This is a genomic window from Nocardia jejuensis NBRC 103114 (genome assembly GCF_001613145.1).
In the GTDB taxonomy this organism is placed as follows: Bacteria; Actinomycetota; Actinomycetes; order Mycobacteriales; family Mycobacteriaceae; genus Nocardia; species Nocardia jejuensis.
In genome coordinates, this window is the sequence record NZ_BDBU01000018.1 from 168623 (window position 1) to 225476 (window position 56854).

Annotated in this window: 56 protein-coding genes (1 of these 56 only partly in view); 29 read left to right on the forward strand and 27 right to left on the reverse strand. The window is 67.2% G+C overall.

Going from position 1 to position 56854, the window contains the following annotated elements; translation table 11 throughout:
• Nucleotides 1-361, reverse strand: the start of a protein-coding gene (locus tag NJ1_RS14445) for an ABC transporter permease (RefSeq protein WP_067693938.1). It extends 461 nt beyond the left edge of the window; 361 of the gene's 822 nt are visible here — the first part of the coding sequence; the start codon lies at nt 359-361; its stop codon lies beyond the left edge, outside the window.
• Nucleotides 362-799: 438 nt separating this feature from the next.
• On the opposite strand from NJ1_RS14445, the gene NJ1_RS14450 reads away from it, so the two are divergent.
• The 5 genes from NJ1_RS14450 to NJ1_RS14470 all read left to right on the forward strand — a co-directional run bounded on the left by NJ1_RS14450 (nt 800) and on the right by NJ1_RS14470 (nt 7618).
• Nucleotides 800-2104 (forward strand): ABC transporter substrate-binding protein, encoded by a 1305-nt coding sequence (locus NJ1_RS14450; protein WP_067693360.1) that lies wholly within the window; start codon nt 800-802, stop codon nt 2102-2104.
• 5 nt (nt 2105-2109) lie between these two features.
• Nucleotides 2110-3957 (forward strand): ABC transporter permease family protein, encoded by a 1848-nt coding sequence (locus NJ1_RS14455; protein ID WP_157573960.1) that lies wholly within the window; start codon nt 2110-2112, stop codon nt 3955-3957.
• Nucleotides 3954-5633, forward strand: a complete 1680-nt coding sequence (locus NJ1_RS14460) for a tetratricopeptide repeat protein (protein WP_157573961.1) — start codon at nt 3954-3956, stop codon at nt 5631-5633. The genes NJ1_RS14455 and NJ1_RS14460 overlap by 4 nt, the downstream gene beginning before the upstream one ends.
• Before the next feature lie 209 nt (nt 5634-5842).
• Complete coding sequence (locus tag NJ1_RS14465; protein ID WP_067693369.1) at nt 5843-6955, forward strand: hypothetical protein; 1113 nt, start codon at nt 5843-5845, stop codon at nt 6953-6955.
• A 291-nt stretch (nt 6956-7246) separates the two neighbouring features.
• Nucleotides 7247-7618, forward strand: a complete 372-nt coding sequence (locus NJ1_RS14470) for a hypothetical protein (RefSeq protein ID WP_157573962.1) — start codon at nt 7247-7249, stop codon at nt 7616-7618.
• Nucleotides 7619-7741: 123 nt separating this feature from the next.
• Here the strand turns inward: NJ1_RS14470 and NJ1_RS14475 are convergent, their stop codons facing one another.
• From NJ1_RS14475 to NJ1_RS14490, 4 genes are all read right to left on the reverse strand, one after another.
• A complete protein-coding gene (locus NJ1_RS14475) occupies nt 7742-8215 on the reverse strand; it encodes a hypothetical protein (RefSeq protein WP_067693376.1) in 474 nt (157 codons plus the stop codon).
• A 693-nt stretch (nt 8216-8908) separates the two neighbouring features.
• On the reverse strand, nt 8909-9502 hold the full coding sequence (locus tag NJ1_RS14480; RefSeq protein WP_067693379.1) for a hypothetical protein: 594 nt from the start codon (nt 9500-9502) through the stop codon (nt 8909-8911).
• A gap of 176 nt (nt 9503-9678) precedes the next feature.
• On the reverse strand, nt 9679-10197 hold the full coding sequence (locus NJ1_RS14485; protein ID WP_169813135.1) for a GNAT family N-acetyltransferase: 519 nt from the start codon (nt 10195-10197) through the stop codon (nt 9679-9681).
• The gene (locus NJ1_RS14490) at nt 10194-10949 is read right to left on the reverse strand and encodes a TVP38/TMEM64 family protein (RefSeq protein ID WP_245717386.1); all 756 of its coding nucleotides are present in this window, start codon (nt 10947-10949) and stop codon (nt 10194-10196) included. The genes NJ1_RS14485 and NJ1_RS14490 overlap by 4 nt, the downstream gene beginning before the upstream one ends.
• Before the next feature lie 170 nt (nt 10950-11119).
• Between NJ1_RS14490 and NJ1_RS14495 the strand changes: the two genes are divergently transcribed.
• From NJ1_RS14495 to meaB, 3 genes are read left to right on the forward strand one after another with little or no spacing between them, the layout of a single operon-like run.
• Nucleotides 11120-12979, forward strand: a complete 1860-nt coding sequence (locus NJ1_RS14495) for a methylmalonyl-CoA mutase family protein (protein WP_067693385.1) — start codon at nt 11120-11122, stop codon at nt 12977-12979.
• A gap of 2 nt (nt 12980-12981) precedes the next feature.
• A complete protein-coding gene (scpA, locus tag NJ1_RS14500; RefSeq protein WP_067693388.1) occupies nt 12982-15243 on the forward strand; it encodes a methylmalonyl-CoA mutase in 2262 nt (753 codons plus the stop codon).
• Complete coding sequence (gene meaB / locus NJ1_RS14505) at nt 15240-16241, forward strand: methylmalonyl Co-A mutase-associated GTPase MeaB (RefSeq protein WP_067693391.1); 1002 nt, start codon at nt 15240-15242, stop codon at nt 16239-16241. The genes scpA and meaB overlap by 4 nt, the downstream gene beginning before the upstream one ends.
• Before the next feature lie 174 nt (nt 16242-16415).
• Here the strand turns inward: meaB and NJ1_RS14510 are convergent, their stop codons facing one another.
• Both NJ1_RS14510 and NJ1_RS14515 read right to left on the reverse strand, forming a co-directional pair.
• Complete coding sequence (locus NJ1_RS14510) at nt 16416-16652, reverse strand: hypothetical protein (protein WP_157573963.1); 237 nt, start codon at nt 16650-16652, stop codon at nt 16416-16418.
• Between the two features lie 50 nt (nt 16653-16702).
• Entirely contained in the window at nt 16703-17146 is a 444-nt protein-coding gene (locus NJ1_RS14515; protein ID WP_067693396.1) for an SRPBCC family protein, read from the reverse strand.
• A 222-nt stretch (nt 17147-17368) separates the two neighbouring features.
• Here NJ1_RS14515 and NJ1_RS14520 point away from each other — a divergent pair, with 222 nt between their 5' ends.
• On the forward strand, nt 17369-17812 hold the full coding sequence (locus NJ1_RS14520) for a hypothetical protein (protein WP_084478195.1): 444 nt from the start codon (nt 17369-17371) through the stop codon (nt 17810-17812).
• Here the strand turns inward: NJ1_RS14520 and NJ1_RS14525 are convergent.
• Entirely contained in the window at nt 17805-18545 is a 741-nt protein-coding gene (locus NJ1_RS14525; RefSeq protein WP_067693400.1) for an alpha/beta fold hydrolase, read from the reverse strand. The two genes, NJ1_RS14520 and NJ1_RS14525, sit on opposite strands and share 8 nt — an antisense overlap.
• Before the next feature lie 765 nt (nt 18546-19310).
• Between NJ1_RS14525 and NJ1_RS14535 the strand changes: the two genes are divergently transcribed.
• The 4 genes from NJ1_RS14535 to NJ1_RS14550 are packed head-to-tail and all read left to right on the forward strand — an operon-like array spanning nt 19311 to nt 21368.
• Nucleotides 19311-19703, forward strand: coding sequence for a hypothetical protein (locus tag NJ1_RS14535; RefSeq protein ID WP_067693405.1), 393 nt, complete (start codon nt 19311-19313; stop codon nt 19701-19703).
• Nucleotides 19693-20496, forward strand: a complete 804-nt coding sequence (locus NJ1_RS14540) for a hypothetical protein (protein WP_067693408.1) — start codon at nt 19693-19695, stop codon at nt 20494-20496. Before NJ1_RS14535 ends, NJ1_RS14540 begins: the two co-directional genes overlap by 11 nt.
• A complete protein-coding gene (locus NJ1_RS14545; protein ID WP_245717387.1) occupies nt 20493-20972 on the forward strand; it encodes a roadblock/LC7 domain-containing protein in 480 nt (159 codons plus the stop codon). Before NJ1_RS14540 ends, NJ1_RS14545 begins: the two co-directional genes overlap by 4 nt.
• Before the next feature lie 24 nt (nt 20973-20996).
• Nucleotides 20997-21368, forward strand: a complete 372-nt coding sequence (locus NJ1_RS14550) for a hypothetical protein (protein ID WP_067693411.1) — start codon at nt 20997-20999, stop codon at nt 21366-21368.
• A gap of 76 nt (nt 21369-21444) precedes the next feature.
• Here NJ1_RS14550 and NJ1_RS14555 read toward each other — a convergent pair whose 3' ends face one another.
• From NJ1_RS14555 to NJ1_RS14565, 3 genes are read right to left on the reverse strand one after another with little or no spacing between them, the layout of a single operon-like run.
• Nucleotides 21445-22344: an amidohydrolase family protein gene (locus NJ1_RS14555; protein ID WP_067693414.1), complete on the reverse strand. Its 900-nt coding sequence runs from the start codon at nt 22342-22344 to the stop codon at nt 21445-21447.
• Nucleotides 22341-23384 (reverse strand): nucleoside hydrolase, encoded by a 1044-nt coding sequence (locus tag NJ1_RS14560; RefSeq protein ID WP_157573974.1) that lies wholly within the window; start codon nt 23382-23384, stop codon nt 22341-22343. The genes NJ1_RS14555 and NJ1_RS14560 overlap by 4 nt, the downstream gene beginning before the upstream one ends.
• A gap of 29 nt (nt 23385-23413) precedes the next feature.
• Nucleotides 23414-24631 (reverse strand): FAD-dependent monooxygenase, encoded by a 1218-nt coding sequence (locus NJ1_RS14565; RefSeq protein WP_067693421.1) that lies wholly within the window; start codon nt 24629-24631, stop codon nt 23414-23416.
• Nucleotides 24632-24736: 105 nt separating this feature from the next.
• On the opposite strand from NJ1_RS14565, the gene NJ1_RS14570 reads away from it, so the two are divergent.
• Nucleotides 24737-25309, forward strand: coding sequence for a TetR/AcrR family transcriptional regulator (locus NJ1_RS14570; RefSeq protein WP_067693424.1), 573 nt, complete (start codon nt 24737-24739; stop codon nt 25307-25309).
• A 24-nt stretch (nt 25310-25333) separates the two neighbouring features.
• Here the strand turns inward: NJ1_RS14570 and NJ1_RS14575 are convergent, their stop codons facing one another.
• Complete coding sequence (locus NJ1_RS14575; protein WP_422615754.1) at nt 25334-26938, reverse strand: MFS transporter; 1605 nt, start codon at nt 26936-26938, stop codon at nt 25334-25336.
• A gap of 156 nt (nt 26939-27094) precedes the next feature.
• Nucleotides 27095-28489 (reverse strand): CoA transferase, encoded by a 1395-nt coding sequence (locus NJ1_RS14580; RefSeq protein ID WP_245717389.1) that lies wholly within the window; start codon nt 28487-28489, stop codon nt 27095-27097.
• A 34-nt stretch (nt 28490-28523) separates the two neighbouring features.
• On the opposite strand from NJ1_RS14580, the gene NJ1_RS14585 reads away from it, so the two are divergent.
• Nucleotides 28524-29285 (forward strand): thioesterase II family protein, encoded by a 762-nt coding sequence (locus NJ1_RS14585; protein WP_067693427.1) that lies wholly within the window; start codon nt 28524-28526, stop codon nt 29283-29285.
• A 625-nt stretch (nt 29286-29910) separates the two neighbouring features.
• On the opposite strand, the gene NJ1_RS14590 is transcribed toward NJ1_RS14585, so the two are convergent.
• Both NJ1_RS14590 and NJ1_RS14595 read right to left on the reverse strand, forming a co-directional pair.
• Nucleotides 29911-30198 carry a hypothetical protein gene (locus NJ1_RS14590; RefSeq protein ID WP_067693430.1) on the reverse strand — a complete coding sequence of 96 codons (288 nt, stop codon included), beginning with the start codon at nt 30196-30198 and terminating at the stop codon, nt 29911-29913.
• A gap of 222 nt (nt 30199-30420) precedes the next feature.
• Entirely contained in the window at nt 30421-30642 is a 222-nt protein-coding gene (locus NJ1_RS14595; protein ID WP_067693433.1) for a hypothetical protein, read from the reverse strand.
• Nucleotides 30643-31007: 365 nt separating this feature from the next.
• Here NJ1_RS14595 and NJ1_RS41170 point away from each other — a divergent pair, with 365 nt between their 5' ends.
• From NJ1_RS41170 to NJ1_RS39020, 5 genes are all read left to right on the forward strand, one after another.
• Complete coding sequence (locus tag NJ1_RS41170) at nt 31008-31289, forward strand: hypothetical protein (RefSeq protein ID WP_067693436.1); 282 nt, start codon at nt 31008-31010, stop codon at nt 31287-31289.
• Between the two features lie 973 nt (nt 31290-32262).
• Nucleotides 32263-33492, forward strand: coding sequence for a sensor histidine kinase (locus tag NJ1_RS14605; RefSeq protein ID WP_084478237.1), 1230 nt, complete (start codon nt 32263-32265; stop codon nt 33490-33492).
• A complete protein-coding gene (locus NJ1_RS14610; protein WP_067693439.1) occupies nt 33489-34154 on the forward strand; it encodes a response regulator in 666 nt (221 codons plus the stop codon). Before NJ1_RS14605 ends, NJ1_RS14610 begins: the two co-directional genes overlap by 4 nt.
• A gap of 65 nt (nt 34155-34219) precedes the next feature.
• Nucleotides 34220-35734: a nitrilase-related carbon-nitrogen hydrolase gene (locus tag NJ1_RS14615; protein WP_169813139.1), complete on the forward strand. Its 1515-nt coding sequence runs from the start codon at nt 34220-34222 to the stop codon at nt 35732-35734.
• A gap of 429 nt (nt 35735-36163) precedes the next feature.
• A complete protein-coding gene (locus tag NJ1_RS39020) occupies nt 36164-36346 on the forward strand; it encodes a hypothetical protein (protein WP_157573966.1) in 183 nt (60 codons plus the stop codon).
• A 59-nt stretch (nt 36347-36405) separates the two neighbouring features.
• Here NJ1_RS39020 and NJ1_RS14620 read toward each other — a convergent pair whose 3' ends face one another.
• From NJ1_RS14620 to NJ1_RS14640, 5 genes are all read right to left on the reverse strand, one after another.
• The gene (locus NJ1_RS14620; RefSeq protein ID WP_067693445.1) at nt 36406-36849 is read right to left on the reverse strand and encodes a response regulator; all 444 of its coding nucleotides are present in this window, start codon (nt 36847-36849) and stop codon (nt 36406-36408) included.
• Nucleotides 36849-38504, reverse strand: a complete 1656-nt coding sequence (locus NJ1_RS14625; protein WP_422615755.1) for a sensor histidine kinase — start codon at nt 38502-38504, stop codon at nt 36849-36851. The genes NJ1_RS14620 and NJ1_RS14625 overlap by 1 nt, the downstream gene beginning before the upstream one ends.
• Nucleotides 38505-38725: 221 nt before the next feature.
• Nucleotides 38726-39679 carry an enoyl-CoA hydratase/isomerase family protein gene (locus NJ1_RS14630; protein ID WP_067693447.1) on the reverse strand — a complete coding sequence of 318 codons (954 nt, stop codon included), beginning with the start codon at nt 39677-39679 and terminating at the stop codon, nt 38726-38728.
• Nucleotides 39680-39808: 129 nt separating this feature from the next.
• Nucleotides 39809-41251 carry a WS/DGAT/MGAT family O-acyltransferase gene (locus tag NJ1_RS14635; protein WP_169813140.1) on the reverse strand — a complete coding sequence of 481 codons (1443 nt, stop codon included), beginning with the start codon at nt 41249-41251 and terminating at the stop codon, nt 39809-39811.
• Nucleotides 41248-41697: a tautomerase family protein gene (locus NJ1_RS14640; protein WP_218025197.1), complete on the reverse strand. Its 450-nt coding sequence runs from the start codon at nt 41695-41697 to the stop codon at nt 41248-41250. The genes NJ1_RS14635 and NJ1_RS14640 overlap by 4 nt, the downstream gene beginning before the upstream one ends.
• A 184-nt stretch (nt 41698-41881) precedes the next feature.
• Between NJ1_RS14640 and NJ1_RS14645 the strand changes: the two genes are divergently transcribed.
• Complete coding sequence (locus NJ1_RS14645; protein WP_245717390.1) at nt 41882-42469, forward strand: TetR/AcrR family transcriptional regulator; 588 nt, start codon at nt 41882-41884, stop codon at nt 42467-42469.
• A 484-nt stretch (nt 42470-42953) separates the two neighbouring features.
• On the opposite strand, the gene NJ1_RS14650 is transcribed toward NJ1_RS14645, so the two are convergent.
• The 3 genes from NJ1_RS14650 to NJ1_RS14660 all read right to left on the reverse strand — a co-directional run bounded on the left by NJ1_RS14650 (nt 42954) and on the right by NJ1_RS14660 (nt 46396).
• Nucleotides 42954-43331: a DUF2784 domain-containing protein gene (locus tag NJ1_RS14650; protein ID WP_067693457.1), complete on the reverse strand. Its 378-nt coding sequence runs from the start codon at nt 43329-43331 to the stop codon at nt 42954-42956.
• 390 nt (nt 43332-43721) lie between these two features.
• Nucleotides 43722-45182 (reverse strand): SDR family NAD(P)-dependent oxidoreductase, encoded by a 1461-nt coding sequence (locus tag NJ1_RS14655; RefSeq protein WP_067693460.1) that lies wholly within the window; start codon nt 45180-45182, stop codon nt 43722-43724.
• A gap of 95 nt (nt 45183-45277) precedes the next feature.
• Nucleotides 45278-46396, reverse strand: a complete 1119-nt coding sequence (locus NJ1_RS14660) for a hypothetical protein (RefSeq protein ID WP_067693463.1) — start codon at nt 46394-46396, stop codon at nt 45278-45280.
• Between the two features lie 125 nt (nt 46397-46521).
• On the opposite strand from NJ1_RS14660, the gene msrB reads away from it, so the two are divergent.
• The 3 genes from msrB to NJ1_RS14675 all read left to right on the forward strand — a co-directional run bounded on the left by msrB (nt 46522) and on the right by NJ1_RS14675 (nt 47900).
• Complete coding sequence (gene msrB, locus NJ1_RS14665; protein WP_067693466.1) at nt 46522-46977, forward strand: peptide-methionine (R)-S-oxide reductase MsrB; 456 nt, start codon at nt 46522-46524, stop codon at nt 46975-46977.
• Nucleotides 46974-47489, forward strand: a complete 516-nt coding sequence (gene msrA / locus NJ1_RS14670; RefSeq protein ID WP_067693468.1) for a peptide-methionine (S)-S-oxide reductase MsrA — start codon at nt 46974-46976, stop codon at nt 47487-47489. The genes msrB and msrA overlap by 4 nt, the downstream gene beginning before the upstream one ends.
• A 108-nt stretch (nt 47490-47597) precedes the next feature.
• Nucleotides 47598-47900, forward strand: a complete 303-nt coding sequence (locus NJ1_RS14675) for a hypothetical protein (RefSeq protein ID WP_067693471.1) — start codon at nt 47598-47600, stop codon at nt 47898-47900.
• Here NJ1_RS14675 and NJ1_RS14680 read toward each other — a convergent pair whose 3' ends face one another.
• Entirely contained in the window at nt 47901-48578 is a 678-nt protein-coding gene (locus NJ1_RS14680; protein WP_067693474.1) for a GAP family protein, read from the reverse strand. It abuts the gene before it with no gap.
• Between the two features lie 230 nt (nt 48579-48808).
• On the opposite strand from NJ1_RS14680, the gene NJ1_RS14685 reads away from it, so the two are divergent.
• Both NJ1_RS14685 and NJ1_RS14690 read left to right on the forward strand, forming a co-directional pair.
• Entirely contained in the window at nt 48809-49624 is an 816-nt protein-coding gene (locus tag NJ1_RS14685) for an acyl-CoA thioesterase domain-containing protein (protein ID WP_067693477.1), read from the forward strand.
• A 127-nt stretch (nt 49625-49751) separates the two neighbouring features.
• A complete protein-coding gene (locus tag NJ1_RS14690; protein WP_067693480.1) occupies nt 49752-50633 on the forward strand; it encodes an alpha/beta fold hydrolase in 882 nt (293 codons plus the stop codon).
• Nucleotides 50634-50685: 52 nt separating this feature from the next.
• On the opposite strand, the gene NJ1_RS14695 is transcribed toward NJ1_RS14690, so the two are convergent.
• The 3 genes from NJ1_RS14695 to NJ1_RS14705 all read right to left on the reverse strand — a co-directional run bounded on the left by NJ1_RS14695 (nt 50686) and on the right by NJ1_RS14705 (nt 53894).
• A complete protein-coding gene (locus tag NJ1_RS14695; RefSeq protein ID WP_067693483.1) occupies nt 50686-52020 on the reverse strand; it encodes a DUF1444 domain-containing protein in 1335 nt (444 codons plus the stop codon).
• A gap of 129 nt (nt 52021-52149) precedes the next feature.
• On the reverse strand, nt 52150-53682 hold the full coding sequence (locus NJ1_RS14700) for a hypothetical protein (RefSeq protein WP_067693486.1): 1533 nt from the start codon (nt 53680-53682) through the stop codon (nt 52150-52152).
• The gene (locus NJ1_RS14705; RefSeq protein ID WP_067693489.1) at nt 53679-53894 is read right to left on the reverse strand and encodes a hypothetical protein; all 216 of its coding nucleotides are present in this window, start codon (nt 53892-53894) and stop codon (nt 53679-53681) included. Before NJ1_RS14705 ends, NJ1_RS14700 begins: the two co-directional genes overlap by 4 nt.
• Before the next feature lie 266 nt (nt 53895-54160).
• On the opposite strand from NJ1_RS14705, the gene NJ1_RS14710 reads away from it, so the two are divergent.
• From NJ1_RS14710 to NJ1_RS14720, 3 genes are all read left to right on the forward strand, one after another.
• The gene (locus tag NJ1_RS14710) at nt 54161-54892 is read left to right on the forward strand and encodes a TetR/AcrR family transcriptional regulator (RefSeq protein WP_218025198.1); all 732 of its coding nucleotides are present in this window, start codon (nt 54161-54163) and stop codon (nt 54890-54892) included.
• Between the two features lie 85 nt (nt 54893-54977).
• The gene (locus NJ1_RS14715; protein ID WP_067693494.1) at nt 54978-56123 is read left to right on the forward strand and encodes an acyl-CoA dehydrogenase family protein; all 1146 of its coding nucleotides are present in this window, start codon (nt 54978-54980) and stop codon (nt 56121-56123) included.
• Entirely contained in the window at nt 56107-56763 is a 657-nt protein-coding gene (locus tag NJ1_RS14720; RefSeq protein ID WP_067693497.1) for a TetR/AcrR family transcriptional regulator, read from the forward strand. The genes NJ1_RS14715 and NJ1_RS14720 overlap by 17 nt, the downstream gene beginning before the upstream one ends.
• The last annotated feature ends 91 nt before the right edge of the window (nt 56764-56854 follow it).

Consider the following 56854-nt stretch of genomic DNA (forward strand, 5'->3'; position numbering starts at 1 on the left):
GGAAGTTCAGATACGGCTCCACGATCGCGCTCACCACCTTCGAAGTGCCGAGCACGAAACCGACCGGCGGACCGAGCACCACGGCCGCGCCCGCGCCGATCGCGATGCGCTGCAGGCTGGCCACGAGATGCTCCCAGAGGAAGTAGTTCTGCTCCCCGCGCACCTCCCGGGGCACACCCGGGGCGAGTTCGTGCCAGCTGTTGGCGCGGACGAACGCCTCCCACACCGCCTGCGGCGCCGGAAGGAACTGCTTGTCCACGAGTCCGGCCGCGCTGACGGCCCACCAGAGCGCCACGAAACCGGCCAGCGATGCCGACCGCACGGCGAGTCCGCGCAATCGTGCGCGCGCGTCCGGTCGCAGTCCGGTGGCGAGGCGCGGCGTCGTGGGTCTGCTGTCGGTCGCGGCCACCGTCGATGCTCGTGTCACCAGCCGTCCTGTCCGTCTCGGGAACTCTTCCGGTCCCGAGCCGGGACCTTCCGTGTGGATCCTGACCGCTCTCGCGGTGCTGCGACAGGTTCGCGATCACCGTGATTCCAATACCGCGACCAGGTACCGGGGTCACCGGACGTGCCGCGCGCGGGCGCGCCTGCCACCGTGGGCGTGCGAGCCGGATCGACGCCGCCCGCCTACTACCGCGCGCTCGGCACGCGCGGTTCGGGGCGGGCCCGGATCGTCGAGGTCCGACGCGTAATGCGGTGTGACCGAATCGGATTCCGGCCTGATCGGCGCTCACCGTCGGTAATGTGACCGGTACGGATCCCGATAGGACGGCATGGTCACATCGTGGGGAGGGGCGCGTTGGCTACCCGAAGAACGGTGCTGCGCGCGGGACTGCTGCTACCTCTGGCCGCGGCCTGCACGCCCGAAGTGTTCGGTGCGCCGGCGGATCGAGTCCGGATCGCGGTGCCGTGGGGCAGCTCGGAACTGACCGCGTTCCAATCGGTGCTGAAGACCGCCGGAATCGATCGCTCGACCGACGTGATCCCGCTCGGGGACGACGTCGGCACGGTACTGGGCGCGGGGCGCTCGGCACCCGACATCGTGATGCTCCCGCAGGCGGGTCAGGTGCGGCGACTCGCGGAATCGCAGCGGCTGCGACCGCTCGCGGACACACTGTGGTCCGACGGGAAGGTGACCAACTACGCCGACGGCTGGCGGCCACTGTTGCACGCCGGCGCGCGCGGCCGGTTGTACGGCGTGCCGTTCAAGGCGGCCTGCAAATCGCTGCTCTGGTACGACAAACGGCGGTTCGGGGAACTCGGGCTCCCACCGCCCGAGGCGTGGACCTTTCGTGACTTCACCACGCGCATGGACGAATTGGTGCGATCCGGCAGTTCCACTCGATTGCTGGCGCTGGGGGCGGCCGACGGCTGGATGCTCACGGACTTCTTCGAGAACATGCTGCTGGCGGGATGGCCGGACACGTACGCGGGCGTGGCCGATCCCGATATCTGGCGTCAGAACTCCGCGCGCGGGCGGCGCGATCTGGCCGAGGCATTCACCGCCGTCGCGGAGGTCTGGAGCCACCCGCACGCCTTCCCCGGCGGTATCGGCAAGACTCTCACCCGGCAGTTCCCCGATGCCGTTCGCGATGTGTTCCAACGCCATTCGGCGCTCATGGTGGCGGCGCCCGACTTCGCCGAGCCGATCGTGCGCAGCTGCTTCCCCGGCGACGAGCGGGTGATCGCCGGGCGGGTCGGGGTGGCGCTGTTCCCCGGCGCATCCGGGCGGCCCGGTCCGGTCATCGGCGGGGGAGACGTCATGGTGCTCACCAGGTCCGCGAAAGAGCGCGCGGTGCAGCTGGTTTCACGACTCGCGCAACCGGACGCGCCGGCGCCGTGGATCGCCGGGGCGGGCGGGTTCCTGGCCGCGAATCTGGGGACCACGCCCGGACATTCGACGCTGCTGGCCCCGGTCGCCGAACGGTGTGCCGAGTGGACCGCATTCGATCTGGCCGACCGGATCGGCCTGCCCGGCGGACACAACGAACTCTGGCAGGTGCTGACCACATTCCTGATCGAACTCGACACCGACGGGCGTGATGCCGCGGTGCGCAATGCCGTCGAGGCGGTCGATCGTTTGCAGCAGCGCAGGGGAGAGTGAACGGAGTGGACTCTCCCCGAGTGGAATTCGAGCTCGCGGTGCGGCGACTGTCCGGTCCGCTGGTGCCGGGCAGGCACCCTCGGTTCTCGATCGTCGTCGCGAGTCAGGCTCCGGCATTCCTGCTGATCGTGCCGCTGCTGATAGTCCCGACCGGGTACACCCTGTGGCTGGGAGCCGACGCGCGGCCCTGGCTGGCCGCGGGCTGTGCACTGCTGCTGATCGCGGCGGTGGCGGCGCCCCGGGCGATCCGATCCGCGCGCGGGTCCGCGCTCGGCGTGCACGGAACCTATTGGGGGCTGGCGCGTTCGGCGACGTGGGCGATCATGCCGGTGTTGTCGGTCTCGGCGCTCGCGGCGCTGGGATCGGCTCTGATCGCCGTGGATCTGCCGCCGGAGGGTCGCTCGGCGTATGTGGGCACCGGCGTCTCGGTGCTCGTGGCCGCGGCGCTGGTGGTGATCGCGCTGTGGTTCGCCTGGCGCACGCGGTATCTGCGATGGCCGTGGCGAATGCTGGTCGTGCCGTTCGGAATGTCGGCCCTCACCTCCGGGGTGGCCTTTCGCCTGATCTTCGTGCGGCTCACCGAGAATCGGGATCTCGGCAGCGTCGCGACGTATCGATGGGCCTTCGTGGTGACCCTCGTGCTGTCGTTCGCGTGGACCTGGTTCGGGTTGCTGGTGGGCCTGTTCCGGGCCGCGATCCTGGCGATCGAGGACGATTCGGTGCGCGCGGGCGAGCTCTACGACGAGACGGGTCCGCGGCTCGCGTGGCGACTGCTGCGACTGTTGCGGCCGATGCGGCTGATCGCCTTCCTCGTCGTCGGGGTGGCGGCGGCACGGATCTTCGACGCGGTCCTGGTGACGGTTCCCCGCTCGATGCAGTACGGAATCGACACCGCGACCGTGTTCTGGTGGCGGTCGCTGGTCACCTGCGATCCGAATTGCGGTGACGCGGCGGCATATACGCTGCCGCTCGCGGTCGTCATCGGCGTGGCGGCGCTGTGGGCGCAGTCGGGTATTCGTGCCCACCAGACGAGTTGGTCGGGACCGGGGGTCGCGCCGCCGGACACCGGCAGGGAGACGTTCGGCGTGCGGGGATTCGTCTGGCTGGTGCTGCCGTTCGTCTTCACGGTCGGGCCGATCGCGATGCTGGTGTGGGTCGCGCTGACCGACTCGCACCGCTCGGTCGCCGATCGATTCGCCGCCATCGTGCGCGACTCGGCGCTGTGGCACGCGCTCGGCACCACCGCCTGCGTCGCGGGTCTCGCGACCGCGCTGGTCGTGGGGGTGTCGGTGCCGGTCGCGCATCGGCTCGCCGCCCTGCGCACCGAATCGGCGGGGTGGATCGTGGTGCCGACCCTGGTGATTTTGACCGTGATGCCCGCGCAGATGTACCTGGGTCCGCTGCACGACGTCATCAATCACTTCGGCTGGTCCGGGACGCGGATACCGCTGATTCTCACCCATGCGGCCGCCGGTCTGCCCATCTCGATACTGATCCTGCGCGGCGCACTGCTCGCGCCCGCCTACACCCCGGCCGCCGACGCCCTGTACGGCCTCGCACCGCGCGGCACGATCATGACGCGGGTGTTCACCGCGGTGCGGCCCGCGCTCGGTGCGGTGGCGGTCCTCGAGTTCGTGCAGGTGTGGAACGACTTCTTCATCGGACTGCTGATCGGCGGGCCCGGGGCCAGTCCGTGGTCGCTGCTGATCTGGGGGTACGCACGCCAATTCGACGAGAACACCGCACAACTCGCCTCCGGAGCCCTGGTGTCGGCGGTGGTGCCGGTGATTCTGCTGCTCGCGTGCTGGCGGCGCTGGCTGGTGCCCGGGCTGGCGGGAGGGGCGCTGCGATGACCGCCGGGGGAACGGGCGAGTCGACACCGGCTGCGGCCGATGTGGAGTCGACGCTGATGGCCACACCCAAATCCCTTGCGGTGCAGCGGCTCCTGGGTCAGCCGATGGTCTTCACCTACGGTCTCATGGGTGCGATGGCGACGATCCTGGTCGCTGATCCCTTCAAGGAGAATCCGGTGGTGCGCTGGATATCCGGCGGGCTGACCTGGGTGGGTTTCACGGTCTTCGTGGTGGTGGGGATCGTGTGGGTGTATCGGGTGACGAGAGAGGGGATGGCCGTGATGCGCACGCCGCCTCCGGATCTCGGCGAGCCCGGTGGTCCCTGGCCGGAGATCGCACCGCCCGCGACGAATCACGCGCTCGACGGGCGGCTGATCGCGGCGGTGCTGCGGGAATTTCCGCTGCGGGCGCTCGAGGTGAGTGTGCTGCTGGATGTGCTCGCCGCCATGACCACCGCCACCGCGCGGCTGTCTCGGCCTGCCGCCGGGGTGCGGGAAACGCGCAGTGCCACAGTAGTACTGAACGAGCTCGTCGACAGCGGTGTACTCGCATCGCTCGGACCGGGCCGATACCGGCTCGCGTCGGTGCCGCGGGTCCCACTGCGCCCGGACGTTCTGGGCGAGGCGGCCTGGCGGGCCGGACTCGCGGAACTGCTGCGCGGTCAGGCTCGGCGCGCGACTCGGTGGGCGGCGGCGCTGGCGGATCCCCGTCACGCGGCCGACGCGCGCCGATGGTTCCGGGCCGAGGAGCCCCGACTACGGGAGGTGCTGAGCTGGTGCGCGGATCTACCGGAACTCGCGCGTATCGCAGCGGTGATACCCGACCTCGCCGAAATCGGTGATGCGCTGGACGCGTGGTACGCACGAATCGGTCAGGGCGAGAACGACTCCGGTACGGCGCTGGCCATGGTCGCCATCGCCGCGCACGGGCGGTCACCGCTGGCAACCGAGCTCGCGAAGATTCGTGTCCGGCCGCCTCCGGCCCGGGTGCGGCGCATCCGTCCGCACACACTCGATTCGAGTCTGCGGGCCCGGGCTGCCCACCGCCATGCGCTGGCCGAATTGAGCACCGCGCGACCGGATCTCGGCAGAACCGCGAATCTGCTCGAGGACGCCTGGTGGCTGTTGCCTCGCGAGGACGTCTCCGGCGAGGTCTGCGCCCTGGTCAATCTGGCCACCGTGCACCTGCGTCAAGGTCGTCTCGACGCCGCCCGGGACCGCCTCGACCTCGCCGAATCCCTCGCCTCCCACGGCCGCGACCCGGCCGGTCTCGCCCACGTGCACGAGACCGCGGGCATCCTCGCCTGGACGCTCGGCGAACCGCACCGCGCGCTGTACCAGTGGCGATACGCCCTGACCGAATGGCGTTCCCTCGACGACGATCTCGGCACGGCCCGCTGCCTGCAACACCTGGGCACGGTGGCGGTGGTCGACCAGTCCTTGGCCGCAACACTTCTGGAGCCGTCGGCCGAGGAATCACCCGCCGAGGTCCTGCGCCAGGCGACGGGCTGGCTCGCCCACGCGCTGAACCTGAAACCGGGTTCCCGGCACGCCGTCGACTACCGGCGGCAAGCCATCACGAAGCTCCGAACCACCCCGGTCGCACCGGGCAGCCTCTCCCACCTCCTCCCGCTCTCCGCCATCGACCGTTGGCCCGCACCCGTGTCCACCGAGTAGACGACAGCCGACATTCCGCCCGCAGGAGGGCACACCTGGACGGCGGCCCCTCGCGAGGGTCTGCCGATCCCGGGATGCTCTATGGTTCCCGGGTGAATGGTTTCGGGGGAACAGTGCCGTCGCAGCATTCGTACGGACCCGGGGGCGGTCCGGCCTGGCAGCCGGGTGGGCCGACCGCACCGGATAGATCGAGCGCGCGTGGTGCGGACATGACTGCTGGTGGGCTGCTGCTCGTGCTCGCGGCGCTGTCGGTCGGCGGGTCGTTCCTGAATCTGGCCGAATTTCGGTCCGAGGGTGATTTCGGACAGGGTATCCTTCCGTACCAGAGTGCTTGGGGCGCATGGACTTCCGGCGATCCGACCAGTTCGGCGCCAGGTACCCAGCAGCTCCTCGGGATCGGCATGATCGTGATGGCGGTTGTCGCCGTTCTCGGTGGAGTGCTCCTGCTGGCCGGGCTCGGGGCGGGCCGCCGGGCGGTGCGCGCGGTCGAGGTGACCAGCGCGGCAATGGCATTCGGAGGAGCGGCGGCGATGGTCGGTGACGTGGGGTCGGCGGCGATGACCGCCGACGACTCGGTCACCACGACCTTGGGGCCCGGTTTCTGGGTCATGGTCGTGGCCACACCGGTGGCTGCGGTGGGGCTGGGGCTCGTGCTGTCCGGTAGCGCCGCCGGTACCGCCTACGCGCCCCGCGACGGGTATGGCAGGCCGCTCGCACCGCGTGCCGGCGGGCTCGAGATCGCGGTCGGCGTGCTGTCGCTGTTGTTGGCGGGGCTGATGATCGCGGCCATGTTCTTCTCCCAACTCGACAATTTCGGCCCCTCGATCTCGCTGTGGTGGGTGGACGACAAGACGCAACTCGTGGGCGTGCCGTTCGCCGTCGGCGTTCTCGTGCTCGTGGTCGCCGCCGTCATGTCGTTCACCGGCCGCGGCCGAATGCTCAGCACCGGCGCTGCCTCGTTCCTTTTGGGGGCCGGGTTGTTGATCGTGCTCGACACCGTGAGTCAAGAGCTGTTCGGTCCGGTGCGGCTCGACGATTTCGGGATCGGATTCTGGGTGCTGCTCGCGGCTACCGTGCTCGCGCTGCTGGTCACGGGGCTCGCGTTCGCGGCGACTGCCTCCGAGCCCCGCTATCGGACGCCGTATTCGCCTGTCGCTCCGCATAATCCGCAGTGGAATGCACCGAACCCCGCAGCTCCCGGCATGCCGCAGTACGGGTACCCGCAGGCGGGATTCCCGCAGACCGGCCCGGTGCAGGGCGGATTCACGCCAGGCCCGCCGCCGCAGGGCTGGACACCGTCCGAGCCGTACCGCCACCAGTAGTGCGGGGTCGGTCGTCGTTCCTGACGTGGGGGATCGCGGTGAGCTTTTTGCCGTAAAGCGGGCTCACGATCGGAGCGAGTCGGTCGTGAATCGGTGAGATTGCTCGCTGGCAAGATCGTGCTATGCGGCGAAACGGCTTGGTGCACTTATGGTTCCACCAAGCAGTTGCTCGGTGCTCATCGGTATTCGGAATATCGCCGGGTGTGACGTCTTTTCCGGCGGCTGCGGATTTCTCCGTTCGACAGGGAAGCGCGCTTCTCGGTCGGACTATGCGCGAAAAGGAATCATTCGATGACGAGAAGATTTGCCTCCATCATTGCGGCGCTGGCTTTCGCACTGGGCATGATCGCGGTGACGGATGCCCCGCAGGCCGCGGCAGACAGCATGCAGGGGTGTCCATACCCGTATGTCTGCTTCTATATGACCAAGAGCCAGTACAACAATCACCAGCCCACGGCCATGTTCAAGGACAAGGGCTACTGGCAGACCCTCGGGCCGAACAGCCGTGGCGCCTACGCGGTGGTCAACACCAGGAACGACGATGCCGCCCTGCTGAAGGACACCACCAACTACCAATCCTGCGCGGGCCCGAACGGCTCCATCAGCGGTTACGGGGGAGACCCCTTCACCCAATTGAAGATCGTCGACACGCCCCACTGCTGATTCGATCAGCTGAATGCCCGAAAGTTCTTCCGGCCGTCGATCGCTGAACAGCTGATCCCCACCTGCAGTCCCAGTGACAACGATCTCCGGTCGGCGCGCGCCGACCGGAGATCGCCTCGCGAATCATCGATTCCGTGCCATGCGATCGGAAATCCAGACGGGGTTCTCGGCATCGCGTTCGCCCGAGGCCACATAATTCCTGAACATCCACCGCGCCCGGTATCCGGCGCTTTCGGCGGCTCGTTCCAACTCGGCGAGGTCCTGCCAGCGATGCGCCCGATCGAGCAGTTCCGCGGCGACCAACGCCAGCACCGGCAGCGGACCGGCTGTGGCAGTGGCGATCAGCGCCTCTGATCCGGCGATTCCGTGCCACGCGGCCCGCAGTTGATCGGCGTCACACCGCTCGACGAATTCCAGCACACTCCGGGGCCGGGTTTCGGGCGGGCTGTGCATGATCAATCGAATCGCTACCGAGCGCTGGCGATGCGCCAGATAGTCCGCGACCGTCACCGCAGGCGGAATGGAGTCCGCGACAGGACTGTTCCGCTCACCCTCGGCCACGCGCCCGGGACCGGCAGGTGCGCTGTACTCGAGCATCGCCTGCAACTCCGAGCCACTGAGCGTGAAGACCCATTCGGGCAGTCGGGGGCAGACCTTTCGGGACGGTGTGTTCAGCGGAGGAGGAACACACTCGTCCCGGAGATCCCCCTCGAACTCCGGCAGTGGCAGGCTGGTGGCCGTCGCACCCTCCGGCTGTCCGAGGACAGGCCCAGCCGTCCGCTGATCGGTGTGGCCCGGAGTATCGCCCCTCAAACGGCGCAGCAACTGTCGCGGCCGAAACCTGCGAGAAGTGTTGTCGGACATATCGAGTTCCCCTCTCGATGCAGTCGGTGACTGCGGACCCTCCACGATAGTGAGAGAACAGCACCCTGCCCACTCCGTTGACGGGCATCCGTCAGCGGGCGCGGCGAGCCGCGCCGTCGCTAGGATGAGGTGGTGACACATCGACTCCGGACCGCCCACATGGGTCTGCTCATCGCGGTATCCGCGCTCGCCGTCGTCGTCTGCTCCGGTGACCAGCCGCGCGAAACTCGGATCGGTACGGATCTGACCACTGCCGTGTGTGCGGTTACCTGCAGTTGGACCGCCGTTCCGGGGTGAGCCGGTCGCGAGGTGGGGGAGGATCCGGCCTGAGCCTCCACCAGGCAGGCAGAGTTGGTGGTTTCCCGCCGATTTCGTACCGAAAGTGGAGTCTGAGGCCGGTCTCATTCGCCGAACAAGACTCTCGAATCAGAACTTGCCCGTGTGGTGTGCGATTCGATGCCCCAGCCGCCGGCCGAACTCGGCGATGAAATCCTCGGTGAGAGGTGGCCAGCCCCAGAAGTCGACGGCAAGGGTGCCCAGGGCGAAGTCGTCTGCCCAGCCCCAGGCGGTGATGGGACTCGCGATGGTGCAGGCGGGGCAGGTCGCGGCGCCGGCGCCGGTGTGCTTCCAGGCCTCGATCGCGTCCGAGAACGGTTGCCATACAGCGGGATCGGCTTCCCACCGCTGTGGGTAGTCGATGATGACGGTGCCGGCCTGGCAGTGTGGGCAGATCGCGGCGGCCGGTTCGATCTCGCCCTGGCCGGAGTAGTGCGCGTGGCGACCGACGATGACAGCGACGGGGGCGGGAATCCAATCCTCGCCCCACTCCTGGGTGATCTCGGACCACTGGGGGCCGGGCAGATACCCCTCGTCGACGCCGAGGCTGTACATCGCCTCACTCGAAGTCTCCCGAAGGATCCACCGCCGCTGCACCATCCACTCCACCATGTGCTCGGCCAGCGCACCCGCCTCGGCCGAGGTCACGTCGAGGTCGATGATTCGTTCGAAATAGTCACCCACGCCTGCATCCTGCCATCAGCCCGACCGGTCGACCACGAGACGCCGGGCTCGGGGCGGAAAGAGCTGAGAGGCAATCGTATTCGTCGTCGCAGCCACCACTGCCGTGGCGGACCGGACCCCACCGGAGTTCGGCGACAACCGTGCTGGCTCGGAGACGGACAACGGATCCGCGGTGCTCACATCGCAAACTCGCGAATGAGCATGAGTACCGCCGCGTCGTCCACGCTGATGGTCGAGCCCGGCTCCACCGGACTGCCGTCATAGACGATTCCGCGCCCGTCCGGTACGTACCCTCGCCGGACGTAGAGACGCTGGGCGGGGCCGTAATCCGAGTACAGACCGACGCCCAGACCCACCCGATTCCCGCGCTGTCGCGCCGTCGCCTCGACCGCGTCCAGGAGCGCGGTGCCGATCCCGAGGTTTCGGTACCGCGGCAGTACGTTCAGATCCTGAATCTCGGGAATTCCGTTGCTGCGGAACGGTTCGTAGGCCGCCGTCCAGAGCAGAGTGCAGTACCCGGCGAAGGTCCCGTCCTGCTCGGCTACCAGGCATACGCGCGTGCCCGCGGACTGCTCGGTGAGGTAGTCGTGGAATTGCGCGACGGGTTTGGAGGTCCAGCCCAACGCGGTGAACGCCGCGGCGATCGGTTCGGGATCATGAGCCGCCAATGATCTGAGGGTCACCGAGCCACTCACGAGGAAATCCTCGACTGATCGGTGGTGGTCAGCGGGGCTGAGCGATTCACCGATTCCGGTGTGATGTCCGTTGCGACGGGCATCCGGGCGTCGATGATCAATCCGAGCACACCCACGGCGAGGCAGACCCCGGTCACGATCAGTTGTGCGGGGGAGGTGTGGTTGGTGAGGGCGTCGCCCAGCAGGACGGTGCCCACGGTTCCGGGGAGGATGCCGAGGAAGGTGGCGATGAGATATGGGGTCATGCGGACTTTGGAGAGGCCGGCGCAGTAGTTGACGATCGCGAAGGGGGCGAAGGCGATCAGGCGCAGGGAGCCGACGGCGAGCCAGCCGCGGCGGGCCAGGCGTTCGTCGACGGCGCGGACGGCGGGGTGGGTGAGCTTGGCCGATACGCGGTCTCGGTCCAGGGCGCGGACAATCAGAAGCGCGAGCACCGCGCTGAGCGTCGTGGCTCCGAGGGCCAGGGACAATCCGAGTGCCGGTCCGAAGAGCATGCCCGCGCTCAGGGTGAACACGGTGCGGGGGAACGGCGCGATGCACACGACGGTGTGCAGCGCGAAGAAGACCAGGGGCAGCAGCGGTCCCACCGAATCGGCCCACGCCCGGATCTGTTGCGGCCCGGGATGCGGCGCGAACACGGCTAGCGCGAACAGTGCCACGCACACGATCAGCACCGCGAGAACTCGTGGTTGACGGAGGCGGCTGAGCTGCCCGGAGAGGCGCTCGAGCGGGGCGCGCACTGTTGTTGGCACGGCGCCAGGTTACCGGCTGGTAGTGAGACTCAGGGAACTGCGATCACACCCGTGCCGCTAGCATCAGGTGAAAGACGATGAATGGTCGTTAACCGAAATGGCTGTTGAGCTGTGCGTTTGCTAAGCAAAACGGTCATTCGGCCAGTGAGTGGGAGAAGGAAACAGCAGCTATGCCGATTGCTTCCGACGCGGATAGCGGGCCCGTGCCCGAGTATGCCGCATGGCGCAAGGGAGTCGCCGGTGTGCTGGCAAAGGCCCGCAGGGTGGACGCCTCCGAACTGCCGGACGAGCCGGAGACGCTGCTCGCGGTCTCGACCTATGACGGCCTGACCGTCAATCCTCTCTACACGCTCCGCGACGAGCTGCCCGAGCAGCCGCTGCCGGGTGGGTTCCCGTTCGTCCGCGGTGGCGACGCCACCCGCGACGTGCATCGCGGCTGGTTCGTGAGCCAGCGCTTCGGCGGCCCGGACGGCAAGGCCGTGAACGAGGACATCCTGGCCGCGCTGGAGAACGGCGTGAGCGCGATCTGGCTGGGCGTCGCCGAGCGCGGCGTCCCGGTCGCGGAGCTGCCCGCCGCGGTGAAGGGTCTGCTCTTCGAGCTGGCCCCGCTGACCCTCGACGCCGGCCCGGCCGCGCCCGAGGCCGCCGCGCAGCTGTTCTCGGTGCTGGACGGCTACACCGTCCCGGACCGCACCGGCATCCGAGTCTCGCTCGGCGCCACCCCGCTGACGAGCCTGTTCGCCGGATCCTCCGCACTGGACCTGGACGGCGCCGTCGCGCTCGCCCAGCAGGCCGTGGCCCGCCCCGAGACCATCCGCGCGATCACCGTGTGCGGCGTGGCCTTTCACAACGCGGGCGCGTCCGACGCGCAGGAACTGGGTGCGGCCGTCGCCGCGGGCCTCGAGTACCTGCGCTCGCTGACCGGCGCGGGCGCCGACATCGCCGATGCGCTGGGTCAGCTGGAATTCCGGTTCGCCGCCACCGACGATCAGTTCGAGACCATCGCGAAATTCCGTGCCGCACGGCGACTCTGGTCGCGCGTGGCACAGGTGTGCGGCGCCGCCGAATTCGGCAACGCGCCCCAGCAGGCCATCACCTCACCGGCCATGATGACCCAGCGTGATCCGTGGGTGAACATGCTGCGCACCACCCTCGCCGCGTTCGGCGCGGGCGTCGGCGGCGCGGACATCGTCACCGTGCTGCCGTTCGACGACGCCCTCCCCGCCGGGGAACTCGGTGTCTCCAAGGGCTTCACCGAGCGCATGGCCCGCAACACCCAGCTGCTGCTGCTCGAGGAGTCGCACCTGGGTCACGTGCAGGACCCGAGCGCGGGTTCCTGGTTCGTCGAATCGCTCACCGACGCCCTCGCCGCCAAGGCGTGGGAGTTCATGCAGGAGATCGAGGCGGCGGGCGGCTACCTCGAAGCGCTGCAGGCGGGTCTGCTCGCCGAGCGCATCGCCGAGACCCGCGCGAAGCGCGATTCCGATGTTGCGCACCGCAAGACGGCCGTCACCGGCGTCAACGAATTCCCGAATCTGGGCGAGGAGCCGCTCTCCGACGCGGCCCGCGTGCCCGCGCCGATCGCCCGCTACGGCGCGGCCTTCGAGGCGCTGCGCAACCGCTCCGACGTGTTCCTGAACGCCAACGGCGCACGACCCAAGGCCCTGCTGGTTCCGCTGGGTCCGGTGTCGGAGAACAATATTCGAGTGACCTTCACCGCGAACCTGCTCGCCTCCGGCGGCATCGAGTCGATCCACCCGGGCGCCCTGGCGCTCGACGCGATAGGCGCGGCGGCAACGGAATCCGGCGTCAGCGTCGCGGTGCTGTGTGGCGCGGACAAGCGCTACGGCGCCGAAGCCGGTGCGGCCGTGGACGCCCTGCGCGCGGCCGGTGTCACCACCGTGCTGCTCGCCGGACCCGAGAAGGCGGTCGCGGACCTGACGGGTGCACAGCGCCCCGACGGATTCCTGGCCGCTCGGATGGATGCGGTGACTGGTCTGTCCGGCCTGCTGGAAAAGCTGGGAGCGTAACGATGAGCGATATCAAGCATCTGATCGGCAATTTCGCCGAGGTTCCGCTGGCCGACGACGCCGCGGTCACCGCGCCCGTCGAGGCCGCGCAGGTCGACGCCTTCGTCAAGGAGGCCGCCGCCGCGAATCACTATGCGCCCGAACAGCTCACCTGGTCCACGCCCGAGGGCATCGACGTGCCGCCGGTGTTCACCAAGGCCGACCGCGACGCCATCGTGGCCGAGGGCTACCCCCTCGACAGCGTGCCCGGCCTGGCCCCGTTCCTGCGCGGTCCGTACCCGACCATGTACGTGAACCAGCCGTGGACCATTCGCCAGTACGCGGGCTTCTCCACCGCCGCGGACTCGAACGCCTTCTACCGCCGCAATCTGCAGGCCGGTCAGAAGGGTCTGTCGGTCGCGTTCGACCTGGCCACGCACCGTGGCTACGACTCCGATCACCCGCGCGTCACCGGTGACGTCGGCATGGCCGGTGTCGCCATCGACTCGATCCTGGACATGCGGGAGCTGTTCGATCAGATTCCGCTGGATCAGGTGTCGGTGTCGATGACCATGAACGGTGCGGTGCTGCCGATCCTGGCGCTGTACGTCGTGGCCGCCGAGGAGCAGGGCGTCAAGCCCGAGCAGCTGGCCGGAACCATTCAGAACGACATTCTGAAGGAGTTCATGGTCCGCAACACCTACATCTACCCGCCGAAGCCGTCGATGCGGATCATCTCCGACATCTTCGCCTTCACCTCCTCGAACATGCCGAAGTTCAACTCGATCTCCATCTCCGGTTACCACATTCAGGAAGCGGGAGCCACCGCCGACCTGGAGCTGGCGTACACCCTCGCCGACGGCGTGGAGTACATCAAGGCCGGTATCGAGGCGGGCATGGAGGTCGACAAGTTCGCACCGCGCCTGTCCTTCTTCTGGGCGATCGGCATGAACTTCTTCATGGAGGTCGCCAAACTCCGTGCGGGACGGCTGCTCTGGAGCGAGCTGGTCGCCAAGTTCGAGCCCAAGAGCGCGAAATCGCTGTCCCTGCGCACGCATTCGCAGACCTCGGGCTGGTCCCTGACCGCGCAGGACGTGTTCAACAATGTCTCGCGCACCTGTGTCGAGGCCATGGCCGCGACCCAGGGGCACACCCAGTCGCTGCACACCAACGCGCTGGACGAGGCGCTCGCTCTGCCGACGGACTTCTCCGCTCGCATCGCGCGCAACACCCAGCTGCTGATTCAGCAGGAGTCCAACACGACTCGGCCGATCGACCCGTGGGGCGGCTCGTACTACGTCGAATGGCTCACCCACCAGCTCGCCGAACGGGCCCGCGCCCACATCGCCGAGGTGGAGGCGCACGGCGGTATGGCGCAGGCGATCTCGGAAGGCATCCCGAAGCTGCGCATCGAGGAGGCCGCCGCCCGCACTCAGGCGCGCATCGACACCGGCCAGCAGGCCGTCATCGGCGTCAACAAGTATCAGGCCGAAGAGGATCAGCCCATCGAGGTCCTCAAGGTCGAGAACTCCCGGGTGCGCGCCGAGCAGAACGCCAAGCTCGAACGTCTTCGCGCCGAGCGTGATTCGGCCGCCGTGGAACAGGCACTGGCCGAATTGACCCGTGCCGCGGCCTCGTCCGAGGGCGGTATGGAGAACAACCTGATGGCGCTGGCCATCAACGCCGCCCGGCACAAGGCCACCGTCGGTGAGATCTCCGACGCGCTGGAGAAGGTCTACGGCCGTCACCAGGCCGAAATCCGCACGCTCTCGGGCGTGTACCGCGAGGAGGCCGGCAAGGTGTCCAACATCAGCAGGGCCATCGCGCTGGTCGAGGAGTTCGCCGAGGCCGAAGGCCGCCGTCCCCGCATCCTGATCGCCAAGATGGGTCAGGACGGGCACGACCGCGGCCAGAAGGTGATCGCCACCGCGTTCGCCGACCTGGGCATGGACGTCGATGTGGGCCCGCTGTTCCAGACCCCCGAAGAGGTGGCCCAGCAGGCGGCGGACAACGACGTGCACGTGGTCGGTGTGTCCTCGCTCGCGGCCGGTCACCTCACGCTGGTGCCCGCGCTGCGCCAGGCGCTGGCCGAGGTCGGTCGTCCCGACATCATGGTCACCGTCGGCGGTGTCATCCCGCCCGGCGACTACGACGAGTTGTACGCGGCAGGCGCCGCGGGCATCTTCGGTCCGGGCACCGTGATCGCCGACGCCGCCATCGATCTGATCCAGAAGCTGGCGGTCGAACTCGGGTACGAGATCGGCGGCACGGACAACGCCGAATGACCCCTACCAAGCGGGTCATCGACGTCGACGCGCTCGCGACGGCGGTCCGCAACAACGAGCGGGCCGCCCTCGGGCGCGCGATCACCCTGGTCGAATCCACGCGCGCCGACCATCGGGAACAGGCTCAGCAGTTGCTGCTGAAACTGACTCCCGAGGCGGAACAGGCGGTGTCGAACCGGGTGGGCATCACCGGCGTTCCCGGCGTGGGCAAGTCGACCTTCATCGACGCGCTCGGCATGGATCTGATCCGGCAGGGGCATCGGGTCGCGGTGCTGGCGGTGGATCCGTCCTCCACGCGGACCGGTGGGTCCATTCTCGGAGACAAGACGCGGATGGCTCGGCTCTCGGTGGAACGGGACGCCTACATCCGGCCGTCCCCGACGGCCGGAACCCTCGGCGGCGTCGCCAAGGCGACGCGGGAGACCATCGTGCTGATGGAGGCCGCGGGCTACGACGTGATCCTGGTGGAGACGGTCGGCGTCGGGCAGTCGGAGGTCACCGTCGCCAATATGGTCGACGTGTTCTGCTTCCTCACGCTCGCTCGCACCGGAGATCAGTTGCAGGGCATCAAGAAGGGCGTGCTGGAGCTGGCCGACCTGGTCGCGGTGAACAAGGCCGACGGCAGGCACGAGCTCGAGGCCAAAGCCGCGGCGCGGGAGCTGTCGGGGGCGATGCGGCTGATCCATCCGCGCGATTCGCTCTGGCACCCACCGGTTCTCACCATGAGCGGGCTCAACGGCCAAGGGCTGGACAAGTTCTGGGATACGGTGCTGACCCACCGACAGGTGCTCACCGATGCGGGTGAGTTCGCGGAGAAGCGCCGCCGGCAGCAGGTCGACTGGACCTGGACGATGGTGCACGACAGTCTGCTGCGCCGGTTGACCGACAATCCGTCGGTGAAATCGGTGCGCGCGCAGATCGAGAAGCAGGTGCGCGACGGTTCGCTCACTCCGGCCCTGGCGGCCGAGGAGATTCTGACCGCGTTCGATACGCACTGATCGGCATCGCCCGGTACGGCGTGGACCCCTCGGAACCACGCCGTACCGGCATCCGGGCGTTCGTCCAGCCCTGAACTGTCGGCCCCATCACTGTCCGCGCAGGCCAGAGTGCAAGGCGATGATCGAAGGGGCGCGGCGTAACTCGTGAGGCGGGTGGGCTGACCCGTGCCTCGTCTACTCGGGCGGTTCGGCCGCGGCGCGCACCTGGTAGGTCCAGATTCCGTCATCGGCGTCCGCCCACAGTGGCACGTCGTTCTCGCCACGTAGCGACTGCCACGCCAGCGGGCAGCCCGCGTCGGTGGCGGCTGCGGCCTCGGCTGCTTCGACCGACGCGTGCTCGTCGCCGAGTGGCTGCTGCTCGCCGTCGCAGAACTCGCAGGCGTGCACTTTCCAGATCTGGTACCGAGCCACGCTCCACCTCCCGTGTGCTGCCAGTATCCTCGCCCGTGCGCACGCCCGTCTCAGCGGGTGAGTGCGGCCTCGGCGGCGGCAAGCACCTTCGTGAAGGAGTACCTCACAACGGGTTTCACCAGCAGCCGGGTCAGCGGACCTGCCAGAATCGGCACGGCCATCTCGGCGCGGGTGGTCCACACGACCCGGGTGCCGCCCGCGACTCCCGTGAACGTGAGCCCTCCGCCCTCGTGGCGTGAGGGCGGGATGCTGCGCTCCACCACATAGGTGAACTCGTGTGGCGCGTCGTATCCGGTGATCCGCTCCCGGAACCAGCCGATCACCCACGTCAAAACGCGGACCGCGCCGACCCCGTAGTCGGCGCCTTCCCCCGTGCGAGCCAACCTCGAACGCAGGACCACGGACGACCGCGTGTAGTTGCTCGAGTCGGCGAGCCACTCGAACACCTCCGACGCCGGTGCGGCGATGACCCTCTCGACGACGATCGTTTCCATTCCGAACTCCCCTCGGATGTCGACCCGGCATCCACCCCGAATCGCCTACTACACGTCATAGTAGACCTTGTCCTCGATCGTGAACAGCGAAGTGGCGCAACACCTGCGCGGTGGTTCGGACTCGGCGAACGTGGCACGATTCGTCGCTAGCTCGGCACGCCGGCGGTTCGGGTCCGGATGATCTTCGGGGTAGCGTGACGATCTCCTGGGGAAGGGGAGAACATGAACGACGGGGTGGCCGAGGGGTTTCCGCACCAACCGATGATGATGTCCGGCGCGCATACCGGACCTGCGCCGATCATGCCGGATCCGATTCTCGTCGCTGTCGGCGATATCGCCTGCACTCCCACCGATGTGCTCATCCCGACCGGCAGATACCCGATGATCGGCTCCACCTGGATCTGCACCAACCAGACCACCACGATCCAGCGAATTCCCGCCTACGCCATCATCTTCGCGATCCTGTTCTTCCCGGTGTGCTTTCTGGGCCTACTGTTCCTGCTGATCAAGGAGCAGACGACCCAGGGCTTCATGCAGGTGAGCGTCCAAGGTCCGAATTTCTACCATGCCACTCAACTCCCGATCAGCAATCCATCGCAGATAATCGACACCGAACAACGCGTGCACTACATCCGCGGGCTGGTGGCGACGCTGCGGCTCAACTGAGCCCGGAGGTCGCCGTGGTCAAGAACCGGTCCAGCCGGTCGGCGAAACCCGGTGCGGCCGCGACGAAATGGCCCGCGCCGGGTGCGATGAGGCGTTCGGCGGCGAGGGATTCGGCGAGTAGGTCGGAGATCTTCTCGAGGGCGGGGGAGTGTCCACCGGAGGCGATGAGGGTGGGGGTCGCGCGCAACGGGGCGAGGTCGGGGTGGGCTTCGCCGGGGAGGCGGCCGTGCCAGGCTCTGCGGACGGCGGCGTCGGAGGCGGAGTCGTGGCCCGCGTTGGGGGCGCCTGAGAGGGTGAGGAATTCGCGGAGGATGGCCGGGTCGGTGTCGGGGCCGTGGGTGAGTACGGCGTCTCCGACGCGTTCGAGCCGGGCGATGTCGCGGTCGTCGGGTGCGAGGAAGTAGAGGGGCGGCTCGATGAGGGTCAGGGAGCGGACCGTGTCGGGAGCGCTCGCGGCGGCGAAAAGGGTGCCGAGAACGCCATAGGAGTGGGCGACCACATGGGGGTGGTGAGCCTGGAAGATTCGACTGAGATCCTCGGCGTCGACCTGGAAGTCCTGGCCCCGGCCGATTGTCGCCGGGCTCGTGCCGAATCCCCGCCGGTACACGAACATCAGTCGCCAGCGTTCGGACAGGGCGTTCAGTCCCGTCCACGTCGACTTCGGACCCGCCCCGCCGTGGACGAACACCACCGGTGTGCCCGTGCCTTCCTCGCGAATCGTGAGAGGCCGCATGTCACGTGTGTGCTCCACTCGATCGAAAATACTCGGTGACAACGGGTTCCGGTGGCAATGGGGGTGATGGGCGATGTCGAAGCCATCGCGGTCGCGCTCGGTTTGCGCGCCGCGGCAGTCGGTTCCAGCACGGGCGTCGTGAATCAGGCGCTGCGGACATTCGCCGAGTTCCAGCAACTCCGGCCATCACGATCGGCGTCGCGTCGACGCCTTTACGCACTCCGTGCCGGTCGAACGCGGTTCAGTGAGGCCACACGACATTTCCCCGTACCGGTGATCCTTCGCGCCACCGCCGCACACATGCGCTGACTCCAGTCGACAAAAGAGAAGCCGGACACAAGCTCGAACCCGGCTCTGGCAACCCATTGTTACTTGCTCTGCGTCGGGGCATGGTCGACGCCGATTTCGAGAGCGCGGACTTGCTCGCGCTGGTCACCGCCACGCACCCTCGCACCAGCCGCGCGACCGCGTCCGACCAGGCATCGAGTCGATCCGGGGTATTGGTTTTCCCGCGAAAAATAAATACCTGTTGGTATTCAAATCCCGTGATACCCGATAGCGCCGAAAAGCGCTAGGGCCCAGGGTAATCAGCGGAATCCGGACACCACAGCAACTATCCGGAATTCTCCCGCATTCGCTTCACACCGCCCGTTGCCCGTGTGTAGCGTCGGGATCGCTGAACTCCTGAAATGACGTCGGATGCGGTAACTCTCGAATGTTGAATGTCTCGAACGCTGTAACTCTCGGAAGACAAGCGGTGGCGCGGTGCTCGGTATCGACGGATGTCTCGAACGGATCATGGAAATACCCGGCGCACGCAGCGTGACCCTGGTCGACGGGGCCAGCGGTCTGGCGATAGCCGGAGCCGGCCAACACGATCTGGTCGATGAACACGAGGACGCGGCGACCACGACCGACGTCCTGCGCGCGGTCCTGGCCTGTCCCGCACTCTCCACCGGCCGCGACGGCGACGACATCACCGAGATCATCGTCGGCAGCACGCGCGGCTTTCACCTGCTGAATCTGGTGGACGGCGACTTCGACGGCCGTCTTTTCGTGCACGTCCTGTTCGACGACGACAGCGGCAATCTGGCGATGGCGCGCTTCCAATTGCGCGGAATTCTCGCCGAATTCGCTGAGGACGGCCATGAGCGGTGAACTCGAAGCCGAACTACAGCGCCTGGAGTCCGAACGGCTCACCGGAGTGCTCCGGGCGGGAGACGGCGCATTCCACCTCACGGAGGGAACGATCACCTCGGCCGACTGCCGCCGCACCATCGCGCTGGACCGGCTCGCCGTCGAAGCCGGTGTGCTCACCGCCGAGGACTGGCGCAAGGCCGAAACCGGTGACGCCGGTGCGCTTTTGACGCGTCCGAGGCTGGAGACCCTCGCGGTGCTCTCGGTGTACGACGCCGCCTACTTCCTGCTGTCCTCCTCCTCGAAGCTCGAGTTCCGGCCCGCGCCGCCGCACTGGCTGGCACCGGTCTGTCATATCCCGCCGCACGCCCTGGTTCGGGAGTTCGCCCGCCGAGGTGATCCGCAGTCCGGGCCCTGGCCCGCGGAACTTGTCGACCGCGCCCCCGTCGTTCCGGTCCGGCGAATCCGCCGAAAGCGGTTGGCGCTCACCGGCGGTCAGACCGAGGTGCTCGCCGCCGCCGACGGCCGCCGCAACGTCGCGACCATCGCCCGCGATCTGGGCCGCACCACCTACGGCTGCCTGGTGGCGGTCCGGGATCTGACCGCCGCCGGGCTCATCGAGCCGCCGTCTCCGATGTCGATCGCGGCGGGCGATCCGGTCGTCGAGTCGGTGGCCTCGGTGGCCACCGGACCCACTCCGCCCCTGCGCCGTCGCCAACGCCCGGTCCTGTCGGTCCCGGCCGCGGATCGCTGGCAGCCGGTCGACCCCGATGTACTCGTCCGAGTGCGAGCAGCCCTGGAGGGGCTTGCGTGACCGCACGGAAGAAAGGGCTCCGCGAACTGATGGGAAGGTTGACCAAGGTGCCGATGTCCGGACCAGATCCGAACGTACTGGTGCTGGCGGAACTGAAGGCGTTGCGCGCCCGGGTGCCCCAGTTGACCGGTGCGCTGGTCGCATCCACCGACGGGCTGCTGATCGCGAACGATCTGCCCTCACATATCGAACCAACCGGCATGGCCGCGATCACGGCCTCGCACCTGTCCCTGTCGCACCGCCTCGCGATCACCGCACACGAGGGCGGCTTCCACGAGGTGGTGGTGCGCGGCAGCGGCGGCCACGTGGTGATCTACGCCGCGGGCTGGACCGCCTCGCTCACAGTCCTGGCCGGCCCGGAGGCGAATGTCGGCCGGCTGCACCTGGAATCGCGTCCGGTGGCGCGGGCCATCGCGGACCATCTGACCGCGGCGGTCAACAGCCTTCGGAACGACCAAGCCCGGAAGTCCGAATGAGGAAATCACGATGAAAGGATCGACATGTCGAATATGGATGTGGCACTGAAGGACATGATGGTGGTCGACGGCGCGGTCGGCGCCGCGGTCGTGGACTTCAACAGCGGTATGGCACTGGGACACCTCGGCAGCTCCAAGGCCCTGGATCTGACGGTCGCCGCCGCGGGCAACACCGAGGTGGTGCGCGCGAAGATGCGCACCATGGAGCAACTCGGGCTCAAGGACGAGATCGAGGACATCCTGATCACCCTGTCGGGCCAGTACCACATCATCCGGCCGATGACCGGCCGGAAGTCCAAGGGGCTATTCCTCTATCTGGCGCTGGACCGGGGCCGTGCCAATCTCGCCCTGGCGCGGCACCGGCTCAAGAGCATCGAGGAGGATCTGGAGGTGTGATCCGCGTATCCGCGGACTCCGACACGGAGCCGGGTCCGGACAGACGTCGTTCCCGGCCCCGTCTCCTGCTCATCGGTCACGCGGCGGCGTCGGGCTGATCGAGAGCGAAGACCCGTACCGCGTTGTGGTGCAAGACATTGCGAAGCCAGTCGTCGCCCAGCTCCAGTCGTTCCAGCGCGTGTACGGCATGGCCGTACGAGTAGGGGATATTGGGGAAATCGCTGCCGAAGAGGATCCGATCGCCGAGGTCGCGCACGCGACCCAGTTCGGCGGTGGGGAAGGGATCCTCGGCCTCGAAGAAGTCGGTGAAGTTCATGGTGGTGTCCAGCAGGACACTCTCATGGGCGTCGGCGATGTCCAGGAATTCCCGGTACTCGGGCGCGCCCATGTGCGCGACGATGACGCGCAGTCGCGGAAACCGTCGCAGCAGTGCCTCGATCGGCTCGGGGCCGGTGAACCGGTTGCCCTTCGGACTCGAACCGCAGTGCACCAGCGCCGGAATCCCCGCGTCCTGCAACTGCCCCCACACCGGGGTGAGCAGCGGGTCGCCGGGATCGAACTGCCCGACTTGCACGTGCACCTTGAAGATCCGTGCGCCGGACTCCAGCGCCGTCGCGACGTACTCGCCCGCGCTCGGCTCGGGGAAGAAGGTCGCGGTGTGCAGGCAGTCGGGGGTGCGGGCGGCGAATTGCGCTGTCCAGGTGTTGAGCCAGGCCGCCATCTCCGGCTTGTGCGGATACACCAGTGAGGTGAAGGCGCGAACCCCGAACTCGCGCAGCGTCTTCAGTCGTACCTGTTCCTCGTCGCGGTAGGAGATCGGCCAGGCCCGGCCGATCAGCGGACCGGCCGAGTCGAAGTAGTCCCACACCTTGCGCATCACCGCCTCGGGCATGAAATGCGTGTGGATGTCGATGATTCCGGGCAGGCCCAGCCGCTCCCGGAACTCCGCGACGTAGCTGTCGGGCTCGCCGGTCACCGGGACCGCCCCGGAGATTCCGGGTACACCGCACGCGCGAAGTCGCCGACTCGGCTGATCATCCGCTCGAAGAACTCCTGCGGATCGGTCCCGATCACGATGTCCGCGTTGGGTTCCCGGCCCCACATGCCCGCCCAGTCCGCGACCGTGGTGGCCCGGGTGATGGTCCCGGCCAGCTCCACGTCCACCGTCGCGGGCTTGGTGATCGCCAGCCCCGGATCCAGGGCGATCGCCGCCGCGAACGGATCGTGCATGTGCGCGAGATAGCCCTGGTCGTACTGCAGGTGGAAGTCGAAGTAGAAGCGCACCGCGTCGGTGAAGTACCGGATGATCGGATTGCTTGCCGCCGAACGCATCTCGGGGCCGTCGGCGGCGGACACCAGTTCGATCGGCGTGCTCCCGGCCCGCTCGGCCAGCAGCGCCACGTGCTCGGGCCGCATCTCGATGGTCTCGGTGATGTCGAGCGCGCACACCAGCGGCCGCCGATCCGCGGGCGCGGCGGAGAACGCGTCGAAGACCTCCTTGGCGGCCTCCGGATCGACGTGCACGTTCCACTCGTTGGTGGGCGTGGTGTTGCCCGGATGGTTGAACGCCCCGCCCATGATCACCAGTCGCCCCAGCAGCTGCGGCAGCCGCGGCTCGATCCGAAGCGCCAGTGCGAGATTGGTGAGCGGTCCGGTGCACAGTCCGACGATCTCGCCCGGATGCTCGCGGACCAGATCGACCCACAGCCGCGCGGCGGATCGCTCGGACAGGCGGCGTGCGGACGGCGGCAGCTCCGCGTATCCGACGCCCTGGGGGCCGTGGGTGTCCTCGGTGGTCCGCAGCGGGATCGCGAGCGGCTCCGCCGCCCCGAGCGCCACCTCGATCTGCGGCGCTCGGCACACGTCCAGCCAGGCCAGGTTGTTCGCCGCCACCTGGGCCGCGGGCACATTGCCCGCGGTGGCGGCGATCCCGGCGATCTCGGCCTCGGGGGAGGCGAGCAGATAGAGCAGGGCCAGGGAATCGTCGATGCCGGTATCGACGTCCATGATGATCATCTGCGGCACCGATCGAGAGTAACCGGGTGTCATGCCCGGTAGGTCGGCAGGACGTAGTCCGAGGTCTGCTCGAGCATCTTCATCATGATCGGGCGGAAGGGCTTGAGAGTCATCATCTTGCCCATGGTGAGGGCGGCCTTGAGGCCGAACTCGGTGGTGGGCAGCATCATCTTGAGGCCACCGCCCGGCAGCTCCTTGGCCTTGTCCAGGAACGGCACGATCGCGGCCTCGTAGCGCGCCAGCGCGGCGGTGAGATCATCCGGGCTGGAAGCGATCTCGCCGGCCAGGATGTACGCGCCGACCAGCGCCATCGCGGTGCCCATACCGGTCATGGGGGAGCCGCAGAAGCCGGCGTCGCCCAGCAGCGTGACCCGGCCCGCGTTCAGCGTCGGCATATCGACGCGCTCGAGCTCGTCGAAGTAGAAGTCCGGGGTGGTGGCCATCGCCTCGAGGACGTAGTCCGCGTGCCAGCCGGCCTTGGCGAGCATGTCGGAGATCAGCTGCTTCTGCGCGGCCACATCGCGGCGCAGCGCCGGATCCTTGTCGCAGCGCAGCGTGATGATCGCCTTGGAGGTGACCGGATCGCCGTCGGGCCGGATGCCGACCGAGGCGCGCGGAACCGGGTGCATGGTCATCCAGCCGGGGGTGATGCCGTCCTTCGGGGTGGGGATGGTGAAGAAGGACATGTAGCCGCCGAGGTAGGTGCCGAACTCCTCCTCCGGACCGAAGGCCATGCGGCGGGTTGCCGAGTGCACGCCGTCCGCGCCGATGACCAGATCGAAGCGCTCGGTGCCGCCGGAGGCGAAGGTGACCGCCACGCCGGACTCGTCCTGGGTCAAGTCGGTGATCCACTCGCCGTAGCGGTAGTCGAGCCGCTCGGAGACCGACACGATCTCGGTGAGCAGCACCTCGTTCAAATCGCCTCGGGTGATCTCGATTTCGGCGACCGGACCCTTGCCCTCGAACATGTCGGCGGGCATCCGGTAGACGTCCTTGCCCTTGCGGTCGACCAGATTGAGGCCCTCCTCGTGGAGCTGGAACTTTGCGATGCCCTCCATCAGGCCCATGCGCTCGGCGACCTCGCGGCTGGCGCTGCGCAGGTCGACCGCCTGTCCGCCCGGCCGGGGAGCGTCGGCCCGCTCGACGACGGTGGTGGCGACGCCGGCCCGAAGCAGCTGCAGCGCAACGGCGTTACCGGCGATGCCGCCGCCGGCGACCAGGATGCGGAGGGTGGAGGTGGTGCTCATGGTAACTCCCTGTTTGGTGAAGTACGTCCGTCTAAGACAAATGTCTAACACATGGGTCGCACCCCTGTCTAGTACAAATGTCTAAGACGCTGGTACGGTGCGTTTATGGGAAACCGAGAAGACTTGTTGACCGGTGCGCGGCAGGCGATCCTGGAACGCGGTTTGGCCAAGGTGACCGCACGCGACATCGCGAACGCGGCGGGTGTCAGCCTCGCGGCCATCGGCTATCACTTCGGGTCCAAGGACCTACTGGTGATGGAGGCGCTCACCGAAGGCGTGGGCACCGAGATCGGCGACCACATGGACAGAGCCATCAAGGACGCGGGGGAGGGGCGCTCCCTGTGGGAGTCGATCGCCGCGACCTGGAACGGCATGGCCGACATCGTGCAGCAGAACCGGGAGGCACTGCTGCTGAGTGCGGAGAACGGAGTGAACGTCGCGCGCAACCCCGAGGCTCAGCTCTTCATGGGCGAGGCGACGGGGCGCGCGTACGACGACATCGGGACCACCGTGCGGCAGGTGCATCCGGACCTGACCAGCGAGCAGGCGCACGCGGTGGCGAAGCTGATCTTCGTGATGTTCCAGGGACTGGCTATGCAGTCGCTCATCGGACCGACCGCGGAACTGCTCGACGGCGACGACCTGGCTATCGCGATACAGGCCATCCGCGGCATGTGAGCGCCGCCGGATGGCCCGGATGGCTCAGTGCGGCGGGTGGTTCGGCGAGCCGACCGGCTGGGTGAGTCCCGCCGGGATGTGCCGTAGTCGCAGCACCGCGAGCAGCGCCAGCAGGAGCGCGGCGCCGGCCGCGATGGCCGAGGTCAGGTGCATACCGGTGAGGAACGCGTGCTTGGCCGCAGCGGCGAGGGACTGCCCGAGAGTTCCCTGTAGGTTGTCCGCGACTTCGATTGCCGCGCCCAGGGTGTCGCGCGCACTGTGTGCGTCCTGCTCGCCGAGCCCGGCGGGAAGGTCAGCCAGCTGATTGCGATAGATGGCGATGCTGATGCTGCCCAGAATCGAGATTCCTAGCGCGCCACCGAATTCCGCGCCGGTCTCGGACAGGCCCGAGGCCGCCCCGGTCTGCTCCTGCGGTGCCGTGCCCACGATGAGTTCGGTGGTGATCCCGAAGACCGGCGCGAGTCCGAACGACACCAGCAGCGAGGCGGCGACGGTCAGCCCGACCCCGCCCTCCGCGGAAATCTGGGTGAGCAGCAGCAGTCCGGCCGAGGCCATCGCCATGCCCGCCCCGATCAGATAGGCCGGACGCACCAGCTTCACGATCCGCGGACCCAGCTGAGAACCGATCATGAACCCCAAACCCGCGGGGATGGTGGCGATTCCGGCCCGCAGCGGCGACATGCCCAGCACCAGCTGGAAATACTGGCCGACGAACAGGAAGTATCCGAACGACACGAAGATGGCGATCATATTGATGCCGAGCGCGGTGCGAAAACTGCCGAGCCGGAACAGACGCAGATCCAGCATCGGTTCCTGGGCGGTGAGCTGCCGCCGGACGAACAACCCGCCGATGGCCAAGCCGGTCGCCAGCGCCGAGAGGGCCAGCACACCCGGGCCGTCCTGGGCGACCTTCTTCATGCCGAAGACCACCAGAAGCACTGCGCCGGTGCACATCGCGGCGCTGATCAGATCCAGCCGGCCCGCGTCCGGGTCGCGGAACTCGGGCAGCACCCGGGGCGCGAGGATCAACAGCAGCACCATGACCGGCACGGCGAGCAGGAACACCGACCCCCACCAGAAGTGCTCGAGCATCAGACCGCCCGCCAGCGGGCCGACCGAACCACCGACGGAGTAGGAGCCGACCCACACTCCGACGGCGATCGAGCGCTGTGCGGGGTCGCGAAACATGGTGAATATCAACGACAGCGTGGAGGGTGCGAGGGTTGCACCGGCGATGCCGAGCAATGCTCGGCACCCGATCAGGACCGGGGCGGAGGGCGCGAACGCGGCGATGATCGAGACCGCCGCGAAGGCCGCCGCGCCGGTCATCAATAGTCGTCGGCGCCCGATCCGGTCGCCGATCGTGCCCATGGTGAGCAGCAGCCCGGCCACCAGGAAGCCGTAGACGTCGATGATCCACAGCAATTGGGAACTGGTGGGGCGAAGTTCGGCGCTGATCTGCGGGACAGCGAGGTGCAAGACGGTCAGGTCCATCGAGTACACCAGACACGCGAGTGCCAGGACAGCTAAACCCGTCCACTCCCGCCGTCCCACCGAAACAGCGCCGCCACCTCGGGCAGCGGAAAGCAGGGGGGTTGGTGAGTCCACGATGAAGTCCTCCATCTGCATGCCGGCAGAAGTGTTGGCAATAATGATGTCGGTTTCAGGATCTCATCTATTAACGGCTCGAATACCGTTTGTACGAACGTAATTCGCGATATTCGCCAAAGTGGTTGCGAGTGTGTGTCGGTGTACTTACGGGTGTGCGTGCATTTCTACACACAGCTAACTGTCGACTCCCGGGCGGGGCGTCCAGAGCGGCTCACCGGAGCCGTACGGCGGTGCGGGCCACGGATGGTCGGGGTACTCGGTGAGCGCGGGGGCGGCAGTTGTGACACCATCGTGAGTCACGGTGAAAGCCAGGTCGGGTAGCGTGGACGTGGGATGATCCGGTGTACGACCCGCGGCTCCGAGCAGCCAGGATCCGGTGCGAGCCAGAGCGACCCGCACATCTCGCCCGATGCCGTCGGACTCGGTCGCGGTGAGCGCGTCCATGACGCCGGCGGCGAGCAGATAGCCGCTACCGTGATCCAGGGCCTGTGCGGGGAGCGCTCCGGCGGAGGGTTCACCCGTGGAATTGTGCTGCGCGCCTTCGATCAGTGATATTCCGGATGCGGCCTGTACGATGCTGTCGAAACCTCGGCGATCACCCCATGGGCCGTGCTCGCCCCAGGCAGAAACTCGACCGTGAACAATTCCCGGGTTGATTATTTCGGGGTGCACACCGAGCCGTTCCAAAACGCCCGGTCGGTAACCTGTGATGAGTATGTCTGCGCCGCTGATCAATTCATGAAAAACAGCGAGTCGGGTACGTAAATCGAGTAGGGCCGACCGCTTCCCCTGACAGGTGTCGAGAAACTGCCAGCTGATCTCGGGCAACTGGGGCGGATCGATCCGCAGCACATCGGCGCCGAGCAGCGCGAGCGCCCGGGTCGCGACCGGACCGGCGATCACTCGCGTCATATCCAGTACGCGTACCCCGCGCAAGGGCAACATCTGGGTGGCCAGGGCCGCCGCCTCCGATATTGCGGCAGTAGGGGATCGGCGCGTCGCGGCATCCCTCGGCGTGATCTCGACGAGTGGGCCGGAGGCCGCGGCGCGACCCGCGGGACCGGCCGCCCACTCCTGCTCGGTGCGCACCCGCACCGCAATCGCGCCGTGGGCCTGAGCTCGCCGCTCGATCTCGTCTCCGGGCAATTCCGCGATGCGGGCGATAGCGGTGTCCCGGGTCGCGTCGGCGGGCAGTTCCAGCGCCGCCAGCAACCGCGCACGATGGTGCGAATAGTTCGCATGCGTCCGCATCCATGCGTCCGCACTGCGAAAGAATCCGGACAGTTCTGCGAAGGCTTCCGGCTTGTCGTGGCCGATTCGAAACAATCGCTCACTGGAGAACGACGCGGTCACGCGGGCCGGGTCCACGACGCTTTCCAGCGGAGACAAACCGTGTGCGACGCGGCGGCGGTCCGCCGCGGCCGCGAACGCCGCCACGGAACCGCCCGCGAGGGCCCAGACCGGAAGCGTCGCGGCCAGATTCGCCCCCGGATCGACGGCGGGCATACTCGATCGGGTGACCCCGACCCCGGACTCGTAGTCGCCGACCAGTGTTGCGTACGTATCCACGACCACGACCCTAATATTCGAAGGAGGCCGCCTCGTGGTGGCAAATCTCACCGGCACGGCCTGGCTGCGCGAACTGCGCGCCGACCCCGCACCGCAGCGCGTGCTGGTGTGCTTCCCGCCCGGTGGCGGCTCGGTCACCAACTACCGCGCACTGGCGCAGCGGTTCGGTTCCGGCACAGCGGTTTTCGGTGTGCAGTATCCGGCGCGGCAGGATCGCCTCGGTGATCCCGCCGTCACCGAGCTGACCGAGCTCGCCGAACACGTCGCGGCCGACCTGCGGGGCTGGCCCCAGAAGGTCCGGCTTGCGCTGTTCGGTCACAGCATGGGCGCCACCGTCGCCTACGAAACCGCTCGGCGGCTCGAAGACTCGGGTCGTCCGCTCGAGCACCTCTTCGTCTCCGCCCGCCCCGCACCGTCTTTCGAGGAACCGGGGCGGCTGCACACCGGATCGGACGAGGGGCTGATCGCGGACCTGGAGCGCCTGGCGAACGATCCCGCGCCCATCGGCATCCTCCGGACCGAACCCGGTCTGGCGGAACTGGTCCTGCCCGCCGTCCGTGCGGACTATCAAGCGGTGGAGACGTACCGGCACCTTCCCGGAGCGCCCCTCGAGACACCGATCAGCGTCCTGGCCGCCACGGCCGACCCCACGATGAGCGTCGATCAAGCGTCCGAGTGGAGCGCCTACACCGCTGCCGAGTTCGCCACCGCGACCTTCCCCGGCGGGCACTTCTACATCGACGAGCCCGAGAACATCGCGGCCGTGGGCAATTTGGTGATCAGCACGCTGGCCTAGTTGGTGATCCGCACACTGGCCTGGTCGATCGGGGCGGCCGTCGCACTCTGCCGGGCCGCCCCGCTGGCCGTGGAAATCAGCTCGCGGCAGCGGTTTTCGCGTCTCGGCGATGTGACAGCTAGGTTCCGCGTGCGACTTCTGGCGTGATCCGGCGATATTCGCGCCGCGCCTCGGTCAAGGTCCGAAGAATATGGGGGCGTTCGGACATGAAACGCGTCTGACAGGTTTGTTGCCCGGTCAGTCCCTCGCGGCCTTCAGGATGCCGTTCTGTTCTGTTCTGTCCGTGATCCTGGACGCCCGATGCGAAGCGGTCGCGGGATGGCACGAAGGACTTCCGATGCGAAGAACGCGCATTCCGACATCAGGCAGATGTATCTGAACACGCGCGGTTGCCTATATTTCGCCATGCTGGTGGACTCCTGACGCGTCGCGGTCATGTACCGCGCGGTACCGCAAGCCCGGTGCCTGCGCGACGCATGAACGGTTTCGGTGTAGCGGTCATGGGCCCTGCATTGCTCTCGGGGTCGCCACAGCCAGCGGAAGGCCGAGGAGTTCGGTCGATAGGCGTTGGAGGACGCCCGTCCTCGGTCTCCGAGCGGATGTCGATAGCGTGCAGGACCGAGGGCTAGCTGCCGACTATCGCGTTCATGATGGTTCCGGCGCTGGTCGCGGTGACTCCGCCGATCATGGCTCCGGCGACCATCTGCGGTGATTCGACACGGCCTCCGCTCCACTTCTCCCACGCGAACCGCCCGCCGCCGTAGGTGATGGCGGTGACGCCGGACAGCATGGTGAACCAGGTGAAGTAGCGGCCCACCTTCATCACTTTGTCGGCGGCGGGCGGAGCCTCCGGGGCCGGGTTGCCGATCTGCGCGACCACATGCGAATACGTGTCGTGTAGGGCGAGAAGCATGCTCACGAGCGGTTCCTCTCATGTGCTGAGTGGCGGAACTTCTGGCACAACGCTCACTAGTGATAGCGATTACACATTACTGAAAGGGTCAAATCGCCCGGCATCCACCCCACCAATCGCAGTCGCAAGCCCCACCGCTGACAGAAGTTCAACCGGCCATCTCGGGCAGCGGCCGCCGGAACGCACCATCATGCTGATGACAGCACCGGCCCAAAGAATCGGCTACGGGGCCAGTGGCTGCCCGACGATCCACCCGTCGAGGTCGCCGCCCTGGCACTGCCTGTAGTGATTGCCAGTTTCTTGGTTGTACCGCTCGACGATCTGGCCACCGGTGGCTACGCAGTATTCGATGAGGCTTTGCGCGTTTGCCGAGCCGCTGACCACGCCGGCTGCTCCCACGAGCGTGAGTCCGGCCATCAAGGCACTGGCGATTGCTGTTTTCATCGTGCTCCCCCTTGCGAAATTTCCGACAAGACCAGCGTGCCGGGAGATCGTTAACGATCCCTTGGACTCTGCTTACGGTCCCGGTGCCCGGGTCGGTGTCGATGACGGTTCCCAGTGAAGCCGCCGGCACCCGCACCGACTCCAGTGCATTCTGCGGATACAGCACGCGCGTGAGGTGACCAAGCCGGCGCAGCGTACGCCGTATCGGTGGGACCTCGACGGCCTTCGCGGTTTCGCCATCATCCTGGTCGTGAACTTCCATGTCTGGTTCGGCAGGGTGTCCGGTGGCGGGGATGTGTTCCTGGTGCTCTCCGGGTTCTTCACCGGCTCCTTGCTCAGGCGCGCGGAGCGGACCGGATCACCGGGTGCGGTACACCATGTGGCGCACAGTATTACGTCTGCTGCCCACATTGCTGGTCGTGCTTGCGGGAGTAGCTCTCGCCACGATTCTGTTATTACCGGGATACCAGCTGTACACCGAGTTCGGGCTCAGCTGGGCTCGCGAGCGGATGTCGGCCATCGTGGTGGCGTGCACCGCGTTCGGCGAAGCAGTCGACCGCCGCGTCGAGGATGCGCCGGTGGCGCTGTGGTTGTGGCTGAACACCGATGAAAAACATTCAGTAGGGGCTGTCCTTCTCAATACGTGACGGCGTCGATGCGTCGAGCGGTGCTCGTGCTGGAAGGAGAATGCTCGCTGGTGATCAATGTGTCTATCCCCCAACAGATCAGGCGGACGCCTCGCAGGAATTTCTCCTCGAGTGGTGCTGAGTGTCTCGAGCCGAGAAGCGAGATTCACCGACCCGGATTGACGTAGCTGGCGCAGCTTCCAGCCGCTGCCGGGTCCTTCGGGTGCGGTCGCCGCGTCGAGGAGGTGGCTGGCGCGGTCATATGACAGCCGTGCCTGGCCGGTGTCGGGACAGATATCGCGCGCCTTCGAGAGCTTGCGGCCGCCGACACGTCGGTGCGAGAGAAATACGGGACCTCGGACTCGATCTCGAATCAACCGGGGGAGTAGCTCGGCGGTGAACGGGCCCCGATGTGCGATGCCCGGGTGTTCACGGAAATCAATTGTTGGGGAACGTATTTCGCACCTGTCGGCTGGGATATCGAGATCGCCGATGTCCAATTGCAGCAGCTCTCTGGGGCGTGCGCGGGTCTCGTAGAGCATCGACCAGAGAGTCTGCTCTCCGAGGTGGATGTCTGCACGGGTCAGAAGGTGAACTATCGCCGTGTGCGCGAGCGCCGTAGGCGGTACGTGCGGGGACTCTCGCGCCGCAGACCCGAGGGAAAAGTGGTGCCTCCAGTCTTGCGCGCGGCACCAGGTCAGCCAGCGCGGGTCGGCGCGGCTGGCCTTCGGCGCACATGTTGTACGCGCTGGCCCACAGTCTCGGTGTCACCCCGGAGCATTTCATTCCAGGTATGCGGTATCGGGTCAGTTGCGGGCCGCCGAAGCTCTGGCGGCGGCCGCCGCGCCGGCGATGCGCGCGTTCCTGGACCGGCATACCGTGCGCTGCAACCGAGTTAAGCATGGCAGCGGCGTTCGACAGCGACCGGCTGTGGCTCAGCGCCGACAATTCGGGAACGATCGGACTCGATGGACGATAGGTGTTCGTGATGTCGATGGATTCGTCCCTGCCGCGCAGGAATGCGGCAACCGAGTCGGTACAGCAGTCGCACAGGAAGATTCGGAGCCGGCTCCGGCGGCTGAGGCCACAGCTCGACCGGCGTCGCGCACCCTTGTCCCCGGGGCTCGAGCTGCCGGAATGGGCGATCGACAGTGTTGTCGCGGTGCTGGTGACTGTGGCCACGGTCGGGCCGCAGGTGCTCGACAAGCGCGCATGGTGGGTGATCGGACTGGCGTTGATGGCCTCGGTGCCGCTCCTCTGGCGCAGGCGGGCGCCACTGCCGACGCTGGGGGTGGTCGGGGTGGGGATCATCGCGCTGGCGTGCGTGCATGCGCTGCCCGTGTTGCCGTACGGAACCGTGGTGTGCGCGTACACGATCGCCGCTTACGCCGGAACCGTGGTGCGCGCGGTCGCAATCGTCATCGGAGTGCTGGGGATTCTCGTGTCCCTGGTGCTCCCGAGTGAGCCGATCGAGGCATACGGGTACGCGGCATTGTCGTTCGTCACCGCCTGGGCACTGGGCACGGGGGTCCGGGCACGTCATACCCAGATCGAGTTGCTGCGGGAGCGAACGCGTCGAGTCGAGGAGGAACGGATCGCGGCGGTGGCCCGTGAACGGGTCCGCATGGCGCGGGACGTGCACGACATCGTGACGCACGCACTAGGTGTGATGATCGTGCAGGCCGAGACCGGTCCGCTGGTCACACACACCGATCCGGCGCGGGCGGATGCCACCTTCGCCGGCATCGCCGACACCGGTCGCGCGGCGGTGAACGAACTGCGGCTCAGCCTTGCCACCTCGAGGGACGGCCGGGAATCCGCGCGACATCAGCCGAACCTCGCGGCCATCCCCGATCTGGTGGAGCTGAGCCGGCGTGGCGGTCTTCGGGCGACCTTCCACGAGAAGGGCGAGCGCCGAACGGTTTCCGGTGAGGTCGCCGTCACCGCGTATCGGGTGGTGCAGCAGGCTCTGGCCAATACGCTCGAGCACTCCCGCGCCGGGTGTGCGGAGGTTGTGCTGCACTGGTCCGAGTCCTGCCTCACCGTCGGCATCAGCGACGACGGCGCGGGCGAGCCCGCCGCCGACTCGGCGACCGCCGGCTCGGGGTCGGGTTTGTTCGGTCTACGCGAGCGAGTCGAATCCTGCGGTGGTGTGCTGTCCAGCGGCGGTTCCGGGACCGGGTTCACTGTCGTAGCGGAACTGCCGCTGGAACGGGAGCCATGAGCATGCGGATACTCGTGGTCGACGATCAGGATCTGTTCCGCGGCGGTTTCTCGATGATCCTGTCGGCCGAATCGGACATGACAGTTGTCGGGGAGGCCGCCGACGGGCTCGACGCCGTCGAGCAGGCCGAGGCCCTGGCCCCCGACGTGGTGGTGATGGACATCCGTATGCCGCGCCTGGACGGCGTGGCCGCCACCGCCCGGATCTGCGCCGCCACTACGGCAAAGGTCTTGGTACTGACCATGTTCGACGCCGACGAGTACCTCTACCCCGCCCTGCGCGCCGGTGCGAGCGGGTTCGTGCTCAAGGACGCCCGACGGCAGGAATTGGTCGCGGCGGTGCGGGTGGTCGCTGCCGGTGAGGCCCTGCTCGCTCCCGCGGTCACCCGCCGCCTGATCGCCCGGCTCGCACACCAGGGCTTCCCGCGCCCGGACCTTGCGCGCCGGCTGGACGAACTCACCGAGCGTGAACGCGACACCCTGCGCGAACTGGCGCGCGGCCAGTCCAACGCCGAGATATCCCGCGCCCTGACCGTCAGCGAGCACACCGTGAAAACCCATGTCAGCACCGTGCTTTCGAAGCTGGCGCTGCGAGATCGGTTGCAAGCGGTGGTTTTCGCGTACGAGGCCGGACTGGTGATCCCGGGCCGGGATAGCCCGTAGGGACGAGTCTCGGTTCACTCCTGTCGGCGATGTGCGTGCGAGATGGGCGAACCAGCATCGATGGGGTGAAAACATATCTGTCGGTGCCGATGGCGGTCGTCGTTTCGGCGGTGCTGTGGCTGTTCGGCACTGGCCTGCACCCGTATCCCGGACTTGTCGTACTGGCTCCGGTTCCGGTGCTGCTGATCGCCTCGCGCGTGCCGGGCCGGATCGCGTTCGCCGCCGCACTGGTTTCCTGGCTCGGCGGCGCTGTCCCCTTTGTCCTCTATTTCTCCGGCACGCTCGAGCAACCTTGGCTGCCGACGATCCTGTTGTTGGGCATTACCGCCACGACGTACGCCAGTCTGATCCTGCTGACAGGTACGCTGATTCGCCACGGACGGCCCGGCGCGGCCGTGCTGGCGCTGCCTGCGGGCTGGGTGCTGATGGAATTCCTGCTAGCCGCCATCGGTCCGTTCGGTGCCTGGTGGAGTCTGGCGTACACCCAGGCCGAAGTGCTGCCGTTGATCCAGATCGCGGCGGTGACCGGGCGTCTGGGCATCGTGTTCGTGATCCTGCTGGTTCCGGCCGCGATCGCGGTGCTGATCGACCCCCACGTGCCCCGGCGGATGCGGATCCGCTGCGCGTCCGGTACATGTGCGGTGATGGTCGCGGTCGTGGGCTACGGACTGTGGCAGTTGTCCGCTCCCGCCGAACGCGGCTCGGTGGCAGTGGCTCTTGTCGCGGTGTCTCAACCCGAAGATTTCGTGCCGGTGGACACCGTGGAGGGGCGCGACATGGTCGTGCGCGTGGTGGCGGAGGTGGAACGGCTCACCGACCGTGGTGCGCGAGTCGTGGTGCTCCCGGAAAAAGCCTGGCGGGCAGAGGAATCCACGCTGTCGGATCTGGCGGTCCCCCTCACCGAGGTCGCTCGGAGGCGTGGTGTGAACATCATCGCCGGACTGGTGCTCACCCGGGGCGAGACCAGCGTGAGCGCCGCGATCGACTTCCCATCGGGCCTGGTCTATGCCAAGAACCATTTGGTCGCGGGATGGGAGGACGAACTCACCGAAGGTACCGAGCGGGCCGTCCTGCCCGGCACCGGCTGGGCGATGGCTGTGTGCTTCGACCTGGATTTCCCGGACCTGGTCCGCGCCAACAGAAATCAGGGTGCCTCGCTGCTGTTGGTCCCTGCCCTGGATTTTCGCGTGGACCGTTGGCTGCACAGTCGTATGGCAGTGTTGCGCGGCGTCGAATCCGGTGTGAGCGTTGCCCGTTCACCGCAGATGGGCGATCTCGTTCTCAGCGACGACTGGGGTCGGATTCTCGCCACCGCCTCTGCCGACGTCACCCGAACCGTGTCCGTGCTCGCGATTGTGCCCGAGCCGACTCACCCGACCGTGTATGCCCGGTTCGGTGAGTGGTTCGTGGCCGTGGCCATACTGCTACTCGCCCATGTGGTCCTCAGCGCTGTGCGGAGCCGAGCAGGGCTACGAGCGTCGGCCGGAAGGAGGCGCGCGCAGCCCGGCATCAGAACTGGCGGTATGACGCACATCATAGATAGAGGTTGTCGAAAGGTGTCGGGAATCGGTGTCCAATGAGAAAACCGACGCCATCGGTGCGCTGCTCGCCTCCGGACGGTTCTCGATGCTGGAATGACCACGCGCACAGGTGGATTGGTCCCAGAATCGGCTGCCGGTGTAGCGCTGTTCTAGTCGGTGCTCCACTGCACGAGTTCGCGGGCCTGCCTGACGCCGTGCAGTAGGCCTCCGCCCTGCCCGCGCTCGTGATCACCCGATTCGATCACCCGCTACTGACCTTGCACGAGCACCCGACCGGTGAGCGCGCTCGGACCCCCTTGGCGCCGGGGTCAGGATTCGGCGATGACCGTCGTCATCAGGCAGCGCAATGGTGTGAGCTGAACAACATCAATACTTCTGCGGAATATGTTGGGGTAGTAGCTTTTCGGGGTATCGCGCGCGTATCGAGCCGCAGCGTGGCGGAGGACCTTCCTGGTCGAAGGAGCGCCTGTGTCGATTCTTGTGACAGTGCTGTTCGGTGTGTTCGTGTCGCTGGTGGCGATCGTGACCGCGTACGTGATGGTCGCGGCGACGTATTGGTGGGAGGCCCGCAGCATTCCCACCCCCAGGACACGAGCGATCGACCCCGCGCCCGAGCTCGGGCTGGTGCATGAGCGGATCCGCTGGCCGTGAGCCGGTGCCGATTTCGGTGCCGGCCCTGCGTATGCCCTGCTACCACAGGGGCTTCGGCGTCAGGTCCGTCGAGGAAGACGTACGAGGCGCGCGAAGAATTCGTCGATCTGCCTGATGGCCTCGGTGAAGTCGTCGAGTTCGACCGGCTTGGTGACATACGCGTTGGCGAAGAGTCGGTAGCTGGTGGTCACGTCGTCTTCGGTGGAGGAGGTGCTCAGGATGACCACCGGTATATCGGCCAGGTCGGCATCGGCCCGGATCTTGGTCAGGATCTGGCGCCCGTTGTAGATGGGCAGGTTCAGATCCAGCAGGACCAGGTCCGGGCGTGGCGCGTTGACGTGCTCGCCTCGTCGGAACAGGAAATCCAGTGCCTGCTGACCATCGCGCGCCACATGCAGGGTGCTGGGCAGGTTGTGTTCCTCGAACGCCTCGCGGGTCATGAGTTCATCGCCCGGGTCGTCTTCCACCAGCAGCACGTCGAAAGGGCGAGTGGACAGCATCATCACGGTGAAACTCCTTCGGCGGCCACGGCGGCCGGTTCCAGCAGCGTATCGGGAATACTCGCCGGCACCGGCAGGGTGAATCGGACGCGGGTGCCCTCGGTATGAGCGGTGTCGATCCAGATCGTGCCGCCGTGGAACTCGACGATCTTGCGGCACACCGCCAACCCGATCCCGGTGCCGGTGTACTCCTCACGAGTGTGCAGGCGCTGGAAGATGGTGAACACCTGTTCGGCGAATTCGGCCGCGATACCGATTCCGTTGTCGCTCACCGACAGCTGCCACATCTGGTGCTCGGAATCGAGTGCGCACTCGACGTTCACGATCGGGGACAGTTCGGGGCTGCGGAACTTGAGGGCGTTGGAGATCAGGTTCTGCCACAGCATCGTCAGCAGTGTCGGATCGCCCAGCACCTGAGGCAACTGCGTGGGCACCTGCACTCGTGCGTGGCTGTCCTCGATCACCGCGGACAGATCGCTCACGGCGGTCTGCAGGGGAGTGCGCAGATCGAGCTCGATCATGGGGGTCGATGCGCGCCCGACGCGGGAGAAGGTGAGCAGGTCCTTGATCAGAATCTGCATGCGCTTGGCGCCGTCGACCGCGAACTCGATGTACTGTTTGCCGCGCTCGTCGAGCTGGTCACCGTAGCGTTTCTCGAGCAGCTGGCAGAACGACGCGACCTTGCGCAACGGCTCCTGCAGATCGTGCGAGGCGACATAGGCGAACTGTTCGAGTTCGGCGTTGGAGCGGCGCAGATCCTCCGCCTGCAAGTCGAGCACGTGCTTCTGACCCGACAGAATCTCCTCGTGAGCGCGCGAGGACGCCAGCTCCGAGACCACGCGCCGGCGCATGATTTCCACCGAGTTCGCCACAGTCCTGACATCGGCGGGGCCGGTGATGTCGATGCGGTGCTCGAAGTCGCCGTCCGCGACCCGCAGCGACGCGGTGGTCAGCGCCGAGAGCGGACGCGCGACCAGCCGGTGCACCAGCATCGTGAGCACCGCCCCGGTCACCAACGCCAGCACCACTATCGACGCCAGAACCCAGTTGCGCAGTGCGCGAGCGTATTCGAGCCCGCGGCGATCCGCGGCGATCGCCGCGGACAACCCGGCATTCTGGTCCTCGAACCGGTTCCGCAACTCATCGAACAACGCTTTACCCTGCACCGAGGTGGCTGCCAAGCTCGCGGGAGAAGCCTCGGTGTCGTGCGCGTAGTCCACGCGCCACCGCTGCGCAGCGGCCTGCACGGCGTCCAGGTTCGCGAGCAGCTCGGAAGACTCGCCTGTCAACACCCGGATTCGGTCTGCGGCGCGCGTTTGCGCGGCCATTCCTTCGGTGTAGGGCTCGAGGAACTGCCGGTCACCGGTGATCGCGTAGCCCCGGACCCCGGTTTCCTGATTGATCAAGGCGTTCTGCAGGCGGGTGGCCTGGACCAGGGCGGGCTGGGTGTGATCCACGAGCCGGTCGGTCGCGGCGTTGGTGTTCGCGATCACCTGCGCCCCCGCCCCCGCGCCCAGGATGATCACGATCCCGATGGCCCCCAGTACCAGCTGGAACCAGGTACGCACGGTGAATCGTTCCACACCCCGCCCGGCATGCGGCGGCTGCGGGTTGTGAGCGGTATCGGGCAGGCGCGATACCGCGCGTGCTGCGAGCACGGCGATCCTCCGTTTCCAGACACAGCGCACCACAGTGGGTACGCGTCAATGAACTCGACAGCCGTGTGCTGGACCGCGAAGTACGCAAATCCTAACCAGACCCACTCGCTCGCGTTCATGGTCACCACCCGTTGGCAGTCCGGCTCGCAACCTCGCCGGTGCCCGCGACATCCACCAACGCCACAGTCGACCACATCGATCGAGGCCCGCCGGCCGCATCGTTATTCGGTGAATTCGACCTTGGTTCCGGCCACCCATTCCGGGAGTTTGCCGGCGACGAATTCGGAGATGTCACCGCCCTCGGCGATGGTCTGGTCGATATCGGCGAGGTAGGTGGCCATCGCGTGCTGGGCCGACGGTGTCGACGCGGCGGTCAGAAACTGTGCCTGTTCGATACGCAGCCCCTTGTCCAGGGGACCCGAACCACCTTCGTACACAGCGTGTTTGATGGCCGCGACCGCGGTCGGGGAGCGCTTGGCCAGCCGGGCCGCGGTGACACGCGCCTCCTGAAGCAGTTCTCCGGCGGCGACCAGCCGGTGCACGAGTCCGATGTCGCACGCTTGTCGCGGGGTGATCGGTGAGCCCTCGAGGCACAGTTCCAGCGCACGGGCGGTGCCCACCACTCGGGTCAGCATCTGGGTTCCACCGCCGCCGGGGATGATGCCCACGAGGATCTCCGGCTGGCCGATCTCGAAGGGCCCGTCGGCCATCAGCCGAATATCGCACGCCAGCGCCAGCTCGCAGCCACCGCCGAGCGCACGCCCGTTGATCGCCGCCACGAATACCGTGCTGGACCCGCGCATGAGAGCACACACCTTGTGATACCGACGTAGATTCGCCACACCCCCGGCGCCTGCCTTGGCGAGGCCCGCGCTCGCCCCGGGTACCCGATCGGCGAGCCGGTCGGCCAGCAGCGCCGCGGCCGCGGTGCGCGGTGTGAGAGCAATCGGCGCGGCCTGTACACCCGCCAAGATCTCCGCGACCGAGTAGTGGCTGACGAACACGCCGTCGACCGCGCTGGTCAGTACGACCGCGCGTACCTGCGGATCAGCGTCGGCCGCGCACAGCACGTCCAGGAGTTCACTCATCACCTCCTCGGTGAGGAAGTTGTAGGGCGGGTTGTCGAGCCAGACAGTCTGGACCGCGTCGTGGTGTTCGGTTCGAAGAAACCGCATGAGGGCCTTTCTGTTCGCGGATCACGGGCCGCATCGGGCGGTGGGAGCCATCCTCGTTCAACACCGATCGCCACGGAGAGAATCGGACCGGCCCGCGATGGGATGTCGGGACGTCGGCGGTGTCGAGCGCTATCGCGCGTATGCCTGCTCCAGTTCGGTCAACGCCTCACCGCAGTAAGGTGCCAGCCGCTGGACGTGGGGGAGCGTGTCGGCGCAAGCGGTCACGCACAGGTTCAGTCGTCCCGCATAGGACATGAGCGTGATGTTGAGCGCTTGCCCGTCGAGCGGGAACGACACCGCGTGCCACTGCTCGAGCGTCATTCCGTTGTAGTGCAGCGCGGTCGGCGGACCGGCGAGATTGGAGACGACGACGTTGAACATCGGCGCGAACCGGCTGCCCACACCCAGCACCAGGCCCGCACCGAAGGGCGCCATCAGCATCGCGGTGTAGGCCATCACACCCGCCCCGGACATCCGGCTCATATGCTGCTTGGCCCGCGCCGTGGAAGTCACGATCGCCGAGCACCGTTCCCGCACGTCGGCGATATCGGTGGCCAGACTCACCAGAGCCATCGTGGTCGCGTTGCCCTCGGCGTCGTCCCCGTCCTTCGGACGGAACGACATCGGCATTCCCGCGACCAGAGCGGTGTCGGGCAACTCGCCGATCTCGGTGAGGTAGCGGCGCAGCCCTCCGGCGCAGATCGCCAGCACGACGTCGTTGATGGTCCCACCGCATCGAGTTGCCAGCTCGCCGATCCGAGCGAGGTCGAAGGACTGCGTCGCGATCCGTCGCTCCCCGGTGATCGGGCCGTTCAGGATCGAGCGGGGCGCGGTGTACGGGACGACCAGATCATCCACGACCGCGGACGCGCCGGGTACGAGCCGGCGAGCGGCGTTCTCGATCGTGCCCGCGTACATGCGCGCCACCGCTGTGACACCCGAGAGCTGATCGGTCACCGCGTGCGCAGCCGCCCGAAGCCGCACGCCGACGGTGCCGACATCCGCTGCGGCAGAATACTTCTCGGCCGCAGACGTTCGCCGTCGCGGCTGTTCGCGGTAGGCCCAGATCGCAGGCCGGCCGCGCTCGTCGGGATCATCCGACATCACCTTGCGGGCGAGTCGCACAGTGGCGATGCCGTCGAGCAGCGCGTGATGTCCCTTGACATAGAGCGCGACACGCCCGTCGTCGAGACCCTCGATGACGTGCAGTTGCCACAGCGGATGAGTGCGATCCATTCGGATCCCGTGCAGCTGCGAAACCAGAATGCCCAGCTCGCGTTCGCCACCGGGTGCCGGCAGTACATGCCGCTGCACGTGGTAATCGAGATCGGGGGAATCGACCCGGCTCCAGCGCGGCACTATCCGCCCGATCAGGCTCGCATCGATCCGGCGGTCGAAAGGCGCGGTGGCAGTGGTGTAGGTGCGCAGATCATCGATCAACTCCGTGAGGAAACCGGGGCCCGCGGTCGGCGGCAGCGCGAAGATGTCCAGATGCGCGATGTTCATCAGGTTGGCATCGGATTCGCCCCACAGGAAGGCGATATCGAGCGGGTTGAGCGCGACAGTGCTCACTGCGCGGCACCAGCCTTGTCGCGCTCGGCGGCCGAAACGCCCCGCAGCGCGGCGGCTGTGACCGGCTGACCCGCGACACCCCAATTGCCTTCGGGCACTTCGTGAATCAACGTCCACACATGCATCGCCCGTGCGCTGTGTGGGTCCAAACCGGCCGCGACGACGACAGCGGTGTGCACGTCGGCGAGCAGCCCGGCCTTGCGGCGCTGGGACAACGCCCCCTCCGGGACGGTGATCTCGACCCGGAACCGCGGCGCGCCACCGGCGCGACCGCCCACCGCGAGCTGGTCCGCGGCGATCTCGTTGAGATACACCCAGGTCACCTCGCGGAAGAACTCCGTGTCCGGAGCACCTTCCCAGCGCAACAAGATCGTTGCGAGATCCTCGAGCAACGGCCGGGTCTTCGACGGCAGTAGCGAGCCCGCCACCGCAGTCACCTCGATCATCGGCATCCCAACCACCCCTGTCCAAATTATGCTGAGCAATATAACTTACCGAAGAGTAGTATCCGCCTTTTGGTGATGTCAATGCCCCAAGTGGCGACGTCGACACCATGGGTGCGACAGGAAATCTGGCAGAAAGCTATGCTTGGCGACATATTTGTGACTGAGCGGTCGAGCAGGAGGAACGATGGCACCACGCGGCGAATCCAGGGACCGTATGTTGACCGGAGCCACCCTGCTGTTCCGCGAACGCGGCATCGCCGGCACCGCGCTCACCGACATCATGGAGCGCACCGGTGCCCCCCGCGGATCGCTCTACCACTACTTCCCCGGCGGCAAAGCTCAATTGGCCGAAGAGTCCATCGACCTGGCGGGACGGACGATGGGCCGCATGATCAGCACGCTGCTGACCACCCAAGGCCCCGCCGCCGCGATCACCGCGTTCGTCGACTATTTCCGCCGCCAACTCCTCGACAGCGACTACACCGCCGGATGCCCCGTAGCCGCCGGCGGCCTCTCGGGCCCGGACACCCCCGGCGCCCGCGAACGCGCGGGCGAGACGTTCACCGAATGGGAATCCACTCTCACTTCGGCTCTGTGGCAGCACGGCCTCGCCCTCGACACCGCCCAGAACCTGGCCACCACAGCGATCGCGGCCATCGAAGGGGCACTGGTCATGGCCCGCGCCCAGCGCAGCACCAGGCCACTGGATCGAATCGAGAATTTCATGCTCGGCCAGATTCGCGATCTCGACCAGCGCGGACCGATTCACTGACACGTCCGGCGCCGCGACCTTGCTGGCTGGAATCTACGATCTGCCCGCCGACACGGCGACTACCACCGGGCGAGGTGTCTCGGGCCAGGATCTCCGCGAGCAGCCGTAACGCTCCGCCGGACCTAGGTGCTGGGTGGGCTGCTCATCGGTCACTCCACGATTCATCAGGGATGTTGCTGGGCCAGAACACGACTCGGCGCTGAGGTTGGAACCCGCACCTGGTGGTCACGCGACGAGGTGTCGCGTGTCCTGGATGCCCCGCGCCGCTGCCAGGAACGGTGTCGTACCACGCTCGGTCCCGACCTCGAAGTCCTCGGAGCAGCCGCATCGGTGCGTGATTCTCACGGGCGAGCGCGGTGCCGAATTCTCGGCCTGCGGCGGTAATCGCGAAACTTAGGATCAGTGCCCATCCGGGGCTGGCGCCCACAACCTGAATCGGACCGAATGATGCCACCTACTGTGTGAACGGGTACACCGTGAGCGCCTACTTGATGGCCCGACCGTATCGGCGTTGCGAGGCTTGGAACCAGAAGCCGATCCAGCTCGTCACCACACAGACCGCCACCAGCACCTGCACCAACTCCAGCGCACTCTGCGGGTACAGCACGCCGGTGATGTAGTGATCGATGAACCCGGACGACGGCAGGCTCGCATCGCCGGCCCGATGCCGAGACCAGTTCTCCAGGTTGGTCAGTGGACATTCGAAGCCGAACAGAATCGTGCTGAACCCCCAGGCGAACGCCGCCACGTGCAACCAGATGGTCCAGGGCCATCGCCAGGCGATGAACCCGCCCACCACGACGTAGGCGACGAACAAGAAATGCACGCCCGCGGTCAGATCGGCCAGTAGCCGGTAGATCATCCCTCCAGGATAGGAGGGTGTGCCCGGCCGGTGTGGTTGTCGGGGGAGGGCATTCCATACCTACACGTCTATATGCGCATCTATGCATGAAAGTTGAACGCGTGTCGCACCTCAACTCAGGGGGGTGGGCTGACAGAGGGCGCACGTGAAGTGCCCGGCGAGAGTCGAACTGTTTGTGTCGAACCCTGAAGGTGGAGAGGCGAATTCAGCCTTCGAGAGTTGATTGTTGGATATTACATACCTATACGTCAATATGCGCATCTACGCATGTCTTGACCCAAGAGGCGCGCCGCTGAAACGAGCACCAAAAGACCTAAAAACAGCAAAGAGGAGAGGGCCTGGGTCGGGCTGCGGTCGCAGCCCTTCACCAGGGGTTTCGCCGAGTGGAGATCACCAGTTGGAGGGCTCGTAGTCCTTGAGGAAGCAGCCGAAGAGGTCGTCGCCGTCTTCGCCGCGCACGATCGGGTCGTACACGCGGGCCGCGCCGTCGACCAGGTCGAGGGGAGCGTGGAAGCCCTCCTCGGCGAGGCGCATCTTGGTGTAGTGCGGGCGCTCGTCGGTGATCCAGCCGGTGTCGACGGCGGTCATGAGGATCCGATCGGTTTCGAACATCTCGCGAGCGCTGGTGCGGGTGAGCATGTTCAGCGCGGCCTTGGCCATATTGGTGTGCGGGTGGCCGGGGCCCTTGTAGCCGCGGGCGAACACCCCTTCCATGGCGGAGACGTTGACGACGTACTTGCGGTTCGCCGCGGCGGAGGACATCGAGCCGCGCAGACGGGAGATCAGGATGAAGGGTGCGACGGAGTTGCACAGCTGCACTTCGAGCAGTTCGGTGGCGTCGACCTCGCCGACGCCCTGCACCCAGCTGTTGGTGTGTGCGAGGTCGGGGACGAGTCCGCCCGCGTCGATGGCCACTCCTGCCGAAATGCGTTCGGGGGTGGCCGATCCCGCGACGAGTGCGAGGTCGGTGATGTCGGCCGCGGTCAGGGTGGGCGCGAGGGACGCGGTGAGCGCGGTCGGGTGCGCCTGCATGGTCTTGCCGAAGGTGATGACGTCGGGCAGTGCGCCTGCGGGCAGTGGACCGTTCTCGGCCTCGACGAGTGCGCTGTACGCGCCGTTCGAGCGGCGCACGGTCTGCGCGGCGTTGTTGATCAGGATGTCCAGTGGCCCCTGGGCGGCGATGTCGTCGGCGAGGGCGACGACCTGGGCGGGGTCGCGCAGGTCGATGCCGACGATGCGCAGCCGGTGCAGCCAGTCGCCGCTGTCGGGCTGGGCGGCGAAGCGGCGGATGGCGTCGTTGGGGAAGCGCGTGGTGATGGTGGTGTGCGCGCCGTCACGCAGCAGTCGCAGCGCGATGTACATGCCGATCTTGGCGCGGCCGCCGGTGAGCAGCGCGCGGCGTCCGGTCAGGTCGGTGCGGGCGTCGCGCTTGGAGTGGCTGCGTGCCGCGCATTCGGGGCACAGCTGGTGGTAGAAGGCGTCGACGCGAGTGTATTTCTGCTTGCAGATGTAGCAGGGGCGCGGCTTGAGCAGGGTTCCGGCGGTGCCCGCTTCGGTGGCGGAGCTGATCGGGATGCCGGCGGTTTCGTCGTCGATCCGCTGGGGTGAGCCGGTGGCCGTGTTGGCGACGACGGCTTTGTCCGCGTTCGCCACCGCGTCTCGGGCTTCGGTGCGCCGGCGCAGTTTGAACTTCTTGAACATGTGGCTGACGGCTCGCTGCACGGCCACGGAATCAGGGTGTTCCTTGTCCAACTGTCCGGCCTGTTCGAGGACGCGCAGGCATACCGCGAGGTCGTCGGGGTCGATGGCCTGGAGGTCAGCGAGGTCTACCGGTGCGGTGTTGGCGGCCATCGGGAAGCGGATCGATCCTTCGTGCGGGGAAAGTTGACCACCCATTCTCGCATCCGCCGTGCTGTGGGCCGCATCGCGTGGGTCGGGCGGGGTTCTCAGGGGTGGAACGAGGTGGTGGACAGGACGTGCAGGGACCACCAGAGCAGGGCGGCGTGGGCGAGGATGAAGGTGGTGATCATGAGTATTTCGCCGGGGTCGCGGGTGCGGGCGCGCAGTCGCAGGGTGATGGATTCGAGCAGGTGGGTCAGCACGATGATGGTGGTGATGCCGATGGCGGCCCAGATGGCGTGTGGTTGGTAGGTGAGGTAGCTCAGGGGCCAGCCCAGTACGAGCAGGGGCGCCAGGACGGTCATCATCCATATGAAGGCGTTGACGGCGAGGTCGTGGCCGTGTGCGGCGCGGTCGGTTTCGGGTGTGCCGTCGATGAGTTCGCTTGTGACGCTGCGGGTTCGGCTGGTCTGGATGAGGAAGTGGGCGAGGGCGGCGACGGCACAGCCGATGAGCAGTGTGGTGTAGGCGTGGGCGATGTCGCGGGAGGTGTGCAGGGTGGCGTGGCGTGCCCAGATGGCGGGGATCCAGCCGGCGACGTACGTGAGCAGGAGCGCGAGGATGGCGATGGGCCGGGCGGTGAGGCGCCGGCGCAGGTAGCCGCGCGGGAGGGTGCGGCGGCGGTATCCGATGAGCCAGCCGACCAGGATCGGGGCGAGGAAGTGGAGTGCGGACATCGGCGATTTCCATTGTGCCGGTGTGAGAAACAGGGTGCTCAGGCTCAGTAGCAGGAGGGCGGCCCAGAGTCCGGTGGCGGGTCGTGCGACGGCTTTCCAGAGTCGGTCGGCGAGTGCGCGGCGTGGGTCCGGTGCCGGGTCGGGTTGTGGCCCTGGGGTTTCCGGGTCGGTCCAGTCGGTGTCGGGTGCTTCCCACTCGCCCTGGTGGCCCGATCCGGGGCAGTGCACGGGGCTGGTGTCGTGGTGGTAGTCGTAGGCGGGGTCGAGTTCGCCGTAGCGTCGCATCTGGCGCATGCGCTGGGTGATGGCCAGGCCGTGCCAGGATTCACCGCAGTGCGGGTTGGGGCAGGTGGGGTAGCCGGGGTCGTCGTAGTCGTATCCGGTGAGCGGTTCCCCGTCGCGCAGGCTTTCCTCGACCAGTGCGTCGATCTCGTCGAGGACTCGGCGCACCGGATCCGCACCCGATCTGTCCCCACCCTGTGCGTTCACCTGCCGATCGTAGGTCAGGCCGCTCGTGTGCCCGCGGTGATGACGGAAGTATGACGTGTGCCCGGGTGCGGGACTTTCCGGCTCGGGCCGTCCGTTGTGCGTAGGGCCGAGACGAGGAGGTTCATGTGGCCGAGCAATACAACCGGAATCCGGAGGCGGTGGCGGCGCTGTCGCCCGAGCAGTATCACGTCACTCAGGAGAACGGGACCGAGCGGGCGTTCACGGGTGAGTACTGGGACAACCACGAGCCGGGTATCTATGTGGACGTGGTCTCGGGTGAGCCGTTGTTCGCCTCGCTGGACAAGTTCGACAGCGGCAGTGGCTGGCCGAGTTTCACCAAGCCGCTGGTCGCGGAGAATGTGGCCGAGAAGCGGGACCTGAGTCATCTGATGGTGCGTACCGAGGTGCGTTCGGTGCATGGGAACAGTCATCTCGGGCATGTGTTCACCGACGGCCCGCGCGCGCAGGGCGGCCTACGCTATTGCATGAACTCGGCGGCACTGCGCTTCGTGCATCTGGACGAGCTGGAGGCGCAGGGGTACGGGCAGTACAGGGCTCTCTTCACGAAGGAGGACGCGTGAGCGACACGCAGAAGGCGATTCTGGCCGGCGGTTGTTTCTGGGGCATGGAGGATCTGATTCGCAGGCAGCCGGGTGTGCTGTCCACGCGGGTCGGGTACACCGGCGGCAGCAACGACAATCCGACGTACCGCAATCATCCGGGGCATGCGGAGGCGGTGGAGATCGAGTACGACCCGGCTGTGACCGATTATCGGGCGTTGCTGGAGTTCCTGTTCCAGATTCACGATCCGACCACGAAGGATCGTCAGGGCAACGATATCGGTAGCAGCTATCGCTCGGCGATCTTCTATCTCGACGAGGATCAGAAGCGGGTGGCGTTGGACACAATCGCCGATGTGGACGCGTCGGGCTTGTGGCCGGGCAAGGTGGTCACCGAGGTGACTCCGGCGAGCACGTTCTGGCTTGCCGAGGCTGAGCATCAGGATTATCTGCTGCGGTATCCGCAGGGCTATACGTGTCACTTCCCGCGTCCGGGCTGGAAATTGCCTCGGCGTGAGAACGCCGCGCAGTAGTCGAGGGTGTAGGAGTAGGTGCGTGACACGGCCGCGCCGTCCGGTTTCGGGCGGCGCGGCCGTGTCGTATGCGGCCGGGTGTCGTAGTGGGTCCGTATCGTCGCGGTCATGACCGATTTCGCTCCCTTGGCCGCGTCCGCTCGGGCGAGTTTCGGCGATCCCGGTGTGCATGCGATCGTGCGCAACGGGCGTACGGTGCACGCGGTGAGTCTGGGGCGCTGGTTCGGGTCCGAGGATGTGCCGGAGTTGTTGTGTCACACCGGTGTCGCGGGGTGGTCGCCGTCGGCGTTGCAGCCGACGCGTGCGGATGTGTCGTGTGTGCGGTGTCTGCGCTCGCTCAATGCGGACGGGGATGCGTTGTCGTCGCAGTTGTCGCTGTTCGGGCGTGATTGGCTGTCCGATACGCCCTGATCACCACAGGTGGGTGTGGTGGCGCACGGCGTCAGTGAGCAGGGCGATGCCGAAGAGCGCGAGCAGGATTCGCACCGAGGTGGGTCCGAATCGCCGGAACGCGCGCACGAGTGCGCCGTACCAGCGGGGGGTGCGGATGGTGGAGGCGATGAGGATCAGCAGGGGTGGTAGCAGGGCGATGAGGCAGTACGCGACGATGATGAGCGGCCACAGGGCCGGGATCGGGTGGCGGGCGGAGAGCATGGTCAGGGCCGCGAGGTAGGGGACCGCGGTGGGGGCCTGGGCCAGGCCGATGGCCATGCCGACTCCGGCCAGCAGCCAGGGTCGCTGGCGTGCGTTCCAGGCCCACGGGGGGATGGTGGTTCTCGTGCCGCCGGCGGTGCGGATGCCCGCGAGTATCAGCAGGACGAGTCCGGCCGCGAGTTCGGTGCGGTAGCGGATGGCGGGGGTGAGGTCGATATCGACGAGGTCGGTGAGGTAGCCCAGGCCCAGGACAGTGCACAGGCCGAAGGTCGTGGTGATGGCGAAGACGCCGGTCAGGAAGCTGAGTGCGCCGGGGATCGGGGAGCGGCGGCTGAGGCGGCTGTCGTAGATCACCGCGGTGGTCACGCCGACGAGCAGTACATCGAGCGAGTCGAGGAACGCGAAGCCCGCGAGCGCCAGCAGGAAGATCACCATGACGCTGTCGAAGATACGGGAGCGGGTCGGGCCTCGGTGCGTGGGTGTGGTGGTGTCGTGGGGATCGGGTCTGGTCGGGGCCGCAGGAACTTGTCATGGCGTCAGTGGCGGATTCGCGGGCACGCTGACCTGGTGTAATGGTGGGTTCTTCATTCCGTAAATGAAACATGTTCTAATTCAGTGGATCCTGCGGTGGATCGTGAAAACGGAGGGCAGACACAGTGGTCGCAATGTTCGACGCGGTCGAGGGCCGGTATCACGCGACCGAACTGTCGGTCAGCGCGTGGGCGCGCAATCAGGTGGCCGGACCCGGGGTGTGCGGGCTGCTGGCCCGCGAACTGGAAACCCACGCTCCCGAGCACGGATTCGTGCCCGCGCGATTCACCGTCGACCTGTTCCGGCCGGTGCTGACCGAGCCGATCACCCTGCACAGTCAGGTGATTCGCGACGGCAATCGGGTGCGGGTGGTGGACGCTTCGCTCGTGCAGGGCGATCAGGTGCGTGCCCGCGCGTCGGTCATGTACCTCGCCGCGTCCGAACAACCGCCCGGACAGGTGTGGCAGGCCGAGCACACCGCGCCGGTGCCCGCGAACGTGCTCGACGGTCCCGAAGGGGATCCGCCGCTGTTCAAATCCGGTGACATGGACTGGACCGGGGACTTCGGCTCCGGTCAGAACAGTGAACGTAAATCGGTGTGGCACAACGTGCCCGCCATCGTGCAGGGCGAACCCGTCACCCCGTTCCAGCGCACCGCGTTCGTCGGCGACGCCACCAGCCTGGTGTGCAACTGGGGCACCGAAGGCGTCGGCTACATCAACAGCGATGTGACCGTCACCCTCTCGCGCCTGCCCCACGGCCACGAAGTCGGACTGCACGCGGTGAACCACGTCGCCTCCGCCGGCATCGTCGTGGCCACGGCCACCATGTACGACCGCCTCGGCCCACTCGGCACCACGGTCGTCACCGGCGTCTCCAACGCCCGCCGCCAGGTCGACCTCGCCGCCTTCGCCAGCGAACGCTCCTTCTCCGCCCCCAGTCTGAGCTGAGGCGATCGCCTCTACCCCGGAGTGCGATTCGAGTTCCCGTCGCCGGGTTCTCGTGCGCAAATCCTTTGGTGGTACGTACATATCATCTATCTGATACGTTCATATCATCATCACGGAAGGGGAGAACATGGCGAAGGTGGGGCGGTTCACCCGCGACGCGGACAAGTCGGCGTATCTGCGGGCCTATGACGAGATGGCGCGGCAGTGGCCGGTGCCGGTCCAGGACATCGACGTGGAGACCACGTTCGGGACCACGCGGGTGCGCAGATCCGGGAACGGGCCTGGGGCGCCACTGGTGCTGCTGCCCGGATTCGGGGGGAACAGCCTGTTCTGGACTCCGTTCATCGAGGAATTGGCGCGCGAGCGCACCGTGTACGCGCTCGACGTGATCGGGTGGGCCGGGCGCAGCGAACAGCGCGCGCCGATGCGCGATGCGGGCGACCTCGCGGCGTGGGTGGGTGAGGTGATCGAGGGGCTCGCCCTGGACCGGGTACATCTGGCGGGATACTCGCTGGGGGCGTGGATCGCGATGGTGGCGGCGGCATTTCGGCCCGAACTGTGCGTGAGCGTGAGCGTGCTCGAGCCCGCGCCGGTGACCTTCGGACGGCCCACGTGGCGGGTGCTGATCAAATTCATGACCGCGGGCGCGCGGCCCACCCGGGCCAGGATGGAGAAATTCAACGCGTGGCTCTCACCCGGACTCGAGTTGCCCGAGACCGCATGGGCGATGGTGCTGGCGGGCTTGAAGTTCCGGATCGCGCCGCCGTGGCCGCGCACGCTCACGAACGAGCAGTTCGCCGCCGCCACCGCACCGATGCTGGTGCTGTTCGGGGCCGAGACGGTGTTGCATGATCCGGGCGTGGTGGCCGAGCGGGTGCGCGGGCTCTTTCCGGCGGCTGATATCGAGATCTATCCGGGCGTGGGGCACGAGATGCTGTGGAAGATCTCCGATGCGGTCATCGCGCGGGTGCTGGGATTCGTGGGCGCTCACGATGCGGTGCGGGCGTGAGTGGTGCGGCCGCGCCGATCATGGTGTCGTGCTCATGGGTTCGGTGATCCGGTCATAGGTGTGGGGGTGCGGCGCGTAGCTGGGCCATGGTCTCGGCGTCGGGGTGGAATTCGACGCGGTAGCGCGGGGGGTAGAAGCCCTCGGCGGGGCGCAGGTCCAGTGCCGCGGCGAGCGATTTCCAGGTGACTCCGACGGTGTCGGAGGTCGTGGTGTCGGTGAGGGTGACCACGTGTGCGCGCGGCAGCAGGGTGGGCACCCCGTCGGTCCATCGGGTCGAGGTGTATTCCACACCGTTCACCGAACGACTGTGCAGCAGTTTGGCCGGATGCGCGCCCAGCAGACCGGCCTTGCGATCGCGCTCGAGATAATCGTGCTGCCATTCGTACACCTGCACCGCCAATGCCGCTGTCGCGGAACGGATCCCCGCCCACGCCGGATGTTCGCGCGGCACCCGGAAGGGAATCAGGCGCCCGGTGTCGTCCACGGTGTACGGCACCGGGGACACCGGGCGTTCGGCGGTGTCGAACAATTGCCGCGCCCGGGTCACCAGTCGCTGCACATGCTGGGGCGAGAATTCCGCGCCCAGCAACAGTCCCGCGCTGCGCGCGACGAAAACTATCGGCCGCGCACCGGCTTTCGCGCCGATTCCGGTGAGCCAGCCGTCCATCACCGGCAGCGAGCCCATGTACAGGTTGCCGTCCTCGTCCGGGATATCGAGAATGCCGTCGTCCTTGCCCGGATCGTAGTCCGCGACCATATCCAGGGCGGTTCCGGCCAAATTGGCGTGCGCGGTCGCGAACACGGTGTCCGCGTCCACACCCCAGGCGGTGAAGAAATCCGGGGAAATACTGCCCATCACGGTCGGTTGGTCGACGATGACCTTTTCGATCAGGCCCGGCAGGATCGGCCGCCACATCGTGTGATCGGCCGCGCGCGTATCGTCCATGCGCAGGTCCAGGAAGCCCGCCTGGCGGATCAGCGGTCGCAGCCGCGGCGCGGTCAACGCCCAGGTTTCGGGCTGGTAGGTGCCGCTGGGCACGGCATTGGCCTTGAAGAAATACACGCCCGGCTGGTAGATGTCCTCCCGAAAGGGCGTCTCGGCCACGAAATGACTGGCGGGCAGATACGGTCCGCCCAGTGACGGTGTGGCGGCGATGAATTCGGCGAGCATGCGCTCGGTGGTGGCCGCGGAGGCGGTATAGGAACGCAGGAAAACGGCGGTGAGATCGATCCGCCCGCGTTCACCGGTCGTGGTGGAGAAAACGATCGCGAAACCCCCGGCATCGAATTCCGCTGTGGCCACGGCGTCTTTCTCGCGCACCATTCGCAATGCCCGCTGCCCGAACCGTTCCCGATTCGAACCGGAACCCCCACCCTCGAAACCCATGCGCCAGAATCTAGTTGATCGGACACCTCCCGCGCATGCCCGAACCTGTGAGCTGGAGAATTCGGCCGAAAAGGTGAGGAAAGGCCCCGGACGGCGGTGTCCGGCCGGGGCTTTCGGGACGCGTCCGCGCTATTCGCCGGCGACGCCGAGAGGTTCGAGCGCCGCGGCGGTCTCGGGTCGCTCGAGTTCACGTGCGCGGGTGGCCAGCAGCGAGAGCAGCGCGGGCGGGATCTCGGGCCGGACCTCGATCAGCGCGTTCCAGACCAGGTCGGGAGTGTCGGGGGTCAGGGCCGAGAGGAACTCGTGCACATCGGGCATCGAGTCGATGATCTCGAGCACGCGCGCGCGGCCCTGCCGATCCTGAGCCAGCGCCACATCCACGAGGGTGGCCAGGGTGTCGCTGCGCGCGGCGGTCAGCACCGCGGTCAGCAGCTGCTCGCGGGTGAGCTCGCCGATGCACGAGGCCAGGATGGGTGTGGTGGCCCGGGGGAGCGCGTGCACCAGAACCAGCGCCTGGGACCACAATTCGTGTTCGGCGGTGCTGGTGATGACCGCCCGCAACACCGCCGGTTCGGCCATGACCGGCAGAGCGGCCATGCGCTGACGATCGGTGTCGCTCATGGCCAGCGCCACCGGGATCATCGCGTCCCACAATCGCGCGGTGTCGGCCTCGCGCACCAGCTCGCCCAGGCGCTCGTCGCTTTCCCCGGCCACCCGCGCCGCGATCACCGCGAGCGGTTCGGCCGGCAGATGCGCGGCCAACGGCAGCAGCTCGAGCCAGTGCCCGCCGTCCAGCGCGGTGTCCATGACCGCGGTGAGCACGTGCTGCTCGTGCACCGCGGGGCGTTCGGCGAACAGGCGCAGGCTCTCGTGGCTCATGGCGCTGGTGATCGGCAGCAGCGTGGACCAGGCCTCGAGCTCGTGGACCGCGCCGATCAGGGCATCGAGCACCTCACCGCCCAGGCCCGCGGTGATGTCGCCGATCCAGGCGCGATTGTGCGGTGCGATGGAATCGAGCAGATCGATGCCCTCGGACCACATGCTCTGCTCGTGCGCCGCGCGGATGACACCGGCCACCCGGTCCGCGACGATGTGCAGCACATCGTCGATCGCGGATTTGTCCTCGAGCAGGAATCCGATGCGCAGCAGATCCCGATCGCTCATCACCGGCGCGGCCGCGCGCAAGGCCGGCTCGGGCACCACGTGCACGAATCGGCCCATCGTGATGTGATCGCCGCGGCGCAGCAGCTCGCGCGCCACCTCGGTGACCATGCGCGGGGGCACCGCGGCGATGATGTCCGCGGTGCGGCGCGGATCCAGCTGCACCGCGCATTCGGCCAGGAACCCCGAGGGCAGTGCCTTGGCGATGTCCACCGCGCGTGCGGGATCGACCGCGGAGGCGACCGCCGCGCACAACACCGGGCCGAACGCGCGCTCGGCGACCTTGGCGCTGATCGTGGTCGGGATCAGCTTGCTGGCCTGCGCGACGCCCCGGAGGCGCTTGGTGTCCCGGTCGAACAGCAGATCGGTGGCGCGTTCGCGGAATTCGCGGATCGCGCCGGGCGGCAGATCGACCAGGAAGTCCAGCTCGGTCGGATCCGAAATGTCCAGCAGGCGAGCCAGTTTGGTGATTTCGGCGACGGCGACGAGATGTTCGCTCACAGGCCCAGCGCTTTCTTGACGGCCGGGCGCATCAGGCGCGGCACGAAGTCCAGGGACGATCCGATCGCGGCATCGAGATTCTCGGCGCGACGGGTCATGGCGGATCGCAGGAGGCGATCCAGTTCGGTGTGCTCGGCGTCCGAGAGCCGGGCGAAGGCTTCGGGCAGGGGCGCGCCCAGGGTGGTGCTGAGCTGGCGTGCGGCGTCTGACATCGGGATCTTTCCGGTTCATCGTCACGAGCGAGGGTGGGGAGCGGGTGGTGTCCGGGCGCTGCCCCCGTGCCGGGGCGTTCGGTCCGCGCACCGGTGCGTACCGGCAGTACGTGTTTCGATACTGGCAGTACGCTTTGCCGGAAATCAATCCCGGAGATCACACCGAGGCTGTGGCTTGCATCACGTGACCGGCCGATAACCTGGTGTTTCTTGGGCGGTCCGCCGAACGCTCTGGACCGTACCGGCGGTACGTGTACGCTGCCGATGTGGCTCGTAGCAATGCCGGATCGACTCCGCGCACCGACTCGCCCGCGCGAGGCGCTGGGCCGCGGACGGTGACGCGCGACGACATCGTGGACGCGGCCATCCGGGTGATCGACCGGGACGGCCCGCGCCCGAGCATGGACGACATCGCCCGCGAGGCGAACATCACCAAACCGCGGCTGTACCGCCAATTCGCGGACAAGGGCGACCTTTTCACCGAGATCGCCGCACGCATGTCCGCGCGCGCGTTCGCCGCGACCGGCAGCGATATGACGCTGATGCTGCAACCCCCGCGCGCGGCGCTGCGGCGGGTGTTCACCGAATACGCGCACGGAATCCTGGAGCACCCCAACGTGTTCCGCTATCTCGGGCAGGCTCCGGCGCTGGCGCGTTCGGATTCGGGTGTGCTGCAACTGGATCTGGGCCGTGAGGCCGCGACCCGCCTGACGAAGATCGCGCGCTCGGTCGCGGAGGCGGTGCCGCTCGAGACCTCCGGGCTCGACTACCTGGCGCGCGCGTTGATCGGGGCGGTGGTCGCGATCACCGATCTGTGGCTCTCGGATTCCGATCGTCCCGGCGCCGAGCAGACCGAGGAGTTCATCGGTCAGGCCACCGAGCTGGTGTGGGGGCTCATCGACGGGTATCTGCGCCGCCAAGGCATCGACGCCGATCCGGACACGCCGATCTTCGCCACCTTCGCCGAGGTGAACCAGGCGCGTTCCACCTCCGACTGAGGCTTTGTTGACACGCCGCCAATAGCCGTGCACGCTGAGGGGCCAGGCGCCGTGGCGCACGGTCGAGCAACGCGAAGGAACGACGATGGCACGCCCCGCATGGAGCGACGACGAGGTCGAGGCAGTCCGGGATCTGGCGAACACCTTCTTCGAGAAGGAGGTGGTACCCCACGAGGAGAAATTCATCGCCCAGGGGCACCCCGACCGCCACCTGTACCGCCGAGCCGGTGAACTGGGACTGCTGTGCACGGCCATCCCCGCCGAATACGGCGGCGGCGGAGGCACTTTCGCGCACGAGGCCGCCATCATCGAATCGCAGTGCCACCTGGGCGACGGCGCGATGGGCATGCCCGTGCACTCCTCGATCATCGCCCCCTACATCCACGAGTTCGGCACCGAGGAACTCAAGCGCTCGGTGCTGCCGCGCGCGGCCAGCGGTGAGATGGTGCTCTCGATCGGCATGACCGAACCCGGCACCGGCTCGGACCTGCAGAACATCAAGACCCGCGCGATCCGCGAGGGCGACGAGTACGTCATCACCGGCTCGAAGATCTTCATCTCCAACGGCTGGCTGTGCGACGGCATCATCATCGCCGCCAAGACCGACCCCACCCAGGGCGCGGCCGGGGTCTCGCTCATCTTCGCCGAGGTCGGGGACGACACCCCCGGCTTCACCCGCGGACGCATCCTGTCCAAGATCGGCGGCAAGGGCCAGGACACCGCCGAGCTGTTCTTCGACGGACTGCGCGTGCCGGCGACGAACCTGCTCGGCACCGCCGAAGGCCAGGGCTTCTATCAGATGATGCAGATGCTGGCCCAGGAACGCCTGGTCACCGCGATCATGGCCGTCGCGATGACCGAGAAGGCCGTCCAGCTGACCGTCGACTACACCAAGGGCCGCGAAGCGTTCGGCAAACCGCTGTTCGCGATGCAGAACACCCGCTTCGAACTCGCCGAATGCGCCACCATCGCCAAGGTGAGCCGGGTCTTCCTGGACGACTGCATCAGCAAACACCTGGTCGGGGAACTCGACATCCCCACCGCGGCCATGTCGAAGTACTGGTTGACCGATCAACTGGGTAATGTGGTGGATCGCTGCCTGCAGTTCTTCGGCGGCTACGGGTACATGACCGAATACCCGATTGCCCAGTTGTACACCGGCGCCCGGGTCCTGCGGATCCTCGCAGGCGCCAACGAGGTGATGAAGGATCTCATTGCCCGCTCACTCTGACACCACGACAGAGCCCACGCCGACCGACGACCCCCGGTCGCGGCGACGACGGCTCGAACCGGACGAACGCCGCGCGCAGATCCTGTCCTGCGCCATCGACATGTTCGGCGAACGTCCCTACGCCGCCGTGTCCACCGCCGAGCTCGCCCAGCGCGCCGGGGTGGCACGCGGGCTGATCAACCACTACTTCGGCAACAAACGCGACCTGTACCTCGCGGTCGTGCGCCGAATGGTCACCCTGCCACGGCCGGACAACATGCTCGTGCCCGCCGGACCGCTGCCGGACCGCGTGGACGCGAGCGTGCGATGGCTGCTGGACACCATCGGCGAACACGGCACCACCTGGGTCAAGGTCACCGGCCTCGAAGGCATCGGCGACGACCCGGACGTGCAACGCATCCTGGACGAAGCCGACAATGCCGCCGCGGACCGCGTCGTGCAGATGATGGGACTGTCCGATTCGTTGCACAGCGAGCAACTACGCGCCCTGGTGCGCTGCTACGGCGGACTGGTCAAAGCCGCCGGGCGCGAATGGATCGTGCGCGGCAGCCTCGATCGCGCCCAGGTGCACGAACTGCTCTCGGACACCCTGCTGACGCTCATCACGCAGTCGTTCCCGAAGGTCAACGGCACCAACTGAATCGGTCTGCGCTCCGGTCGCCCAGGACCGGAGCCTCACCCGGAGACGATCCGACGCCCGGCCCGTGGCACCGACCACGGGCCGGGCGTCC

Bases quoted from the DNA above. Each gene is read 5' to 3' on its own strand.
- NJ1_RS14680 (WP_067693474.1), bottom strand. From the start codon at position 48,578: ATGGTGATCTTCCTGCTGGCGCTCGCGGGCTTCGCGTTCCTCGACTCG.
- NJ1_RS14570 (WP_067693424.1), top strand. From the start codon at position 24,737: ATGGGAAACCGAGAAGACTTGTTGACCGGTGCGCGGCAGGCGATCCTG.
- NJ1_RS14465 (WP_067693369.1), top strand. From the start codon at position 5,843: ATGACTGCTGGTGGGCTGCTGCTCGTGCTCGCGGCGCTGTCGGTCGGC.
- scpA (WP_067693388.1), top strand. From the start codon at position 12,982: ATGAGCGATATCAAGCATCTGATCGGCAATTTCGCCGAGGTTCCGCTG.
- NJ1_RS14690 (WP_067693480.1), top strand. From the start codon at position 49,752: ATGGCGAAGGTGGGGCGGTTCACCCGCGACGCGGACAAGTCGGCGTAT.
- NJ1_RS14640 (WP_218025197.1), bottom strand. From the start codon at position 41,697: ATGATCGAGGTGACTGCGGTGGCGGGCTCGCTACTGCCGTCGAAGACC.
- NJ1_RS14675 (WP_067693471.1), top strand. From the start codon at position 47,598: ATGACCGATTTCGCTCCCTTGGCCGCGTCCGCTCGGGCGAGTTTCGGC.
- NJ1_RS14705 (WP_067693489.1), bottom strand. From the start codon at position 53,894: ATGTCAGACGCCGCACGCCAGCTCAGCACCACCCTGGGCGCGCCCCTG.
- NJ1_RS14575 (WP_422615754.1), bottom strand. From the start codon at position 26,938: ATGCAGATGGAGGACTTCATCGTGGACTCACCAACCCCCCTGCTTTCC.
- NJ1_RS14525 (WP_067693400.1), bottom strand. From the start codon at position 18,545: ATGCGGCCTCTCACGATTCGCGAGGAAGGCACGGGCACACCGGTGGTG.
- NJ1_RS14695 (WP_067693483.1), bottom strand. From the start codon at position 52,020: ATGGGTTTCGAGGGTGGGGGTTCCGGTTCGAATCGGGAACGGTTCGGG.
- NJ1_RS14650 (WP_067693457.1), bottom strand. From the start codon at position 43,331: ATGATCTACCGGCTACTGGCCGATCTGACCGCGGGCGTGCATTTCTTG.
- NJ1_RS14540 (WP_067693408.1), top strand. From the start codon at position 19,693: ATGAGCGGTGAACTCGAAGCCGAACTACAGCGCCTGGAGTCCGAACGG.
- NJ1_RS14520 (WP_084478195.1), top strand. From the start codon at position 17,369: ATGAACGACGGGGTGGCCGAGGGGTTTCCGCACCAACCGATGATGATG.
- NJ1_RS14470 (WP_157573962.1), top strand. From the start codon at position 7,247: ATGACGAGAAGATTTGCCTCCATCATTGCGGCGCTGGCTTTCGCACTG.
- NJ1_RS14595 (WP_067693433.1), bottom strand. From the start codon at position 30,642: ATGAAAACAGCAATCGCCAGTGCCTTGATGGCCGGACTCACGCTCGTG.
- NJ1_RS14620 (WP_067693445.1), bottom strand. From the start codon at position 36,849: ATGATGCTGTCCACTCGCCCTTTCGACGTGCTGCTGGTGGAAGACGAC.
- NJ1_RS14610 (WP_067693439.1), top strand. From the start codon at position 33,489: ATGAGCATGCGGATACTCGTGGTCGACGATCAGGATCTGTTCCGCGGC.
- NJ1_RS14630 (WP_067693447.1), bottom strand. From the start codon at position 39,679: ATGCGGTTTCTTCGAACCGAACACCACGACGCGGTCCAGACTGTCTGG.
- NJ1_RS14550 (WP_067693411.1), top strand. From the start codon at position 20,997: ATGTCGAATATGGATGTGGCACTGAAGGACATGATGGTGGTCGACGGC.
- NJ1_RS14685 (WP_067693477.1), top strand. From the start codon at position 48,809: ATGTTCGACGCGGTCGAGGGCCGGTATCACGCGACCGAACTGTCGGTC.
- NJ1_RS14590 (WP_067693430.1), bottom strand. From the start codon at position 30,198: ATGCTTCTCGCCCTACACGACACGTATTCGCATGTGGTCGCGCAGATC.
- NJ1_RS14495 (WP_067693385.1), top strand. From the start codon at position 11,120: ATGCCGATTGCTTCCGACGCGGATAGCGGGCCCGTGCCCGAGTATGCC.
- meaB (WP_067693391.1), top strand. From the start codon at position 15,240: ATGACCCCTACCAAGCGGGTCATCGACGTCGACGCGCTCGCGACGGCG.
- NJ1_RS14565 (WP_067693421.1), bottom strand. From the start codon at position 24,631: ATGAGCACCACCTCCACCCTCCGCATCCTGGTCGCCGGCGGCGGCATC.
- NJ1_RS14645 (WP_245717390.1), top strand. From the start codon at position 41,882: ATGGCACCACGCGGCGAATCCAGGGACCGTATGTTGACCGGAGCCACC.
- NJ1_RS14460 (WP_157573961.1), top strand. From the start codon at position 3,954: ATGACCGCCGGGGGAACGGGCGAGTCGACACCGGCTGCGGCCGATGTG.
- NJ1_RS14655 (WP_067693460.1), bottom strand. From the start codon at position 45,182: ATGGCCGCCAACACCGCACCGGTAGACCTCGCTGACCTCCAGGCCATC.
- NJ1_RS14475 (WP_067693376.1), bottom strand. From the start codon at position 8,215: ATGCTCGAGTACAGCGCACCTGCCGGTCCCGGGCGCGTGGCCGAGGGT.
- NJ1_RS14515 (WP_067693396.1), bottom strand. From the start codon at position 17,146: ATGGAAACGATCGTCGTCGAGAGGGTCATCGCCGCACCGGCGTCGGAG.
- NJ1_RS14715 (WP_067693494.1), top strand. From the start codon at position 54,978: ATGGCACGCCCCGCATGGAGCGACGACGAGGTCGAGGCAGTCCGGGAT.
- NJ1_RS14605 (WP_084478237.1), top strand. From the start codon at position 32,263: ATGGATTCGTCCCTGCCGCGCAGGAATGCGGCAACCGAGTCGGTACAG.
- NJ1_RS14560 (WP_157573974.1), bottom strand. From the start codon at position 23,384: ATGATCATCATGGACGTCGATACCGGCATCGACGATTCCCTGGCCCTG.